This window comes from Neisseria mucosa, assembly GCF_013267835.1.
GTDB lineage: Bacteria > Pseudomonadota > Gammaproteobacteria > Burkholderiales > Neisseriaceae > Neisseria.
Window position 1 is genome coordinate 1,664,502 of record NZ_CP053939.1, and the last position, 56,211, is coordinate 1,720,712.

Genomic DNA, 56,211 nt, shown 5'->3' on the forward strand with positions numbered 1-56,211 from the left:
TCGCCTTCGGTGCTGAGGATTTCGAAACCAGCTTCTTTCAAATCGACGGCAACGTTGTTGGCCAGTGCTTTAACTTGGCGTGTGCTGTCGCCGCTGGCAATAATCATGCGGGCGAACAGGGAGGTTTTGTCTTGGGTTTCCAAAACGGAGATGTCTTTGGCTTTGATGTCTTCGAGGGCGTTTACGGCCACTTCGACCATTTTTTGCAGGTCTTGCAATTCTTGTTCGTTCATTATTTTCCTAGTTGAAATGTTTTCAGACGGCATTATAGCTTATCTGCCTGAATAAACGCTATTTTTCATAGAGTTTGTGTTGGCGGATGTATTGGGCGACGGGTTGCGGCAGGCCGTCTGAATGGTGCGTTTTGGCAAGATTGGCGCGGATTTGGGTGGAGCTGGTGTTGTGCAGTGGCGCGTTGAGGATACGGACGCTGCCGTTTTGCAGGGCTTCGCCGAGCCATGCGTGCAATTCGCGCGGGGTTTTGTTGAGGTTGTCGCCTTGGCGCATGGCAATGGCGATATGGGTCTGGCGCACGAGGGTTTGCCATTTTTTCCATGTGTGCAGCTGCATCAGGCTGTCGCTGCCCATCAGCCACCACAGTTGCGCGCCGGGAAACTGCTGGCGGAAGATTTGGACGGTGTCAAACGTATAAGTTGCGCCGTCGCGGACGATGTCGCAGTCGCTGGCGGCGAATTTCGGCTCGTCGGCGATGGCGAGTTCAACCATATTGAGGCGCTCTTGTGCCGGCGTGCGCGTGCTGTCTTTGTGGTACGGGTCGCCTGCCGGCAGGAAGACGACGAGATCCAAACCGATTTCGTCGGCGAAGGCGCGGGCGATGTGGAGGTGGCCGTTGTGGATGGGGTCAAACGTGCCGCCGAATAATCCGATGTTTTTCATTTCGTGGTGGTGTCTGCGTTAGATGTTTTGGCCGTCTGAAGCAGGCAGGCTGCCGTCAACAATCAGGTTGAGCTTGCCTGTGGTCGGGTGGATGACCAGGCCGTGGATGGCGATGTTGTCGGGCATCAGCGGATGTTTGCGAATCAGCTCGACGGTATGGCGCACGCTGTCTTCGACATCGTCAAAACCGGTCAGCCAGCCGTCCAAATCGATACCGGCATTGCGCAGGGTTTCGATGCGGTCGTCGGGGATATTGCTGTCGTGTACGCGCTGGAGGAACTCTTCGGCATGCAATCCGCGCATACCGCAGTCGTGGTGGGCAATGACCATGATTTCTTTGACTTTGAGTTCAAATACGGCGACCAACAAACTGCGCATCACCGAACCCCAAGGGTGGGTCACCAGCGCGCCGGCGTTTTTGATGAGCTTGGCATCGCCGTTTTTCAAGCCTAAAGCATTGGGCAACAATTCGATAATGCGTGCATCCATGCAGGAAAGAATGGCCAGCTCGCGGCCGGGGTATTTGTTGGTGAAATATTTTTCGTACTCGCCCGATTCAACGAAACGTTGGTTGTAGGAAAGGATATCGGTCAATTCACTCATGATGATGTGCTCGTTTCGGATGGTTTACTCTATTATAGCGGTTTTCAAGGGGTATGGTTGTTTTGCAAATTCGCCGTAAACGGCTAAAATCGACGTATCTTTAGTTCTTTTGGAAGATGCGCCATGTCTCAGTCTTTCCGTTTTGAACAGGTATTCGCGTCCGATGTCCACGACGCATTGTGGGATTGGGCGCAAACCAGCTATGGCGCATCCGACGATTGGTGCATTCTGTATCTCAACGGCCTGCCTTTAGGCCGTCTGAACCCGTTATGGCACGAACGCCTCGGGCGCGATTGGACAGGCAGGCAGTCAATCCTTTCAGACGGCCTGAATTTGGAAACCGACAGCTGGGCGGAAATGGGCGACAGTTTGCAAACGCTGGCGCAACAATGGCGCGAGTGCGGTTGGCTCAAAGGTTGGCGCGGTGAAAAGTTCGACATCTGCGACCAGTCGGGCAAGCCTTTATGCGCACTCGAACGCGCCGCCTTCCGCCCGTTCGGCCTGATGAGTCAGGCAGTGCATTTGAACGGATTGGTCGAAACAGAAGACGGTTTGCGCTTTTGGATAGGCCGCCGCAGTCCGCACAAAGCCGTCGATCCGAACAAACTCGACAACCTGACCGGCGGCGGTATCAGCAGCGGCGAGAGGCCGTCTGAAGCCGTCTGCCGCGAAGGCGAAGAAGAAGCAGGCATTCCCGCTTCTATGACACCCCATATCCGACCGACCGCCCAGATATACAGTTTGCGCCCCGTTAATCGCGGTGTCCACAACGAAATCCTGTATATCTTCGACATCATCCTGCCCGAAGGCTTCCAACCCGCCAACCAAGACGGCGAAGTCGCTGGTTTTGAACTGATGGACATCCCCACCCTGCTTGATGCTATGTTGGGCGGACACATGATGCACGATGCCCAGTTGGTCACGATCGAAGCCTGCCGGAGATACGGCCTGATCGACCCCAAACATCCGCTGTCCGCATGGCTCGACAGCATCCGTTGCCGACCCCATTTTTAAAGGCCGTCTGAAACCATGTTGCAACTCAAAAACATCAACAAACGCTTTGGCAGCAAAACCGTTGCCCAAGACATCAACCTAAACGTCGAAGCAGGCGAAATCCTCGCCGTACTCGGCCGCTCCGGCTGCGGCAAATCCACCCTGCTCAAAACCATCGTCGGCCTGGTGCGTCCCGACAGCGGCGAAGTCTGGCTCAACGGCGACAACATTACCGACATGCCGTCTGAAAAACGCAATATCTCGCTGATGTTTCAAGATTACGCCCTTTTGCCGCATTTAACCGCCCTCGACAACGTTGGCTTCGGCCTCAAAATGCGCCGTCTGCCCAAAGCCGAAATCGAAGAACAATCCATGCAAGCCTTACGCGACATCGGTTTGGAACACGAAGCGCAACGCAAACCCGAAAGCCTCTCCGGTGGCGAACAACAACGCCTCGCCCTCGCGCGCGCCCTCATCACGCGCCCGTCGCTGTTGCTCCTGGACGAAGCCTTCTCCAGCCTCGACACCCACCTGCGCCACCACCTACGCACCCTGACCGCCGAACGCATCCGCAGTCAAAACATCCCCGCCATCCTCGTGACCCACTCCGCCGAAGAAGCCTGCACCATGGCCGACACCATCGCCATCATGCACGAAGGCCGCATCCTCCAACACGGCACGCCGGAAACCCTTATCCGCCGCCCCGTCAACGCCCAAGCCGCCCTGCTGCTCGGTTTGGCCAACACCAGCGACACACGCTACATTCCCCAACACGCCATCCGATTCGACCCGAACGGCACGGCCGTCCGCATCAGCGAAGCCGTCCCCCTCGCCGAAGGCATACGCCTTACCCTCGCCCATCCGCAATACGGCGATTTGATTTGGTATCCCCATGCAGACCACGATACGGACAAACCGCAAACCGGACAGGAAATCCGTATCAGCGTGGATGAAAATCAGATCGTTTGGTTTGATTGAATGTGATGGATTAAGAAAAAGGCCGTCTGAAAAGCAACAAACACCGTCATTCCCGCGCAGGCGGGAATGACGGCGGATGGGTTTGGGGCGGGGGAAAGGTTTCAGGCTGCCTTGGGAAGGGCAGCCTGAAAATGGGGAGGCCGTCTGAAAGTGGGGGGACGGTCTTTGAGATGAGTTGTAAATCCAATACAAGTATCTATGGAAGTTGGATTTAGATTAATTTACCAGTAACTGTAATTCTCTTAAGTTCTCTTAGGTATCTTGAGTCTCGTTTTGCATTGTCTTTGTCTATCACATAGTAATAAGGTAGAAAATCTCGCAAATCTTTGGGAAGTTCTTTGTCATCATCTACATGGTGATTCAGGAACAGTACGTACTCAAAAGATTCTAGATTTTCAGGAATTAGCGAATCAAAATACAATACCCCCCCAACATGATTATTTCTCTTTCTTTCCTTGAATGTCGCCCAAAAACTATAATCTTCCCATTTTGTCTTTTCTACATTCCAAATACTACCTCCGTATAGACTAGCTGCAATTATGTTTTCTTGTAGAAATAAGCCAGCTGAAAAATTAGAAGGGCGAAATGTAGTTGCAATCATAAATGGCAAATTTAATTTACCATATCTTGTTGCTTTCTTTTCCAAGCTATCTAAAAGTTTATTATGAAAATTTGTTATGTCAATTATAGATTCTAAACGTAAGCTATCCTCAAAAACAATTTCCAAACAAATTAAACTTCTATCAAAGGATTTTATGAATTGTGCACCAATATTCTGTTTATTTTTATTCCACCATTTAGGAATTTCATTATGTAATTCTGTTATATTCTCATGAGACAATTCCCTACCTTCTACATTTCTAATGTGAATTATGGTTTTATTTTCTCCATTTAGGGTATGTTTGAATTTTTTAATGTATTCCTTAATTCTAATAATTTGTGAATTATCTAATTCACCAACAGTTACCAATTCCAAATAAAATGAATCTCCATCTGGCGTTCTGACCAAAAAGTCAGGTCTTTTATTTGAATGGGGTAATTGTGGGTGAGGTTCAAGAGTATATCCACCTATTTTCCTAAATATGTAGGAAACAATTAGTTCAAAGCAAGTAGAATAAAATTTCTCATCGTCATTCTTATTTTTCAAAATATCATCAATTATTCTTTTCTGTGATATTTCATCGTATAAACTAAGTGATGTGTTTAGAAGTTCTCTAACTTTACTATGATAGGACAGTGAAGAATCATTAAAAAAATCATATATTGATTGATTTTGGTCGCGCTCAGATTTAGTGCAGGTTCTGTCTTTATTTTCAAAAAGTGTCATTTTAAAACTCGATTATTAATTTTTAGACCGCCTTTACAGGCGGTCTTTTTATTAAAAATTAAAGATTCATCAGTCTTTCAACTTCGCCAACTGAGTTTGAACTTTCGCCATTTTGTCTTCCAACTCCGCCAAATCGGCTTTGTCTTTTTCCACCAAATGCGCCGGGGCTTTTTCGGTGTAGCCGGGTTTGGAGAGTTTGGCGTTGAGTTTGTCCAAGGCTTTTTGCAGCTTCTCGGCTTCTTTGCTCAAGCGGGCGGTTTCGGCGGCTTTGTCGATTTCGACTTTCAGCATCAGGCGCGCGCCGTTGCAGACGGCGACGGGTGCGTCTTCCGCTTCGGGCAGGCTGTCCACCAGCTTGGCTTCGGTCAGTCGGGTCAGCGACGGCAGGTATTTGAGCAGGCCTTCGAGTTCTGCGCTGCCTTCGACGAAGAGCGGCGCTTTGACGTTTGGCGCGATACCCATTTCGCCGCGCAGTTTGCGCACTTCTTCTACCAAGTCTTTCAATGCGGCCATTTTGTCGAAGGCCGTCTGAACGATTTGTTCTTTATCGGCTTGCGGATAGGCGGCCAACATGATGCTGTCGGCGGTTTTGGCATTCGCCAGAGGCGCAACGACCTGCCACAGCTCTTCGGTAATGAACGGCATGATTGGGTGCAGCAGGCGCAGGATGGTTTCGAGTACGCGCACGAGGGTGCGGCGTGTGGTGCGCTGGGTTGTCGGGCAGCCGGTTTGGATTTGCACTTTTGCCAGCTCGATGTACCAGTCGCAATATTCGTTCCACACCAATTCGTACAGCGTTTGCGCGGCAAGGTCGAAGCGGTAGGTTTCAAAGGCTTCGGCAACGGCAGCTTCGGCTTGTTGCAGTTTGCCGATAATCCATTGGTCGGCGAAGGTAAACGCCAACGGCTGCATTTCGTCTTGACCGCAGTCTTTGTCTTCAGTGTTCATCAACACAAAGTTGGTGGCGTTCCACAATTTATTGCAGAAGTTGCGGTAACCTTCGGCGCGTTTGAAGTCGAAGTTGACGCTACGGCCGAGGCTGGCGTAGCTCGCCATGGTGAAGCGCAATGCGTCCGCGCCCATGCTCGGAATGCCTTCGGGGAAGAGTTTTTTGGTGGCTTCTTCCACTTTCGGCGCGGTTTCGGGTTTGCGCAGGCCGGTGGTACGTTTCACCAGTAATTTGTCCAAGTCGATGCCGTCGATCAAATCCACGGGGTCGATGACGTTGCCTTCGGATTTGGACATTTTTTTGCCTTCGTGGTCGCGCACGATGCCGTGGATGTACACGTCTTTAAACGGTACTTTGCCGGTGAAGTGGGTGGTCATCATAATCATGCGCGCCACCCAGAAGAAGATGATTTCGTAGCCGGTAACCAAGACATTGGACGGCAGGAAAGCTTTGAGTTCGTCGGTTTCAGACGGCCAGCCGAGCGTGGAGAACGGCACGAGCGCGGAAGAGAACCATGTATCCAATACGTCTTCTTCGCGGGTCAAACCGGTTTTGCCGGCTTGTTTTTCGGCTTCCGCCTGATTGCGGGCGACGTAAACATTGCCTGCTTCGTCGTACCACGCGGGAATCTGATGCCCCCACCACAGTTGGCGCGAGATACACCAGTCTTGGATGTTGTTCATCCATTGGTTGTAGGTGTTGACCCAGTTTTCAGGGATAAAGCGCACCGCGCCGCTGTCGACGGCTTTTTTAGCTTTGTCGGCGAGGCTTAAGCCTTTGAATTCGCTGTCAGGCTCGCCGCCGTTTGGCGTGGCGGACATGGCGACAAACCATTGGCTGGTCAGCATCGGCTCAATCACTGAGCCGGTACGGTCGCCTTTCGGCGTCATCAGCGTGTGCGGTTTGATTTCGACCAAGAAGCCTTGTTCCTGCAAATCGGCAACCATTTGTTTGCGCGCGGCAAAGCGGTCTAAGCCTGCGTATTTTTCAGGCAGGGCAAAGCCTTGTTGCGCTTCGCCTTTGAAGTTGAACACTTCGGCGTTTGCCAGCACTTTGGCTTCCAAATCGAACACATTAATCAGGCGCGTGTCGTGGCGTTTGCCGACTTCGTAGTCGTTGAAGTCGTGCGCAGGCGTGATTTTCACGCAGCCGGTGCCGAAGTCTTTTTCGACGTATTCGTCGGCAATCACGGGAATGGTGCGGCCGGTCAGCGGCAGGATTAATTCTTTGCCGATTAAGTGGGTGTAACGTTCGTCTTCGGGATTGACGGCAACAGCCACGTCGCCCAGCAGCGTTTCAGGACGGGTGGTCGCCACGATAACGGCTTCGGCAGGATTGTCGGCCAGCGGATAGCGGATGTGCCACATAGAGCCTTGTTCTTCCACGCTTTCCACTTCCAAATCCGATACCGCCGTACCCAATACCGGATCCCAGTTCACCAAGCGTTTGCCGCGGTAAATCAAGCCCTGTTCATACAGGCGCACGAACACTTCGGTCACGGTTTCGGCGCGCACGTCGTCCATCGTGAAATACTCGCGCGTCCAGTCTGCGGAACAGCCCACGCGGCGCATTTGTTGGGTAATCGTACCGCCGGAAACTTCTTTCCATTCCCACACTTTTTCCAAGAATTTTTCACGACCCAAATCATGACGGGACACGTTTTGCGCGGCAAGCTGACGCTCGACCACGATTTGCGTGGCGATGCCCGCATGGTCGGTGCCCGGAATCCAGGCGGTATTGCAGCCTTTCATGCGGTAGTAGCGGGTCAGGCCGTCCATGATGGTTTGGTTGAAGGCATGGCCCATGTGCAGCGTGCCGGTTACATTGGGCGGCGGCAGTTGGATGGAGAAAGACGGTTTCGTCAAATCCATATCAGGTTGGAAATAGCCCTGCTCTTCCCAGTTTTGATAATGTTTGGATTCGATTTCGGCTGGATTGTATTTGTCTAACATGATGGAACTTTGTGAAATTAAGGTTATTTTTGATGTGCGAATTATAACGCAAAAAGGCCGTCTGAATCATTTCAGACGGCCTTTGGCATACGGGTTTTAAAAATGGAACAATACCAGGCTGACGGCAATCACTGCCATGCCCGTTGTCAGGCCATAAACGGTTTCGTGGCCGTCTGAATAGCGTTTGGCGGCCGGCAACAGCTCGTCCAACGCCAAAAAAACCATCACGCCGGCTATCACGCCGAACACCGAGCCAAACACGGCAGGCGACAAAAACGGCTGTAAAACCAAATAGCCCAAAGCCGCCCCCAAAGGCTCGGCCAAACCGGATAACAGACACGCCCATACCGTTTTCTTACGGCTTCGGGTGGCAAAATAAACCGGCGCGGCGATGGAAATGCCCTCCGGAATATTATGGATGGCAATCGCCAAGGCCAAAGGCATCCCGACCGCCGGATTTTCCAAGGTGGCAAAAAACGTCGCCAAGCCTTCGGGGAAATTGTGCGCCGTAATCGCAAACGCCGCCATCATGCCGACTCGCGCGATATGGCGGCGTTTGCTTTCTTGAAACGACGGGTCTTGCGCATCTAAAGTTTCATGCGGGTTCGGCACCAGGCGGTCAATCAGCGCGATGCCGCCCATCCCGGCCAAAAATGCCATGGTCGCCGCCGCAAACGCGTGGTCTTTATCATAAATTTCAGCGAACGCCTCGCTGGATTTGCTGAAAATCTCCGTTAGGGAAACATACACCATCGCACCGCCGGCAAATGCCAAACCAAACGACAACACGCGCGGATTGGGCGTTTTGGAAAACATCACCAAACCGCTGCCTAATACGGTAAACAAACCGGCAGCCAACGTGATGGAAAAGGCAACGGCCAAATTGGACATCGAAAAATCGGGCATGAGAAAACCTGCGCTAAAAGCTGGGACAGATGCAGACTAACACTTTTTAATGCATATGATAATAGTTATTATTTATTTTATTGATTGGGCGCAATACTCATAAAGCTAAAGGCCGTCTGAAAAATGATTTTCAGACGGCCTTTAAATTTGAAATACCGCTAACCTTATCGCTTTCCAGCTTAAGCCTGATAGCGCGACAAGCTCAAGTCGTCGCTGCGGATTTCGGTGTCTTTGCCGCTCACGATATCGGCGGTCAATTTTGCCGAACCCAGCGACATGGTCCAGCCTAAAGTGCCGTGGCCTGTATTCAGGAACAGGTTGTCAAAGCGGGTGCGGCCGATTAACGGCGTGCTGTCGGGCGTCATTGGTCTGAGGCCGCTCCAGAACAATGCCTGATTCAAGTCGCCGCCTTCGGGGAATAAATCGTTGACGACCAAAGCCAAGGTTTCGCGGCGTTTTTCGGGCAGTTTGATTTCGTAGCCGGACAATTCCGCCATGCCGCCGACGCGGATTCTGTTGTCGAATCGTGTGATGGCGACTTTGTAGCTTTCGTCCAAAACGGTGGACACTGGTGCGCCGTCGGAATTTGTGACCGGCAGGGTCAAGGAATAGCCTTTGACGGGGTAAATGGGCAGATTGAGATCCAACTGCGCCAAAACCGTCCTGCTGAAGCAGCCGAGCGCGCAGACGAAGGCATCTGCTTCAAAGCGTTCCGTTTCGGTTTCGATTGCGCTGATGCGCTGGCCGTTGTGTTCGATGCGGCGGATGGTTCGGTTGAAATGGAACTGTACGCCTTTTTCCAGACACAGTTTGTACAGGTTTTCGGTGAAGAGGTGGCAGTCGCCGGTCGCGTCTGCGGGCAGGTGCAGGCCGCCGGCAATTTTGGCGGTAACGCGCGCCAGCGCAGGCTCGAATTCTGCGCATTCTTCGGGTTTCAGACGGCGGTACGGCACGCCGTATCGTTCCAAAACGGCAATATCTTGTTCTGCCGCTTCGACTTCTTTGGTTTGGCGGAAAATCTGCAACGTCCCTTTTTTGCGCCCTTCAAAATTCATGCCGGTTTGCGCTTCAAAACGGCGGAACATTTCACGGCTGTATTCGGAAATCCTGACCATGCGCTCTTTATTGATTTGATAGCGCGCTGCCGTGCAGTTTTGCAGCATTTGCCACAACCATTCGATTTGATACAGGCTGCCGTCAGGGCGGAACAGTAAAGGCGGATGGCTTTTAAACAACCATTTCAGCGCTTTGGTCGGAATGCCGGGTGCAGCCCAGGGCGTGGTATAGCCGTAAGAGAGCTGACCTGCGTTGGCAAAACTGGTTTCCATCGCCACGCCCTCGGCGCGGTCGATGACCGTTACCTCATGTCCTGCCTCTGCCAGATACCACGCGGAAGATACGCCGGCAACTCCGGCACCTAAAACCAGCACTTTCATTTTTCTCTTCCTCTGACTTTTTTTCAAAACAAACTGATATCCATCGGGCCGTCTGAATATTCCGTTTCAGACGGCCTTGAACATCAATGCGGCAATTCGCCGTTTTTGATTTTTTGTTTGAAGTCTCGCGTTTCATTGACGATGACTTTCGCCATCAACAAAAGCGCAATCAGGTTGGGCAATGCCATCAAGCCGTTGAATGTGTCCGAAGCCAGCCACACCAAATCAAGGCTCAACACGGTTCCCAGCATGACCGAAGAAACATAACCCACGCGGTACAAACCGGCAAACTTCTCGCCGAAGACGTAAACCGCGCATTTCTCGCCGTAATAACACCAGCCGAGAATGGTTGAGTAGGCAAAGAAAATCAGGCCGATGGTGACAATCCAGCCGCCGATGCCGGGCAGCATTTTTTGGAAAGTGACGGTTGTCAGCGCCGCGCCGCTCAATTCAGGTTTGACAAACTCGCCGCCTGCGCCGAGCAAACCCATGACCAACACGATACCGGTAATCGAGCAGACAACGATGGTGTCCAAAAACGTACCGGTCATGGAAACCAAAGCCTGACGGACGGGGTGGTCGGTTTTCGCGGCGGCGGCGGCAATCGGCGCAGAACCCATACCCGCCTCATTGGAGAACACGCCGCGCGCCACGCCGTAACGGATGACCGTACCGATGGCACCGCCGGCCACAGCTTGCGCGCTAAACGCATCGGAGAAAATCAGTTTGACGGCAGGCATCAGTGCGTCAGAATTCACGACAATAATGGAAATACCGCCCACTACATAAAATACGGCCATGGCAGGCACGATAAAGGACGCGGCTTTGGCAATGCCCTTAATGCCGCCCAAAAGCACGATGGCCGTTAATACGGTCAATATCACGCCGGTGTAGGCAGGTTCAACACCGAAGCTGGTTTGCACTGCCTGCGCAACCGAGTTGGACTGCACCGAGCTGCCGATACCGAAGGAAGCAAATGTGCCGAACAGCGCAAACGCAACGGCCATCCATTTCCAGTTTTTGCCTAAGCCTTTTTCGATGTAATACATCGGGCCGCCGGACATTTCGCCTTTGGAATTGGTGACGCGGTATTTCACCGCCAACACGCCCTCGCCGTATTTGGTGGCCATACCGAAAATGGCGGTCATCCACATCCAAAATACTGCGCCCGGGCCGCCGGTTACCACCGCGGTCGCCACGCCGGCGATATTGCCCGTACCGATGGTGGCCGACAGCGCGGTCATCAACGCCGCGAAATGGGAAATATCGCCTTCGTGGTCTTCGCCGTCTTCATGCTTCTTTGACGGCACAAACGCCTGTTTCAGCGCATAACCCAACATGGTGAACTGCAAGCCTTTCAGCAAAACGGTCAGCAAAATGCCCGTACCGACCAGCAGCATCAACATAATAGGCCCCCAGACCCAGCCGCTGATGGTTTCAAAAAAGGCTTTGAGATTGTCTAAAAGCAATTGCATGGTTTTTCTCCTTTGTCTGTTTTATTTTTTTAAAACACCACTTTTTTGTAGTGTCCTGTAATTTCAGCACAGAATGTTTAAGATTACAACATATTTATTTTCAAAAACTTTTCGTATTTTTACCCTAAATAAAACCCAATCGACACCAAGAAAATTGTTTACAATCCAGAGCAGGCCTAGACCCCAGCCCAATTAAAATGACAAATAAAAGCATGCTTTAAAACATCTTCCTGCCAACTGTTTAAAAAAATTCAGGCCGTCTGAAAAAAATCTTTCAGACGGCCTGAATGTGCGTGCCGCAATCCTATTCCAGCAACCCGGCCAACACTCGAGCAAAACGCTCCGCCGCGCCTTCGCTGGTGTGCAGGTACAGGGCAGGTTCGATGAGTTCCAACTCATTGAGCAGGAAAGTATCGCCAATCAGTGTGCCGTCCACGCGGGCATAAACCGGCATTTTCGGCAAGGCGGCCAGTACGTCTTGTGCGACACGGACGGCAAACTCGGGCGGCTCGATACCGAACACCGACACGCCATAGGCCGAGTTGGCGCGCCATTCGCCTTGCGGCGGCTGACGGCGCACGGCATGGCTGAATGCGCCGTTGAAAAACACCAGCGAGGTTTCGCCCGCCGTTTCGATTTCACGGATATACGGTTGAACAATCATACCTTGCGGATAATCCGCCATATCCACGTCCAATGCCTCCGCACAAACTTTGACCACGCCTTTGCCGCTCTGACCGAATGCGGGCTTGATAACTGCTTCCGTCCAGCCTTGTTGTTTCAGAATATCGGCCAATTTGTCTTTGTGCGCGGGAACGAACACGCTGGGAATTACTTGCGCGCCGAGCGCCGCCAAATCGCACAAATACGTCTTTTCCATATTCCAAGCCATCAATTCGGGCGGATTGATAAAACGCTGCCCCGCCTGCCCGGCATGCTCCAGCCATTGGCGGAAGGCTTCGGGTTCGGCGGCATAATCCCATGCGCACAAAGGCAGCAAAAACGGCGCGGACGGATGGTTTTGCCACGCGTCAAATACGGTTTTCACACCCATGGTTTCCAAATGCGCCGCCAATGTTTTCAGGTTGTCCGACGGTTCGGGATAGGTTTGGCAGGTAATGAGTGCCAAAACGGTTTGCTCGGTCATGGTTGCATCTCGTTGCTAAAACCAAAATTATATAGCGAAATCAAACCAAAAGATTTTTCAGACGGCCTGATACATGAGGCCGATTCTGATAAAATGGTTTCCCCCTTTTCCGTCGGAACATGCTCATGAAATCTGCCCACGTCCTTGTCTGGTTCCGCCGCAACCTCCGCCTGCACGACAATGCCGCGCTTAATGCCGCCGTTGCAAGCGGTTTGCCCATCGCCTGCGTCTGGGTCAACCAAAGGCCGTCTGAAAACCACAATCCGCGTCAAAGCCTGTTCCATTATCAAGCCGCGCAAGAGCTGCATACCCGTCTGGCGGCACACCATATTCCTTTATATGCCGTCGCTTCCGACGAAGACCTCCTCCCCTTGGCCGCTACGCTCCATGCCCATACCATCATCACAGACGAAGCCTACACCGAAGCCGAAATCCGCCAAGACAACCTCCTCTGGCACAATCTCGACCGCGCAGGCATTGCCCTGCAACACGCCAACGACCGCGGTATCTTGGCTAAAGCCCCCCTCATGGATGCCAACGGCCTGCCCTACACCGATTTTACCGCCTATAAACAAGCATGGTTGCAGGCTTATTCAGAACAAAGGCCGTCTGAAACCGAATTGCCTGTTCAAACTGGGCAAAACGTTCCACTGTTTCCAGCCCATACCGGCGCAGTATTGCCTGCCTATCAACAGGGCGGCGAAACCGCGGCCTTAACGCAATGGCACGCGTTCAAACAGAATTTGGTTCACTACCCGATTACCCAAAACTTTCCGGCACGAAAAAACACCAGCCTCCTCAATGCCTACCTGTCCGCAGGCTGCATTTCACCGCGCCTGCTGGCCGCCGAAAGCTTGGCAAACCGACATTTCGAGTGGCTGGACAAGCTTATTTTCCGCGACTACTGCTACCAGCTCGCCTACCACCGCCGACTACCCGAAACAACCGATGCCGCCCCGGTGCGCGAATACTGGCGCAACGGCCGAACCGGCGTACCCGTCATCGACGCCTCCATCCGCAGCCTCGAAGCCACCGGCCACTTACACCCCGTTCTCCAGCAGCTGTGCGCCCACTATTTCTGCCACGCCCTCAACCTCGACCCCAACCAAGGCATCGCGTGGACAGCCTCCGTCCAAACCGGCACCGACCCCGCGCTCAACCAAGCCAACTGGCACCTTGCCGCCCAAGACACAGCCACCGTCCGCTATGCCCACCGTTCGCACCAAATCGACCCCGACGGCAGCTACATCCGCAGTTACCTCCCCGAATTGGCACACCTGCCGTCCACCCTCATCCACACCCCGTGGGCGGCCGCCGATGACATCGACACACACGGCTACCCCTTCCCCAAGGCCGTCTGAAACAGAGCTTCACACCAAAAAACCACACTAAACACAACTAAAAAACGCCCAAACAAAATATTTTGGTTTCAGACGGCCAAACAGATTGAATAGCCAAGATTTACACGGTAAACTTACATCATTAAAAAATTTTATTATTTCATTACAATGAAACCCGCATTCGACATAAAAACGTCACGTTTGGACGTCTTATCCATCCATCTGCACACCGCAGATCTAACCGAATTGGAAGAATTCCTGCGCCAACTGGCAGGCCAGTCCCAAGACGAATTCGTTCCCTTTATTTTAGACGTACAAGATTTCGACCATCCCGAATCCATCGATTTGGGCGGCATGATTTCCCTGTTTGCCCGTTACGGCATGCAAATCTTAGGGCTGCACCACACCAGCGATACCTGGGCGGCAGCGGCGGCACGTTACCACTTGGTCTTCAAACAAGGCAACGCCACCCAGGCAGCCGACACACAGGCAGCGCCCACCCCGCGCCAAGCACCGCAGCCGCAAGACGTACAGGCCACCGTCATCAACAATCCGACTGTATTGGTCAGCACGCCCGTGCGTACCGGCCAGCAGGTGTACGCTGAAAACGGCGACCTCATCGTTACCGGCATCGTCAGCCAAGGTGCAGAACTTATCGCCGACGGCAACATCCATATTTACGCCCCCATGCGCGGCAGAGCGTTGGCCGGAGCAAAAGGCAACACCAACGCGCGCATCTTCATCCATTCCATGCAGGCCGAGTTAGTCTCCGTTGCCGGCATCTACCGCAACTTCGAGCAAGACCTGCCCGAGCATCTGCACAAAAAACCCGTACAAGTATCATTGCAAGACAACCGACTGGTTATCAGCGCAATCGACGCCGAATAAACATCAGTACTTAAAAAGGAAATATCGTGTCCAAAATCATCGTAGTAACTTCAGGTAAAGGCGGCGTAGGCAAGACCACTACCAGCGCCAGCATCGCAACCGGCCTGGCCCTGCGCGGCCACAAAACCGCCGTAATCGACTTCGACGTCGGTTTGCGCAACCTCGACCTGATTATGGGTTGCGAACGCCGCGTCGTGTATGACCTCATCAACGTCATCCAAGGCGAAGCCACACTCAACCAAGCCCTGATTAAAGACAAAAACTGCGAAAACCTCTACATCCTGCCCGCCTCGCAAACCCGCGACAAAGACGCACTGACCCGCGACGGCGTCGACAAAGTGATGAAAGAGCTGTCCAGCAAAAAAATGGGCTTCGAATTCATTATCTGCGACTCCCCTGCCGGTATCGAACAAGGCGCACTGATGGCGCTCTACTTTGCCGACGAAGCCATCATCACCACCAATCCGGAAGTATCCAGCGTCCGCGACTCCGACCGCATCTTAGGCATTTTGCAAAGCAAATCCCGCAAAGCCGAACAAGGCGGCACAGTTAAAGAGCATCTGCTGATTACCCGCTACTCCCCAGAGCGCGTGGCCAAAGGCGAAATGCTGTCGGTACAAGACATCTGCGACATCTTGCGCATCCCGTTGATCGGCGTGATTCCCGAATCACAAAACGTCCTGCAGGCCTCCAACGCCGGCGAACCCGTCATCCACCAAGACAATGCCGCCGCAGCCGAAGCCTACAAAGACGTTATTGCCCGCCTCTTGGGTGAAAACCGCGAAATGCGTTTCCTTGAAGCCGAGAAAAAAGGTTTCTTAAAACGACTGTTCGGAGGTTAATACATGTCACTGCTCGATATGCTGTTCGGCAGAAAGCCGAAAACCGCCACCGTCGCGCGCGACCGCCTGCAAATCATCATCGCGCAAGAACGCGCACAAGAAGGCCAAGCTCCGGACTATCTGCCGACCTTGCGCAAAGAGCTGCTGGAAGTCCTGTCCAAATACGTCAACGTATCATTGGACGACATCCGCATCTCCCAAGAGAAACAAGACGGCTTGGACGTTCTTGAGCTGAACATCACCCTGCCGGAACAAAAAAAGGCTTAACACATGACCTTGACCGAATTGCGTTACATCGTAGCCGTCGCACAAGAACGTCACTTCGGACGTGCCGCACGACGCTGCTTTGTCAGCCAGCCCACCCTCTCCATCGCCATCAAAAAGCTGGAGGAAGAGCTGTCGGTATCCCTGTTCGACCGTAGCAGCAACGACATCATCACGACCGAAGCGGGCGAGCGCATTGTCGCCCAAGCCCGCCGGGTTCTGGAAGAAGCCGAACTCATCAAGCACCTTGCCAATGAAGAGCAAAACGAATTGGAAGGCGCGTTCAAACTCGGCCTGATTTTTACCGTTGCCCCCTACCTTCTGCCCAAGCTCATTACCGCGCTGCGTGAAACCGCGCCGAAAATGCCGCTGATGCTGGAAGAGAACTATACCCACATCCTGACCGAGTCGCTCAAACGCGGCGATGTCGATGCAATCGTCGTTGCCGAACCGTTCCAAGAGCCGGGCATCGTAACCGAGCCTCTGTATGACGAACCTTTCTTCGTCATCGTTCCCAAAGGACATCACTTTGAAGAACTCGATGCCGTTACGCCTCAGCTTTTGAGCGAAGAACAAGTGTTGCTGCTGTCCGAAGGCAACTGTATGCGCGACCAAGTGTTGGCAAGCTGTTCCGAATTGGCTTCCAAGCAAAAAATCCAGGGCTTGACCAATACCCTGCAAGGCAGCTCCATCAACACCATCCGCCACATGGTTGCCAGCGGCCTGGCCATCAGCGTCATGCCGGCTACCGCATTGACCGAAAACGACCACATGCTTTTCAGCATTATCCCGTTTGAAGGCACTGCACCGCACCGCCGTGTCGTTTTGGCTTATCGCCGCAACTTTGTCCGTCCGAAAGCACTGACTGCGTTGCGTACTGCCATTTTGCAATCGCAACTGACCGGCGTAACCTTCGTCAACGAATAAACCGCAAAACAAAAGGCCGTCTGAATATTCAGACGGCCTTTTTATTTTTAACCGAATAAAGGATTAGTAGCGGGTATGAACTTGACTGCCGATAACGCCACCCAAAGCCGCGCCACCCAAGGTAGAGCCGGTATCGCCACCAATCAAATTACCTGCCACGCCGCCCAATACCGCACCAGCAGCAGTGTTGCGTTGGGTTTGAGTCATATTGGCACACGCGCCCAAAGAAGCGGCCAGCATGATCAAGGTCACAGTTTTTGCAAAAGTTTTCTTCATGGTTTGATTCTCCATCAGGGGTTAAGCTTTATATAGAACAGTATGGCACAACCTTTCATTAATATATTTTCTGATAAGTAAAGACAGATTAAACTAAGATAACGCCCTTGACGAACGGTTAAATGCAAAAACAAACGGCAATTCCAAAAGAATATTTATAAAATTTAATATATTTGGCATAAAATTGCGCATACATCAACTGTATTCGGTAGTGATACAATGACGACTTGTCTGAATTACCGGAAACACCCGTCATGAGTATCTACGCACTGGCACACATCATCCACGTTTATTGCGCGATTGCCTTTGTCGGCGGCGTATTTTTCGAAATGCTGGTCCTCTCCGTTTTACACACCGGCCGCGTTTCGCGCGAATCGCGCCGCGAAGTCGAACGTGCCATGTCCTATCGTGCCGTCCGCGTGATGCCGCCTGTCGTCATTACCCTGTTCATCAGCGGCATCGTGATGGTGTACAACCGCTACCTGCCGATACTGCACCACCCATTCGACAGCTCCTTCGGCATCATGCTGAGCATCAAAATCCTGTTGGCAGTAAGCGTTTTGGTACATTTTGTCATCGCCGTCGTCAAAATGGCACGGCACACCCTCACCGTCGGCTGGTCGAAATACATACACGCCGTCGTATTCAGCCATATGCTGTTTATCGTCTTTTTTGCCAAAGCAATGTTCTACCTGTCTTGGTAAACCTTACCCTTCCCCCACACACAAGGATTGTTTATGACCCAATACCCGTCCGTCGGCTCGCCGATGTTTTACGGCATCTTCTTTATTGCCGTCTTAATCATGATCGCCATCGATATGGTGTCGCTGAAAAAAAATGGCGTCCACAAAGTCAGCATTAAAGAAGCCCTCGCTTGGAGTGGCATTTGGGTGGCCGTATCCTGCGCATTTGCCGGCTGGCTCTATTTCGAACTGGCGGGCAACCCGGCTTACGGTGCCGCTGTCGCCAAAGAAAAAGTCCTCGAATTCTTCACCGGCTATGTGCTCGAAAAATCCCTTGCCGTCGACAACATCTTCGTTTTCCTGATGATTTTCGGCTACTTCAAAGTCGAACCCAAATTCCAACACCGCGTCTTGCTCTATGGCGTATTCGGCGCCATCGTCCTGCGCGCCATCATGATTTTCATCGGCGCGGCACTGGTACAGCAATTTGAATGGATTCTTTACCTTTTCGGTGCATTCCTGCTCTATACCGGCATCCACATGATGAAACCCGAATCGGAAGAAGAGGAAGACCTTTCCCAAAACAAAATCCTGACCCTGCTCAAAAAAGTCATCCCGACCAGCCCACAGTTTGACGGTGAAAAATTCTTTACCATTGAAAACGGCAAACGCATCGCTACGCCGCTTTTACTGGTATTGATTATGATCGAATTGAGCGACGTCATCTTCGCCGTGGACAGCATTCCCGCTATTTTTGCCGTCACCACCGACCCGTTCATCGTCCTTACCTCCAACATTTTTGCCATTTTAGGCCTGCGTGCCATGTACTTTTTGCTGGCGGATTTTGCCGAACGCTTTATCTTCCTCAAATACGGCTTGGCCTTCGTGTTAAGTTTTATCGGTATCAAGATGCTGATTATGCACTGGGTGCATATCCCGATTTCCATTTCCCTATCCGTCGTCTTCGGCGCACTGGGCGCATCCATCCTGACTTCTTTGGTGTACACGCGTCAGCAAGAAAAAAAATAATCCGCCGATACAAAAAGGCCGTCTGAAAAACATTTTTTCAGACGGCCTTTTCAAATATCGGACACCGGCTTATTTAGCAGCATCTTTCAATTTGTCGGCAGCTTCTTGAGTTGCATCGGCAGCTTTACCCAAAGCATCTTTAGCCGCATCTTTGGCAGCGTCTTTAGCTTCGCCCACAGCAGCTTTTGCATCGTCCAAAGCTTTGTCGCTGGCTTCTTTAGCACCATCGATGGCTTTACCGGTAGTTTCTTTAGCATCGGAAATTGCTTTCTCCGCAGTTTCCTTCGCATCGGCACCGGCTTCTTTAGCGTCAGAAACAGCCTGTTCAGCAGCGCCTTTAGCTTCGGAAGCAGCAGCATCAGCAGCAGAAGCCGCGTGTTCGGCAGCAGCGTTCACATCAGAAGCAACGGCAGAAGCCGCTTCTTGAGTTTCCTGTTTCGCCTCTTGAGAACAAGCAGCCAAACCAGCCACCATCATCGCAGCAATCAATAATTTTTTCATGTTGTATATCCTTTGGTCTAAAAAATATCCATCAGAACTGATAGATTAGAAAATCATAACATAATTAATACTCGGCAACGGGAGAATTAACGCCAAATAACAACCGATTTACGTTTTTTGAAAAAAATTTCAAAAAAACAGTTGACGGAAAGAAACAAGCTCCCTATAATGCACAGCCTATCGGGTCGTTAGCTCAGTCGGTAGAGCAGCGGACTTTTAATCCGTTGGTCGAGCGTTCGAATCGCTCACGACCCACCAAATATAAAAACCTGCTTTGAAAAAAGCAGGTTTTTTTACATCCCTATCAAACCCTTCTCCATACGATGCCTCCCCTATCTTCAAAATCAAGCCATATACAGGCTTTGTCCCAATGCCGCGCATGAACGTTACCCAACGCATCACACCAGCACCAACCCACCTTTAATCAACCAAGCCCGACTCCCCCTTCCATCAACTTTTTCTAAAAACTTCCAAATACCTACCGTCAACCCACTCTAAATACTCTTGTATGCCAGACAATTTAGGCATAGACTAAAACTACATTCAACTACAACAATAGGAGAAAGTTTGATGAAACAACTGTCTATGTATATCAACGGCCGTTTTGAAACCGATTTTAACGGCACATGGCGCGATGTATTGAATCCGGCAACCGAAGAAGTCATCGCGCGCGAGCCTAAAGGCGGAAAAGCCGATGTTGACCGTGCCGTTGCTGCCGCCAGAGAGGCGCAAGCCGCATGGGAGCGTTTGCCTGCTGTTGAACGCGGCGCATACTTGCGCAAAATCGCCCAAGGCATACGCGAACGTGCCGACGAGCTGACCGACACCATTGTCGCCGAAGGCGGCAAAACCAAAGACTTGGCACGCATAGAAGTTATGTTCACTGCCGACTATCTCGATTACCAAGCCGAATGGGCGCGCCGTTATGAAGGCGAAATCATCCAAAGCGACCGCCCGCGCGAAAACATTTTATTGTTCAAACGTCCTTTGGGCGTAATCGCCGGCATTTTGCCGTGGAATTTCCCCTTCTTCCTGATCGCCCGCAAAATGGGCCCGGCTTTGGTAACAGGCAATACCATCGTCGTCAAACCAAGCAGCGTCACCCCGATCAACTGCCACATCTTTGCTGAAATCGTTCACGCTTCAGGCTTACCGGCCGGCGTATTCAACGTCGTCAACGGCCCGGGTGCGGAAATCGGCAATGCCTTGGCATCACATCCGCAAGTCGACATGGTCAGCCTGACCGGTTCTGTAGAAGCAGGCCGCCAAGTAATGGAAGCCACCGCCACCAACATTACCAAAGTCTCATTGGAACTCGGCGGCAAAGCCCCTGCCATCGTTTTGAAAGACGCGGATTTGGACTTGGCAGTGAAATCCATCTTGGCTTCGCGCGTCGGCAACACCGGCCAAATCTGCAACTGCGCCGAGCGCGTGTATGTCCACAGCAGCCTAAAAGACGCGTTCATTGAAAAAATGACTGCCGCCATGAAAGGCGTTCGCTACGGCAACCCGGCCGAGGCCGAACCCGGCGCACTGGAAATGGGGCCGCTGATTGAAGAGCGCGCTGTCAAAGCCGTTGCCGAAAAAGTGGAACGCGCCGTCAAACAAGGTGCGACACTGGTCTGCGGCGGCAAACGTGCCGACGGCAAAGGCTACTTCTTCGAACCTACCCTGCTGACCGATACCGACAACAGCATGGACATCATGAAAGAAGAAACCTTCGGCCCAGTCCTGCCGGTTGCCACTTTCGACACGCTCGACCAAGTCATCGCTTTGGCAAACGACAGCGAGTTCGGCCTGACCAGCTCCGTCTATACCACCAATCTGAATGAAGCATTTTATGTAACCCGCCGCCTGCGTTTCGGCGAAACCTACATCAACCGCGAAAACTTCGAAGCCATGCAAGGCTTCCATGCCGGTTGGAAAAAATCAGGTATCGGCGGCGCCGACGGTAAACACGGTCTGGAAGAATATCTGCAAACCCAAGTTGTTTATTTGGAAACCGATATCTAACCACCGATACCGCCCTTCATGAAACAAAAGGCCGTCTGAAGCTGATTTTTCAAGTTTCAGACGGCCTTTCTGCCTTTATAGAAAAAAATACCGACATCGCGTAAAATAGAGCCAATTTTTCACTTTATTCAGGCCGTCTGAACACTTGGGCAGCCTGACTTATTTTCCCGGAAAACATCATGAGCGAACAAAACAATCCTCAAATCGAGCCGCAATTGGACGAAAACCAAATCATCGCCCTGCGCCGCGAAAAACTGCACAACATCCGCAAAGAACGCAACGCCTACCCTAACGATTTCAAACGCGACAGCTTTGCCGCCGACCTGCATACCCAATACGGCGAAATCAGCAAAGAAGAACTCGACCCGCAAGGCATTCCCGTCAAAGTGGCCGGCCGCATGATGCTCAAACGTCAAATGGGCAAAGCCAGCTTCGCCACCATTCAAGACGTGACCGGTCAAATCCAACTTTATCTGAACAACAAAGGCGTGAGCCAAGAAGTTTTGGACGACTTCAACCACTGGGACTTGGGCGACATCGTCGGCGCGAAAGGAACTTTGTTCAAAACCAACCACGGCGAATTGACCGTGCGCGTGTCCGATATCCGCCTGCTGTCTAAATCCCTGCGCCCTCTGCCGGACAAACACAAAGGCTTGAGCGATCAGGAAACCAAATACCGTCAACGCTACGTCGATTTGATTGCCAACGAAGAATCGCGCAATACCTTCATCAAACGCAGCCAAATCATCCAATCCGTGCGCAATTTCATGGTGAACGAGCATTATCTCGAAGTTGAAACCCCGATGATGCACCCGATTCCTGGCGGTGCGACGGCGAAACCCTTCGTGACCCACCACAACGCTTTGGACATCCCGCTCTACCTGCGCATCGCGCCCGAGCTGTACCTGAAACGCTTGGTTGTCGGCGGTTTGGAACGCGTGTTTGAAATCAACCGCAGCTTCCGCAACGAAGGCATGTCCGTGCGCCACAACCCCGAATTCACCATGATCGAATTCTACGAAGCCTTCTCCGACTACGAACGCATGATGCAAATGGCGGAAGACATCATCCGCAACGCTTCCCGCGCGGTCAACGGCACGGCGAAAATCAGCTACAACGGCAAAGAAGTCGATTTGGAAAGCCCGTTTGAACGCCTGACCATTCTCGAAGCCATCAAAAAATACAATCCGCACTACACCGACGAGCAGTTAAACGATGAAGAATGGCTGAAAAAAGAAATCGTCAAACACGGCGAAAGCCTGCCGCCGTCCCCGGGCATTGGCAGCCTGCAACTGGCCCTGTTTGAAGGTTGCGCCGAGGGCAAACTGTGGAACCCGACTTTCATCATCGACTACCCTGTCGAAGTGTCGCCATTGGCACGCGCATCCGACAGCAAACCGGGTTTGACCGAGCGTTTCGAATTGTTCGTTGTCGGCCGTGAGCTGGCAAACGGCTACTCTGAGTTGAACGATCCGGAAGACCAAGCCGAACGCTTCAAAGCGCAAGTGGCACAAAAAGATGCCGGCGACGACGAAGCCATGCACTACGATGCCGACTACATCCGCGCGATGGAATTCGGCCTGCCTCCGACAGGCGGTTGCGGCATCGGCATCGACCGCTTGGTAATGTTGCTGACCGATTCGCAAACCATCCGCGACGTGATTCTGTTCCCGCAAATGCGTCCCGAATAATACATTGAAATAAAATCTAGGCCGTCTGAAAACAAGACTCTGTTTTCAGACGGCCTTTTTGTTCAAATATGTAAAACGGTAGAATTCAAATCGATAATTCCTTTACATCATGATAATAAAATTCCATGATAATCAAAAGCATAATATAAAAAAGAATATGTAAACGTTTTTCAGTTTGTTGACAGTCTGCTAGAATACATCCAATTACGGACAGCCTCCACGCACAGGCCGTCTGAAAATGCAGAAACTCTGAAAGGTTTGTATGGATCAATTTTTCGAACAGCTTCACGGCTGGGTAAACGCCATCAACGACCCAATGTGGTCGGGATTGGTATATATGCTTTTAGGCGCAGGCCTATTTTTTACCATTACCACCGGTTTTGTACAATTCCGCCTCTTTGGGCGCAGTATCAAAGAAATGCTGGGCGGCCGCAAACAAGGTGATGATCCGCACGGAATCACACCGTTCCAAGCATTCGTTACCGGCTTGGCCAGCCGCGTAGGCGTAGGCAACATCGCCGGCGTGGCGATTGCCATCAAACTCGGCGGGCCGGGCGCGGTATTCTGGATGTGGGTAACCGCCTTAATCGGCATGAGTTCGGCGTTTGTCGAATCTTCACTGGCCCAACTCTTTAAAGTCCGGGACTACGACAACCACCACTTCCGCGGCGGTCCTGCCTACTACATCACTCAAGGCCTGGGACAAAAATGGCTGGGCATTTTGTTCGCCCTGAGCCTGATTTTCTGTTTCGGCTTTGTATTTGAAGCCGTACAGACCAATACCATCGCCGATACCACCAAAGCGGCATGGGGCTGGGATCAACACTATGTCGGTGTCGCCCTGGTCATTCTGACTGCCCCGATTATCTTCGGCGGTATCCGTCGCGTATCTAAAGCCGCGGAAATTATCGTTCCGCTGATGGCGGTTTTATATCTCGTCATAGCACTCTTCATCATTGCTACCAATATTTCCCTGATTCCTGGCGTGTTCGGTCAGATTTTCTCCAACGCGTTCAACTTTGATTCGGCTGCAGGCGGTTTCCTCGGCGGTCTGATTTCGACCACCATGATGCAGGGTATCAAACGCGGCCTGTATTCCAATGAGGCGGGTATGGGTTCCGCGCCGAACGCCGCAGCCGCAGCCGAAGTAAAACACCCCGTCTCCCAAGGCATGATTCAAATGCTGGGCGTTTTCGTCGATACCATCATCGTCTGCTCATGCACCGCCTTTATCGTCTTGACCTATCAACAGCCTTACGGCGACCTGAGCGGTGCGGCGCTGACCCAAGCGGCAATCGTCAGCCAGGTAGGCGAATGGGGCGCGGGCTTCCTTGCTGCCATCCTGTTTATGTTTGCCTTTTCAACCGTTATCGGCAACTATGCCTATGCCGAGTCCAACGTCCAATTCATCAAGAGCCATTGGCTGGTTACCGCCGTTTTCCGTATGCTGGTTTTGGCATGGGTCTACTTCGGCGCAGTTGCCAACGTACCCTTGGTATGGGATATGGCAGACATGGCCATGGGCATCATGGCATGGATTAACCTCGTTGCCATCCTGCTCCTGTCCCCACTTGCCTTCCTGCTGTTGAAAGACTACACAGCCAAGCTGAAAATGGGCAAAGACCCAGAGTTCAAACTCTCCGAACACCCTGGCTTGAAACGCAAAATCAAATCCGATATCTGGTAAAACCAAAGGCCGTCTGAAACTTCAGACGGCCTTTTTAATCCCTGCCATTTAGACAAAACGATGCCCCTTAAAGCAGAAGCCTTAAGGGGCAGAGCGTTGCGGCACATCTTTTCAGACGGCCTTAAAGAAGGTATCGAAACCCTGCTGATGACGCAACGCCCTGCCTTGTCAGGCGATGCTGTTCAAAAAATGTTGGGGCATTGCACCTTCGAACCGACAGAGCCGAAAGCCGCTAAAAACACCTACACAGCCGAACGTTTCATCTGGCTGACCAAGCTGAACAACCTGCGTATTTTAGAGCAAGGCAGCGAGCGGCCATTGACCAATACCGAACGCGCCACGCTTATGGACGAGCCATACAGAAAATCCAAACTGACTTACGCACAAGCCCGTAAGCTGCTGGGTTTAAAAGATACCGCCTTTTTCAAAGGCTTGCGTTACGGCAAAGACAATGCCGAAGCCTCAACATTGATGGAAATGAAGGCCTACCACGCCATCAGCCGTGCGCTGGAAAAAGAAGGTTTGAAAGACAAAAAATCCCCATTAAACCTTTCTCCCGAATTACAAGATGAAATCGGCACGGCATTCTCCCTATTCAAAACCGATGAAGACATTACAGGCCGTCTGAAGACTGAACTGACCCCGGCATCAAACAAAACCTTATCAAGACCCTTCACTGTCAAATCTGCATCGAACGGCAGCACTTCAGCACCTTGGCTGCCATCGACAAAATGGTTTCTTCATTTCAAGCCAGCGTAGCCGACAAAAACGCCAAACAGCTGGAATTACCTGAAATCTTGCCATTGAAAGAATATCAATATGAATGAGGCCAAATTTATGAGGATTATCGTCTTCTTCGACCTACCTGTTACCACGGCGGCCAAGCGCAAAGCTGCCAATCAATTCCGCCAGTTTCTATTAAAAGATGGATACCAAATGCTCCAACTTTCCGTATACAGCCGTATTATCAAAGGTCGAGACTCGTTGCAAAAACACCACAATAGGCTATGTGCAAACCTGCCGCAAGAGGGTTCCATCCGCTGTTTGGAAGTAACAGAAAAGCAATATGCCACCATGAAACTACTATTGGGAGAGCTGAAACCCAAGAAAAAAGGGTAAATTCCGACCAACTATTATTATTTTAAAGCCGCTTTTTTAGACAAAATAAAACGGGAAACCCTTACATAATAAGGGTTTCCCATTGAGACATTGTAGCACTGCGAAATGAGAAAGGGAGCTACAACTATATCTCCCCATTGAACGAAACAATAAATTTGTAGTGTTGCAAAATAAAATAGAGACTTCCTAAATGAAAAAAGCACTACCTAAATAGGTAGTGCTTTCATATTAATTTGCTTATTCAGCAGAATCAGCTGCTTTATCAACCAATTCAACCAATGCCAAAGGAGCATTGTCGCCTTTACGGAAACCGTATTTCAGTACACGAACATAGCCGCCGTTACGAGCAGCAAAGCGTGGACCCAATTCGTCAAACAATTTAACTACAACATCACGATCGCGAGTGCGGTCAAAAGCCAAACGACGGTTTGCCAAAGAAGGTTTTTTACCCAAGGTAATCAAGGGCTCAACTACGCGGCGCAATTCTTTTGCTTTAGGCAAAGTTGTCACGATGGTTTCGTGAGTCAACAAGGAATTCGCCATATTGCGCAGCATCGCAGCGCGGTGGCTGCTAGTACGGTTTAATTTGCGGTTGCCATTACGATGACGCATGTCATTATCCTTTAATCTTCAAACTTACGGCTTTTCTAAGCCTACAGGCGGCCAAGCTTCTAATTTAGAACCTAATGTCAGACCTTTAGAGGCCAACACTTCTTTGATCTCATTCAAAGATTTACGACCCAAATTAGGGGTCTTGAGAAGCTCAGTTTCAGTACGTTGAATCAAATCGCCAATATAGTAAATATCTTCAGCTTTCAGACAATTAGCTGAACGTACGGTTAATTCCAAATCATCCACAGGACGCAGCAAGATAGGATCGATAGGAGGCGCTTTTTCTTCAACCTCTTCAACCGGAGTACCTTGCAGATCTGCAAAAATAGACATTTGGTCAATTAAGATACGTGCGGCACTACGTACAGCTTCTTCTGGATCAATAGAACCATTGGTTTCAATATCCAAAACCAATTTATCCAAATCCGTACGTTGCTCTACGCGTGCAGGTTCAACTTCAAAGCTAACACGACTGATGGGCGAAAAGCTCGCATCCAACTGAATCGCACCAATCTGTTTGTTCTCATCACGCAATACGCGACGACCTGAAACAGATTGATAACCACGACCTTGCTCTACTTTAATTTCCATGTCGATTTGACCATTGTCGGACAAGTGGCAAATAACATGTTCAGGATTGATGATTTCCACATCATGTGGCAAATCAATATCACCGGCTACAACAGCACCGGCACCTGCTTTTTTCAAAGTCAACTGAACTTGATTACGACCGTGAAGCTTAAATACGATACCTTTGATATTCAAGAGAACGTCAACAACATCCTCTTGAACACCATCAATAGTAGAGTATTCGTGCAATACGCCTGAAATAACTACTTCAGTTGGGGCAAAGCCATTCATGGATGACAGTAAGATACGACGCAAAGCATTACCTAAAGTATGACCAAAACCACGCTCAAATGGCTGCATAGACACCTTAGCTCGAGTAGAAGACAAGGTATCTACATCGATTTGACGAGGTTTCAAAAATTCGGTTGTGCTATTTTGCATTTAACTGTCCCTCATTGAGCTAGCATTATTTAGAGTAGAACTCTACCACCAGCTGTTCATTAATATCGCCAGACAATTCTGAGCGATCCGGCATATTTTTGAATACACCTTCCAATTTGTCGGCATCAACAGATACCCAGCTTGGCAAGCCAATTTGAGTAGCCAAGCTCAATGCCTCTTGGATACGCACTTGTTTCTTAGCTTTTTCACGAACAGCTACAACATCGCCTGCTTTAACTTGGAAAGAAGGGATATTAACAACCTGACCGTTTACAACGATAGCTTTATGAGAAACCAATTGACGTGCTTCAGCGCGAGTAGAGCCAAAACCCATACGATAAACGACATTGTCCAAACGGGACTCCAGCAATTGCAACAGCAATTCACCGGTAGAACCTTTACGACGATCAGCTTCCGCAAAATAACGACGGAATTGGCGTTCTAACACGCCATAAATACGACGGATTTTTTGTTTTTCACGCAATTGCAAACCGTAGTCTGACAAACGTGGTTTTTTCGCACCGTGCTGACCAGGTGCAGAATCCATTTTACATTTTGAATCCAAAGAGCGACGTGCGCTCTTCAAAAACAGATCCGTACCTTCGCGACGTGCTAATTTACATTTAGGGCCAATATAACGTGCCATGTTTTAAATCACTCCAATATTAAATACGACGTTTTTTAGGCGGACGGCAACCGTTATGAGGCAACGGGGTAACGTCAGTAATGCTGGTAATCTTGAAACCAAGAGCGTTTAAAGCACGTACAGAAGATTCGCGACCAGGGCCAGGGCCTTTAATGCGGACTTCTAAATTTTTAACGCCATACTCTTGGGCAACTTTACCAGCTGCTTCTGCTGCAACTTGTGCTGCAAATGGTGTACTTTTACGAGAACCTTTAAAACCAGCGCCGCCAGAGGTAGCCCAAGACAATGCATTGCCTTGACGGTCAGTGATTGTAATGATGGTATTGTTGAAAGATGCATGAACGTGCACAATACCTTCGCTTACGGTTTTACGTACTTTTTTACGTACACGCGAAGCTGTGTTTGCTTTAGCCATTAATCAAATTCCTTAAAATTTATTTCTTACCGGCAATCGCTTTGCGCGGACCTTTACGGGTACGGGCATTTGTGCGAGTGCGTTGACCACGACAAGGCAAGCCACGACGATGACGGAAGCCACGATAGCAACCCATATCCATCAGTCGTTTAATGCTCATCGTTACTTCACGACGCAAATCACCTTCAACTTCATATTTAGCAACTTGCTCACGCAAAGCGTCTAATTGAGCCTCGTCCAAATCTTTTGCTTTAGTAGTAGGAGCAATATTTGCTGCCTCACAAATCAATTTAGCACGAGTCGCACCAATACCATAAATAGCCTGAAGACCAATTACGATATGGGCATTATTAGGGATATTTACCCCTGCAATACGAGCCATATTTTTTCCTTTTTAGGGCAAAGTATGTCACTATACCACAAAATCAAGAGTTAAGAAAACTAACTTCTTAGCCTTGACGTTGTTTGTGACGTGGGTCAGTACAAATTACGCGAACTACACGATTACGACGAATAATCTTGCAATTGCGACAAATTTTCTTTACAGAAGGTTGTACACGCATTTTATTTCCTTTTATCGTTTATCTTGCTCGGAAAACAATCCGAGCACGGGTTAAATCATAAGGAGTTAGTTCAACTGTTACCTTATCACCTGGAGAAATACGGATATAGTGCATTCGCATTTTTCCAGAGATATGACCAAGTACTACATGATCATTTTCCAGTTTTACTTTAAACGTTGCATTGGGCAAAGTCTCAAGGATTTCACCCTGCATCTGTATGGTATCTTCTTTAGCCATAAGCCTACTTACGTGATAAAGATTTCATATCTGGACGACTCATCAAATCTTCATACTGACTACTCATTACGTAGGAATTGATTTGCGTCCTAAAATCCATTGTAACGACAACCAAGATAAGCAAAGACGTTCCGCCTAAATAGAAAGGCACATTCAATGCTGTCGTTAAAAATTCAGGTATTAGACAGATTGTAGTGATATACAAAGCACCAAATAATGTCAGTCTCAGTACAACTTTTTCCAAATATCTAGAGGTTTGCTCACCTGGGCGAATACCAGGTACAAATGCACCACTTTTCTTCAAATTCTCAGCCATTTCTTTGGGGCTAAATACTAAAGCAGTATAGAAATAGCAGAAGAAAATAATAGTTGTTGCAAATAATACAATATACAAAGGTTGCCCATGTTGCAGCATTGCAGCAACCTTGTGAAGAATAGAATTCGTACTATTTGAACCAAACCAACCTAAAAGAGTAGATGGAAAAAGGATAATACTGGAAGCAAAAATAGGAGGAATAACACCGGCCATATTTAGCTTGAACGGCATATGAATGCTTTGTCCTGGCATCATTCCAGAGCCAAATTGCCTTTTAGCATAATGCACAGGAACCTTACGCTGAGCACTTTCAAAATATACTACAGCATAGACCAACAGCAAAATACCAATAACAATGGATACTGCCATTAACATACTCATAGAGCCTTGTTCAGTCAAAGTCAACAACCGAACAATACCAGATGGAATACCCGATACAATACCTGCTGTAATAATTAAGGAAATACCATTACCGATACCACGCTCGGTAATCTGCTCCCCCAACCACATCAAAAACATCGTACCTGTAACCAAACAGACTACTGTAGAAATATGAAACTCAAGCGAACTTGTTACAACAACTCCTTGTTGATAAACAAATGTTGCAACACCAAAGCTTTGTAATACAGCCAATAATACCGTCCCATACCTAGTATATTTCGTAATTATTTTCCGACCAGCCTCACCTTCCTTTTTTAAAGCTTTTAAAGAAGGAATGATCTCCGAAGCAAGCTGAACAATAATCGACGATGAAATATAAGGCATGATACCGATTGCAAATATACTAAAGCGCTCCAACGAACCACCCGAGAACATATTTAACATTCCGAATATGCCGTTTGCAGCGCCTTCGTATAACTTAGCTAATGCAACAGCATCTACGCCCGGTACCGGTATATGAGCACCAATACGGAAAACGACTAAAGCTCCTAATAGAAACACTAGACGTTTTTTCAGATCTCCAAATTTGGATAATCCTGATAAAGATTGTTGATTAGCCACTATAGTGCAAGCCTTATTCTTCTACTTTGCCACCAGCAGCTTCAATTGCAGCTTTAGCACCTTTAGTAGCTTTTACACCTTTCAAGGTAACCGCTTTTGAAATTTCACCAGAAGCAATAACTTTTACATTAGAAGCAGTCGCAGGAATCAGACCAGCTTGTTTAAGAACCAAAACATCAATTTCGTTTACAGCAATCAGATTCAACTCACTCAAACGAACTTCAGCATTAGCGGCAGCAGTCAAAGATTTGAAACCACGCTTAGGCAGGCGGCGTTGCAAAGGCATTTGACCACCTTCAAAACCTACCTTGTGGAAACCGCCAGCACGGCTTTTTTGACCTTTATGGCCACGACCACCTGTCTTACCCAGGCCACTACCAATACCACGGCCTACACGACGACTAGCGTGAGTAGCACCCTCAGCAGGTTGAATAGTATTCAAAAACATATTAAGACTCCACTTTCAACAAGTAGCTGATTTTATTGATCATACCACGGTTTTCAGGGGTATCCAAAACCTCTACTGTATGCTCACGGCGACGCAAACCTAAGCCACGAGCACAAGCACGATGAGATTCAATTGTACCGATCAGGCTCTTAACCAATGTAACTTTAATCTTTTTTTGCTCAGTCATGGTTAGCTCCCAAAATATCTTCTACTGTCAAGCCACGTTTAGCAGCAATATCAGCAGGGGTATACAGTTTAGACAAACCGTCTAATGTAGCACGTACAATATTGTAAGGGTTAGTGGAACCATGCACTTTAGCTGAGATATTATGTATACCCATAGCATCAAATACTAAACGCATTGGACCACCAGCTTTTACACCGCTACCTTCTTTAGCAGGTTGCATAAATACTTTAGTAGCGCCATGACGACCAATAACTTCATGATGAATAGTACCATTTTTCAAAGGTACTTTAATCATAGAGCGGCGTGCTTGATCCATTGCTTTTTGAACAGCAACTGGCACTTCTTTTGATTTACCCTTACCCATACCGATGCGACCATCACCATCACCAACAACAGTCAGTGCAGAGAAAGCCATGATACGGCCACCTTTAACTACTTTAGTCACGCGATTAACTGCGACCATCTTTTCAATCAGGCCGTCACCGCGTTCTTCAATTTCATGTTTTGCCATCTGAAAGTCTCCAAATATTAGAAGCTTAAACCATTTTCACGTGCAGCTTCAGCCAAAGCTTTCACACGACCGTGATATTGGAAACCTGAACGGTCAAAAGCAACTTTTTCAACACCTACTGCTTTAGCTTTTTCAGCAATACGCTTACCAACTACAGCTGCTGCTTCAACGTTGCTACCTGATTTCAGGCTACTACGTACTTCAGCTTCCAATGTAGAGGCTTGAGCCAATACTTTATCACCTTCAGCACTAATTACTTGAGCATAAATATGATTATTGCTGCGGAACACACATAATCTTACCATTTTCAAGTCCGCAATACGCGCACGGGTTTTGCGTGCACGACGGAGTCGGGTTGTATGTTTATCCATTAGTGAACCTCAATTATTTTTTCTTGGCTTCTTTCATCACTACTACTTCACCTACATAACGAACACCTTTGCCTTTATAAGGCTCAGGAGAACGGAATGCACGAATTTCAGCAGCGACTTGGCCAACCACTTGTTTATCTGCACCAGTCAAAACGATTTCTGTTTGGCTAGGAGTTTGAACAGAAACACCTTCAGGCATTTCATATACGATTGGATGAGAGAAACCCAAAGATAAGTTCAAAACTTTGCCTTGCGCTTGGGCACGATAACCCACACCAATCAATTGAAGTTTTTTCTCAAAACCTTCAGAAACACCCTTAACCATGTTATTAACCAATGCACGAGCAGTACCAGACATAGCATTAGCCTGTTTACTGTCATTTTTTGCAGCAAAAGTCAATTTACCATCGTTTAGTTCAATAGCAACATCGGAATGCAAAGGAAAGGACAATTCGCCATGTTTACCTTTGATTACCAATGCATCTGTTCCGAATTTTACTTCTACACCAGCAGGAACAGTCACTGGGTTTTTTGCGACGCGTGACATTTACATTTCTCCACTAGGCTACGATGCACAACAACTCACCACCAACACCCTCAGAACGGGCTTTGCGATCAGTCATCACACCTTTAGAAGTACTAACAATAGCAACACCCAAGCCATTCATTACGCTAGGGATCTCGCTTGATGCTTTGTAAATACGCAAACCAGGACGTGAAACACGTTTAATTTGCTCAATCACAGGGCGACCTGCATAGTATTTCAATTGAATTTCCAATACCGGTTTTGCATCAGCAGAAACCGTAAAATCCTCGATATAGCCTTCATCTTTCAGAACTTTTGCAATTGCACATTTCAATTTTGAAGAAGGCATGGCAACAGTTGCTTTATTAGCACGTTGCGCATTGCGAATACGAGTCAACATATCGGAAATAGGATCATGCATACTCATTATTTATACTCCTATTACCAGCTAGCTTTAACAACACCAGGAATCTCGCCACGCATAGCGATTTCACGGATTTTAATACGACCCAAACCAAATTTACGGAAAGTGCCACGAGGACGACCTGTTAAAGCACAACGACGACGTTGACGTACAGGTGCTGCATTACGCGGAATGGATTGAAATTTCAAACGTGCTTCAAAGCGTTCTTCTTCAGTCGCATTAGCATCATTAATAACAGCGAAAATTGCCTCACGTTTAGCTGCAAACTTTTTCGCCAATGCTTGACGTTTCAGCTCACGATTAATAAGTGCTTTCTTAGCCATGATTATCCTTTAAACGGAAACTTGAACAGTGACAACAAAGCTTTCGCTTCTTCATCAGTTTTTGCAGTAGTTGTAATAGTAATATTCAAACCACGCAAAGCATCAATTTTATCGTATTCAATTTCCGGGAAAATAATTTGCTCACGAACACCCATATTGTAATTGCCACGACCATCAAATGATTTACCGCTTACACCGCGGAAGTCACGTACGCGAGGCAATGCAATAGTAATCAAACGATCTAAGAATTCAAACATTTGATCACGACGCAATGTTACTTTGCAACCAACTGGATAGTTATCACGGATTTTGAAACCTGCGATAGATTTACGAGCAACAGTAACAACTGGTTTTTGACCAGCAATTTTCTCTAAATCAGAAACAGCGTGCTCCATAACTTTTTTATCAGCAACAGCTTCACCCACACCCATATTCAAGGTGATTTTCTCAATACGTGGAACTTCCATTACTGATTTGTAACCAAATTGTTTAACCAATTCAGGAACAACTGTATCTTTATAAAACTCTCTCAAACGAGCCATGTTATCTCCTTATGCTCCAATGATAGAGCCATTTGATTTGAAGAAACGAACGCGTTTAACTTTGCCTTCATTTTCAATCAGCTTAATACCAACACGGTCTGCTTTATTAGTTTCCGGATTCAGGATTGCAATATTAGAAATATCCAAAGGCATTTCTTTAGTAATAATGCCACCCTCAATACCACGCATTGGATTAGGTTTTTGATGGCGTTTCACAACATTCACACCTTCAACAACAACTTTATCACCCAACACTCGAACTACTTGACCTTGCTTACCTTTATCTTTACCGGTAATCACTACAACCTGATCGCCTTTAATGATTTTATTCATCGCGCTATTCCTTATAATACTTCAGGCGCCAATGAAACGATTTTCATAAATCGCTCAGTACGCAATTCACGGGTTACCGGGCCAAAAATACGAGTACCCAGAGGTTCAAGTTTATTATTTAATAACACAGCAGCGTTGTTATCAAATTTAATTAGCGCACCATCAGGACGACGCACACCCTTAGCAGTACGAACAACTACCGCATTGTATACATCACCTTTTTTGACACGACCACGTGGGGCTGCATCTTTAACTGCAACTTTAATAATATCGCCAACAGAAGCGTAGCGACGCTTAGATCCGCCTAATACCTTGATACACATCACGCGACGCGCACCAGAGTTATCAGCCACATCTAAGATGGTCTGCATTTGAATCATATTAGTACCTTTAAATTAACCAACTTAATTTACCACTTTCATATAACTCGCACCTTACTTTAAGCTGCTTATTAAATGAAACCATCACGGTTCTAGTAAACCAGTCTTGGATCCCGAAGGGAGAGAAACTTCCATAAGAAGCTGGAAGATAAGAAACGAAGTTTACACGCAAATTAATTTTGCTGCAAGACTTCGTTTCTTATTAAGCTGCATTACTGTATTTTAAATCAAACAGTACGTGCTTTCTCAACCAATTCTTTGACAACCCAAGACTTGGTTTTTGACAAAGGACGAGATTCCTCGATTACCACTACGTCACCGATGCCATATTGATTACTTTCATCATGTGCATGGATTTTAGTTGATAAACGAATGATTTTACCGTACAGAGGGTGTTTAACTTTACGCTCAACCAATACTGTAACAGTTTTGTCCATTTTGTCGCTTACCACTTTGCCTTGCAAAGTACGAACATTTTTAGCTTCGCTCATTACTTAGCACCTTTTTCAGTTAAAATGGTTTTAATACGAGCAATATCGCGACGTACACGTTTCAACTCGCTAGATTTACCCAACTGACCGGTTGCATTTTGCATGCGCAAGCCAAACTGAGCTTTCAACAAGTCCAACAAATCAGAGTTTAATTGCTCAATAGATTTGTCTTTCAATTCATTTGCTTTCATTATTGACCCACCTGTCTTACCACAAAGGTTGTAGGAATAGGCAATTTGGCAGCGGCCAATTCAAATGCTTCACGAGCCAAAGACTCAGGAACACCGTCCATTTCGTACAATACTTTGCCTGGTTTAATTTCAGCAATGTAATATTCCACATTACCTTTACCGCCACCCATACGAACCTGGATAGGTTTCTCAGTAATTGGTTTATCAGGGAATACACGAATCCAAATGCGACCGCCACGTTTAATATGACGAGTCATAGTACGACGAGCAGCTTCGATTTGGCGGGCAGTCAAACGACCACGGCCTACGGCTTTCAAACCGAACTCACCGAAACTTACTTTGTTACCGCGAGTAGCAATACCGGTGTTACGACCTTTTTGTTGCTTGCGATATTTCAGTCTAGTTGGCTGCAGCATTACGTCCACCTGCCTTTCTTTGTTTCTTCTCATGCTCAGGTTTAGAAGATTTAATATTACCTTCTGTATAAACCCAAACTTTCAGACCCAGTACACCATAAGTAGTGTGCGCTTCGCTAGTTGCATAATCTACGTTCGCACGCAAAGTATGCAAAGGTACGCGACCTTCACGGTACCATTCGCTACGAGCGATATCAGCACCATTCAGACGGCCTGAAGTCATGATCTTGATGCCTTTGGCACCAGAACGCATTGCATTTTGCATTGCACGTTTCATTGCACGACGGAATTGGACGCGTTTTTCAAGTTGCTGAGCAATACCATCAGCAATAATTTGCGCATCCAACTCAGGACGGCGAATCTCTTCAATATTTACATGAACTGGCACACCCATCAGAGCTTGCAAGTCACGTTTCAAGATTTCGATATCCTCACCTTTTTTACCAATAACCACACCTGGACGAGCAGAGTGGATAGTGATACGTGCAGATTTAGCAGGACGTTCGATTACTACGCGACCAACTGAAGCATTTGCCAATTTTTTGCGCAAGTAATTACGAACATCAATATCTTGTTTCAAAACAGTTGAAAAGTCGGTGCTTTTAGCAAACCATTTTGAAGCCCAGTCTTTAGTTACCGCCAGGCGAAAGCCTGTAGGGTTAATCTTTTGTCCCATAGCTTTTCCTTAGTTGCCCACTGTCACATTAATATGACAAGTTTGTTTCTCGATGCGGTTACCGCGACCTTTGGCACGAGCTTGGAAACGTTTCAAGCTTGGGCCTTTGTCAACAAAGATAGTTACCACTTTCAGTTCGTCAATGTCAGCACCATTGTTGTGCTCGGCATTAGCGATTGCTGATTCCAATACTTTTTTAATCAGCTCAGCACCTTTTTTAGGGCTGAATGCCAAGATATTCAAAGCTTGGGCAACGTCTTTACCACGAATCAAATCAGCTACCAAGCGAGCCTTTTGAGCTGAAATACGGGCATTTTTATGTTGTGCACTTACTCTCATGATTCACCTTATTTCTTTTTAGCCTTTTTATCGGCCAAGTGGCCTTTAAAGGTACGGGTCAATGAGAACTCACCTAATTTATGACCAACCATGTTGTCACTGATAAACACAGGCACGTGAGTGCGACCGTTATGTACAGCGATAGTCAGACCAATGAAATCAGGCAAAATGGTAGAACGACGTGACCAAGTTTTAATTGGGCGTTTGTCGTTGCTTGCACGAGCAGCATCTACTTTTTTCAGCAAATGCAGGTCTACATATGGGCCTTTTTTTAATGAACGAGCCATACTAATTAACCTTTATTTGAGTAACGACGACGAACAATCATGTTATCCGTGCGTTTGTTATTACGAGTGCGGTAGCCCTTAGCAGGAGTACCCCATGGGCTAACCGGTTCGCGAGCTTCACCAGTACGGCCTTCACCACCACCATGTGGGTGATCGACAGGGTTCATGACAACACCACGAACGGTCGGACGAATACCACGCCAGCGGTTAGCACCAGCTTTGCCGATTTTTTTCAGGCTTTGTTCTTCGTTACCAACCTCACCGATAGTTGCACGGCAATTTACGCTAATTTTGCGCACTTCACCAGAACGCAAACGAACTTGAGCATAAGCACCTTCTTTTGCAAGCAATACCGCAGAAGCACCAGCTGAACGGGCAATTTGTGCACCTTTACCTGGTTTCATTTCAATACAGTGAATAGTTGTACCAACTGGAATATTGCGAATCGGCAGAGTGTTACCTACTTTGATAGCAGCTTCAGCACCAGAAACCAATACTGCGCCGGCCTGAATACCACGAGGAGCAATGATGTAGCGACGCTCACCATCTGCATAGCACAACAATGCGATAAATGCAGTACGGTTAGGGTCATACTCGATACGCTCTACTTTTGCAGGGATACCGTCTTTGTTACGTTTAAAATCTACAACACGGTAATGGTGTTTATGGCCACCACCTTTATGGCGGGTAGTGATATGACCATTGTTGTTACGACCGGCAGTAGAATTTTTCTTTTCCAGCAGAGGTGCATAAGGTGCACCTTTGTGCAAACCTTCTGTTACCACGCGAACCATGCCGCGACGGCCTGCAGAGGTCGGCTTCATTTTAACGATTGCCATTTTGTTTATTCCTTATCTGCAGCTGCAGCAGCGGCTTCCAAATCCAACTCTTGACCGGCAGCCAGGCTTACGTAAGCCTTTTTAACATCGCTGCGACGACCTAAAGTGCGACCAAAACGTTTAATTTTACCTTTAATGGTAACAGTAGTAACGTCTGCAACTTGGACACCGAACAGCAACTCAACTGCTGCTTTAATTTCAGGTTTAGTTGCATTTGCCAAAACTTTAAACGTCATTTGGTTACGTTTTTCAGCCAATACGTTGCTTTTTTCAGAAACGATAGGTGCCAAGATTACTTGAGTCAAACGTTGTTGATTCATACCCATTGCTCCTCTAATTGTGCAACTGCATCTTTAGTGATAACGACTTTTTTGTAACGCAGCAAGCTGTAAGGATCAACTTGTTGGGCTTCCAAAACCAATACGTTAGGCAAGTTGCGTGAAGCCAAGTAAACATTCTCGTCGAGCTGTTTAGTTACAAACAGAACTTGCTCCAAACCCAAGTTTTTCACTTGTTCGGCAAAAACTTTAGTTTTAGGAGTTTCAGCAGTCAATGCTTCGATTGCAAACAAACGTTCGTCACGAGCCAATTGGGACAAAATAGTCGCCATACCGGCACGGTACATTTTACGATTCACTTTTTGAGTAAAGTTTTCGTCAGGTTTGTTTGGGAATGCACGACCACCTTTACGCCACAGCGGAGAAGAAGTCATACCAGAACGAGCACGGCCGGTACCTTTTTGGCGCCATGGTTTTTTAGTAGAGTGATTTACTTCGGCACGAGTTTTTTGAGCACGGTTGCCAGAACGGGCATTTGCCAAGTAAGCAGTAACCAGTTGGTGAACCAGAGCTTCATTGTATTCGCGAGCAAACAAAGCATCAGAAACAGCCAAGCTGCCAGATACTTGTCCTTTAGCGTCAATTACTTTCAATTCCATTACGCACCTACTTTCACGCTAGGACGAACCACGACGTCGCTGTTAACCGAACCCGGAACAGCACCTTTAACCAACAAGAGTTGGCGTTCAGCATCAACACGTACAACTTCCAATTTTTGAACAGTTGCTTTAGTGTTACCGTATTGACCTGCCATACGTTTACCAGGGAACACTCGACCAGGGTCTTGTGCCATACCGATAGAACCAGGAACACGGTGCGAACGGGAGTTACCGTGGGAAGTACGTTGAGCACCGAAGTTGTGACGTTTGATCGTACCAGAGAAACCTTTACCTTTAGAGGTACCGGTTACATCCACTAATTGACCAACTTCAAACATGGAAACGGTAATTTCATCACCGGCTTTCAATTCAGCCAGCTTCTCTTCAGTCAAAGCAAATTCAACCAAACCACGGCCGGCTTCAACACCTGCTTTCGCAAAGTGACCAGCTTCAGCTTTGTTGACACGATTAGCTTTTTTCTGACCAAAGGTAACTTGTACAGCAGTGTAGCCGTCAGTATCTTTGGATTTTACTTGTGTAACGCGGTTGGCAGACATATCCAAAACAGTTACCGGAACAGAAACACCCTGTTCGTCGAACACGCGAGTCATACCAACTTTGCGTCCAACCAGACCTAAAGTCATGATTATTTTCCTTTTTAAGTAAAGGGGCGGGCTACGATTGGCCTGCCTTTCAGACAAAGTTAAACTTGATACGGATGTACCAAGTCCGCCATTATAATTGACAACTCAAAGAAATATCAACAAAAATTTCAATTTAACTTCTTAAGCCCCTCTTTTTTTCTGAAGAATACTACAAAATATCAGAAATTTTCAGACGGCCTAAGAATTTTATAAAAAACCGAACAGCTAAGCTGTTCGGTTTTTTAGTTCTTATTGAACTTTAATTTCTACATCAACACCGGCTGGCAAGTCCAGTTTCATCAGTGCATCGGTAGTTTTGTCAGTCCAGTCCACGATGTCCATCAGGCGCAAGTGGGTGCGGATTTCCAATTGTTCACGAGAAGTTTTGTTCACGTGTGGAGAACGCAGAATGTTGAAACGTTCGATTTTAGTCGGCAACGGAATCGGACCTTTTACAACGGCACCGGTACGTTTTGCAGTTTCAACGATTTCTTGAGCAGAACGGTCGATCAGGCTGTAATCATAAGCTTTCAGGCGGATACGGATTTTTTGGTTTGCCATTTATCGATATCCTTCAATTAAGCAATGATAGAAGAAACCACACCTGCACCTACGGTACGGCCACCTTCGCGAATCGCAAAGCGCAGACCTTCTTCCATAGCGATAGGTGCAATCAGTTCTACAGTAATGGCTACGTTCTCACCAGGCATAACCATTTCTACACCTTCTTCCAAAGTAACCGCACCGGTTACGTCGGTAGTACGGAAGTAGAATTGAGGACGATAGTTGGCGAAGAACGGAGTATGACGGCCACCCTCTTCTTTGCTCAATACGTACACTTCCGCTTTGAATTTGGTGTGCGGAGTGATGGTACCCGGTTTAGCCAATACTTGACCGCGTTCCACTTCTTCGCGTTTGGTACCGCGCAGCAATACGCCTACGTTGTCACCTGCTTGACCTTCGTCCAGCAGTTTGCGGAACATCTCAACACCGGTACAAGTGGTTTTTTGGGTTTCTTTCAGACCTACGATTTCGATCTCGTCACCAACGTGGATGACACCGCGCTCTACACGGCCGGTTACTACGGTACCGCGACCGGAGATGGAGAATACGTCTTCGATAGGCAACAGGAACGGTTTGTCCACGGCACGCTCTGGAGTCGGGATGTAGCTGTCCAATGCGGCAGCCAGTTCGAAGATTTTTTCTTCGTAAGCGGCGTCGCCTTCCAAGGCTTTCAGTGCAGAACCTTGTACGATCGGGCAGTCGTCACCTGGGAAGTCGTAGCTTGACAGCAAGTCACGGATTTCCATTTCAACCAGTTCCAGCAGTTCGGCATCATCAACCATGTCGCATTTATTCATGAACACGATGATGTAAGGTACGCCTACTTGGCGGGCCAACAGGATGTGTTCGCGAGTTTGCGGCATAGGACCGTCGGCAGCGGAACATACCAAGATTGCGCCGTCCATTTGTGCGGCACCGGTAATCATGTTTTTAACGTAGTCGGCGTGTCCCGGGCAGTCTACGTGTGCGTAGTGGCGGGTTTCGGTTTCGTATTCTACATGTGAGGTATTGATGGTAATACCGCGGGCTTTTTCTTCGGGAGCGTTGTCGATTTGGTCGTAAGCTTTTGCAGCACCGCCGAATTTTTTAGCCAAAATAGTAGTCAAAGCAGCAGTCAGGGTGGTTTTACCATGGTCAACGTGACCGATGGTGCCAACGTTTACGTGCGGTTTGCTACGTTCAAATTTTTCCTTAGCCATGAGCTAATTCCTTTACATTAAAGATCGATTAAAGAACAGAGGCCGTCTGAAAAATCATTTCAGCCTTTCAGACGACCTATTTGCCTGATTAGCCTTTACGGGCTTCAGTTACAGCAGCAGCTATGTGGGCAGGAGCTTCAGAATATTTCTTGAACTCCATAGAGTAAGTAGCGCGGCCTTGGGTTGCAGAACGCAGGTCGGTAGAATAACCGAACATTTCTGCCAAAGGTACTTCGGCACGGACTTTTTTACCGCCGATACCGTCATCATCCATACCCAATACGACGCCGCGACGACGGTTCAAGTCGCCCATTACGTCACCCATGTATTCTTCAGGGGTTTCCACTTCAACTGCCATGATTGGCTCAAGCAGAGCAGGATTGGCTTTACGCATACCTTCTTTGAAGGCTTGGGAAGCAGCCAATTCGAAGGCCAGTTGAGAGGAGTCGACGTCGTGTGAAGAACCGAAGATCAAACGTACGCGTACGTCAACTACTGGGTAACCTGCAACGATACCGTTAGGCAGGGTATCGCGGATACCTTTATCGACAGACGGAATGAATTCGCGAGGAATCACACCACCTTTAATTTCGTCGATAAATTCGTAGCCTGCACCACCTGGCTCCATAGGTTCCATTTTGATCACAACGTGACCGTATTGACCTTTACCACCAGATTGTTTGGCGTGTTTGTATTCGGCTTCAACTTCTTTGCGGATGGTTTCACGGTAAGCCACTTGAGGCGCACCGATGTTTGCTTCCACGCCGAATTCGCGTTTCATACGGTCAACAATAATTTCCAAGTGCAGCTCACCCATACCGGAAATAATGGTTTGACCGGATTCTTCGTCTGTACGAACACGGAAAGAAGGGTCTTCTTTTGCCAGACGGTTCAGGGCAATACCCATTTTCTCTTGGTCGGCTTTGGTTTTCGGCTCAACGGCAATATGAATTACCGGCTCAGGGAATTCCATGCGTTCCAAGATGATCGGTGCGCTTTCTGCACACAAGGTTTCACCAGTGGTAACGTCTTTCAGACCGATAGCGGCTGCGATGTCGCCAGCGCGTACTTCTTCAATTTCAGTACGGTCTGCAGCAGTCATTTGTACCAAGCGACCGATACGTTCGCGAGTACCTTTTACAGAGTTCAATACAGTATCACCGGATTTCACCACGCCAGAGTAAACGCGGATGAAAGTCAGCTGACCAACGTATTTATCGTTCAACATTTTAAACGCCAATGCAGAGAATTTCTCTTCATCGCTTGCTTGGCGGCTGTCAGCTTCTTCAGTGTTAGGGTTAACACCTTGAACTGGAGGAATGTCGGTAGGAGCAGGCAGCAATTCTACAACTGCGTCCAACATACGTTGAACACCTTTGTTTTTAAATGCTGAACCACACAACATTGGTTGAATTTCGCCGGCCAAAGTACGTTGACGCAATGCGCCTACGATTTCTTCTTCAGTCAGCTCATCACCGCCCAAGTATTTATCCATCAATTCTTCGCTGGCTTCTGCTGCGGCTTCAATCATGTTTTGACGCCATTCTTCGGCAGTCTCAACCAATTCAGCAGGAATATCGCCATAGGTAAAGGTTGTACCTTTATCGGCTTCATTCCAAATAATGGATTTCATTTTCAACAGGTCAACAACACCGCTGAAGCTGTCTTCCGCACCAACCGGAATCACGATAGGTACAGGGTTTGCGCGCAAACGGGTTTTCATTTGCTCAACAACGCGGAAGAAGTTGGCACCTTGACGGTCCATTTTGTTTACAAATGCCAAGCGAGGTACTTGGTATTTGTTAGCTTGACGCCATACGGTTTCAGATTGAGGTTGAACACCGCCTACTGCACAGTAAACCATTACTGCGCCGTCCAATACACGCATAGAACGCTCTACCTCTACGGTGAAGTCAACGTGTCCCGGGGTGTCGATGATGTTGAAACGGTGCTCAGGGAACTGTTTCGCCATACCGGACCAATAAGAAGTCACAGCAGCAGAAGTAATGGTAATACCACGCTCTTGCTCTTGTTCCATGTAGTCGGTAGTAGCCGCGCCGTCATGCACTTCGCCCAATTTGTGAGTCAAACCTGTATAGAACAAAATACGTTCTGTTGTGGTTGTTTTACCCGCGTCAATATGGGCAGAAATACCGATATTGCGATACAGGCTGATAGGGGTCTTACGAGCCATTTTGTTAGCCTTTCGATATTAGAAACGGAAGTGAGAGAATGCTTTGTTTGCTTCAGCCATGCGGTGTACTTCCTCACGTTTTTTCAACGCACCACCACGACCTTCAGCCGCATCAATCAATTCACCCGCCAAACGCAGGTCCATAGATTTCTCACCACGTTTACGGGCCGCATCGCGAACCCAGCGCATTGCCAAGGCCAGACGACGTGAAGGACGAACTTCAACAGGAACTTGGTAGTTTGCACCACCTACACGGCGGCTTTTCACTTCCACGATAGGTTTGGCATTTGCAATGGCTTCGTTAAATACTTCGATTGCTACTTTGCCGGTTTTTTTCTCAATTTGCTCCAGCGCACCGTAAACGATACGCTCTGCAACAGATTTTTTACCGTCAATCATCAATACGTTCATGAATTTAGTCAGCTCAACGCTGCCGAATTTTGGATCTGGCAGTACGTCGCGCTTAGGGACTTCTCTACGTCTTGGCATTTTAATTTCCTTTAGTCTATTCAGTTGGGTCTATTCCCATGAATACCCAATTTAAGTATTCACTTACTCGGCCGTTGTTCAGCTTAGGCGGCCGACGTGCCTATTTGAGTCCCGATAATTATTTAGGACGCTTAGCACCGTATTTAGAACGGGCTTGTTTACGGTCTTTAACACCTGCAGTATCCAAAGAACCGCGTACAGTGTGGTAACGTACACCTGGCAAGTCTTTTACACGACCGCCGCGGATCAATACGACGCTGTGCTCTTGCAGGTTGTGGCCTTCACCACCGATGTATGAAATGACTTCAAAACCGTTGGTCAGGCGAACTTTACATACTTTACGCAATGCAGAGTTAGGTTTTTTAGGGGTAGTTGTGTATACACGGGTGCATACGCCGCGTTTTTGCGGGCAAGCTTCCAGTGCAGGCACTTTGTTTACGTACACGGGCTTTTGACGGCCTTTGCGTACCAATTGGTTAATAGTTGGCATATTTTCTCGTCCTGTTGAGTTAAATACTTGCCGACACCATGTCGACAAGATTGGAATTATATTTTTATTGCAAGGGTTTAGTCAAGCAAATGACTGATAAAGTTTAGTGTTTTTCTATTTATCTTTAAAATTTTGGAAGCAATGGCCGTCTGAAAGATTCAGACGGCCTCGCTCTCTACCCTATTTAAGCCCTCTATAAAATAAAACCGCAAGACTGGCTTGCGGTTTTATTTTCACGAAAATCCTTCCGGATTATTCGTCTGAAGCTTCGATTTCAGAAGTTTCTTGATCGGCTTGCTGCCATTGTTGATGACGGCTGCGGTGGTAAGTCAAACCTGTACCAGCAGGAATCAATCGACCGACAATCACGTTCTCTTTCAAACCTCGCAGCTCGTCTTGTTTGCCCATGATAGCGGCCTCGGTCAAGACGCGGGTTGTTTCTTGGAACGATGCTGCAGAAATGAAGCTGTCGGTAGACAAGGAAGCTTTGGTAATACCCAACAACACATTTTCATAACGTGCCAGCTCTTTGCCTTCAGCGATGGCTTTCTCATTGGCAAGCATCACATCGCTACGCTCGACTTGTTCACCAGTAATAAACTCTGTATCACCAGCATCCACAATGTTCACACGGCGCAGCATTTGACGAATGATGACTTCGATGTGTTTATCGGAAATCTTCACACCTTGCAGGCGGTAAACCTCTTGTACCTCTTGAACAATGTAGCGAGCCAATGCTTCGATACCTTGCAGACGCAGAATGTCGTGCGGATCTACGGCACCGTCCACAATGGTTTCACCGCGGTTTACCACTTGACCGTCGTGTACCAAAATCTGTTTCTCTTTAGAAATCAGCGTTTCGTATGCTACACCGTCTACATCGGTAATAATCAAACGCTGTTTGCCTTTGGTTTCTTTACCGAAGGAAACGGTACCGGTAATTTCAGCCAACATGCCGGCATCTTTCGGTACGCGTGCTTCAAACAACTCAGCAACGCGCGGTAGACCACCAGTAATATCGCGGGTTTTAGAAGACGCTTGAGGAATACGCGCCAGCACATCACCCTTACCGACTTCCTGACCTTCACGGACAGTAATCACCGCACCGACCGGGAACGCCATAGAAACCGGCGTAGTCGTGCCTGGGATACAGATTTCCAAACCGTTTTCATCCAACAGTTTGACAGTCGGACGCAACAGTTTAGAAGCACCGGAGGAGCGACGTTTGCCGTCGATGACCACCAAAGTGGACAAACCGGTTACATCGTCGGTCTGTTTGGCAACGGTTACGCCCTCTTCTACGTTTTCGAATTTCACCAAACCTGCATGTTCGGTAATCATCGGACGGGTATGCGGATCCCAAGTTGCCAAAGTTTGACCGGCTTTAATGGCTTCGCCGTCTTGTACCAACAGGATTGCACCGTAAGGTACTTTGTGGCGTTCACGCTCACGGCCGATTTCATCGTGAATCACAACTTCACAAGAGCGGCCGATGACAACCAATTCGCCTTTGTTGTTGGCAACGTAACGCATTTGACTGCTGAAACGAGCTGTACCGTTGGATTTGGCTTCCACTTGGCTGGCAGCAGCCGCACGGGATGCCGCACCACCAATGTGGAACGTACGCATGGTCAGCTGAGTACCTGGTTCACCAATAGATTGTGCAGCAATGACACCTACAGCCTCACCAGCGTTAACCAGTTTACCGCGTGCCAAGTCGCGACCGTAACAGTGTGCACACAAGCCATGGCGGGTTTTACAAGTAATTGGCGTACGGACTTTAACCTCGTCAACACCAGATTGGTCGATCATATCTACCAGTTTCTCGGTCAACAATGTACCGGCTTCAACCAAAGTCTCTCCAGTCGAAGGATCAACAACATCCGATGCTGTAACACGACCTAAAATACGATCGCGCAAAGCTTCAATTACATCACCGCCTTGTACTACTGCTTTCATGACAAAGCCGTCTGAAGTACCGCAATCGTCTTCAACAACGACCAAGTCTTGAGTTACGTCTACCAAACGACGGGTCAGGTAACCAGAGTTTGCCGTTTTCAACGCGGTATCCGCCAAACCCTTACGCGCACCGTGGGTCGCAATAAAGTATTGCAATACGGTCAAACCTTCGCGGAAGTTAGAGGTAATCGGCGTTTCAATAATGGAGCCGTCAGGTTTGGCCATCAAACCACGCATACCGGACAACTGTTTAATCTGAGCCGCAGAACCACGGGCACCAGAGTCGGCCATCATGTAAATAGAGTTGAAGGACTCTTGATCAACTTCGTTGCCGTCACGGTCGATGACTTTTTGTTTAGACAAGTTGTCCATCATCGCTTTAGCGATTTTATCGCCGGCACGACCCCAAATATCGACTACTTTGTTGTAGCGTTCGCCGTTGGTCACCAAACCTTGACGGTATTGGTCTTCAATTTCTTTAACTTCGGCATTAGCCTCAGCCAGCAAGGCTGCTTTCTCTTTCGGAATTTCCATATCGTCAACGGCAATGGAAATACCGCCTTTAGCCGCAAAACCGAAACCGGTATACATCAAGTGGTCGGCGAAAATAACTGTTTCACGCAGGCCGCACAGACGGAACGATGCGTTAATCAGTTTAGAAATTTCTTTTTTCTTCAGCGCTTTGTTGATGTATTCAAACGGCAGGCCTTTAGGCAGGATTTCGCTCAGCAATGCGCGGCCGACTGTTGTTTCGTAACGGTTAACAACAGGTTCAAACTCACCTGCTTCGTTTTTCACCCATTCGCGCAGACGTACGGTAATTTTCGTACCCAACTCAACCTGTTTGGTATGGTATGCACGATGTACTTCTTTCACATCGGCAAACAGGCTGCCTTCGCCTTTGGCATTGATACGGTCGCGGGTCATGTAGTACAGACCCAATACGATGTCTTGGGAAGGTACAATGATTGGTTCGCCGTTGGCTGGAGACAATACGTTGTTTGAAGCCAGCATCAAAGTGCGCGCTTCCATTTGTGCTTCCAAGCTCAATGGAACGTGCACGGCCATTTGGTCACCGTCAAAGTCAGCGTTAAATGCGGCACATACCAACGGATGCAACTGAATCGCTTTACCTTCAATCAGGATAGGTTCGAACGCTTGAATACCCAAACGGTGCAGGGTCGGCGCACGGTTCAGCATAATCGGATGTTCGCGGATCACTTCTTCCAAGATGTCCCATACTTCCGGTACTTCTTGTTCTACCAATTTTTTCGCTGCTTTAACGGTAGAGGCCAAACCTTGTTTTTCCAGTTTATGGAAAATGAACGGTTTGAACAGTTCCAAAGCCATTTTCTTCGGCAGACCGCATTGGTGCAGACGCAGGTATGGGCCTACGGTAATCACGGAACGACCGGAGTAGTCCACACGTTTACCCAGCAGGTTTTGACGGAAACGACCGCCTTTACCTTTAATCATGTCGGCCAACGATTTCAGCGGACGTTTGTTGGCACCGGTCATAGCTTTACCGCGGCGGCCGTTATCCAACAGAGAGTCAACTGCTTCTTGCAACATACGTTTTTCGTTGCGGACGATGATGTCAGGCGCATGCAGTTCCAACAGACGTTTCAGACGGTTGTTACGGTTGATAACGCGACGGTACAAATCGTTCAAATCGGAAGTGGCAAAACGACCGCCATCCAATGGAACCAAAGGACGCAAGTCAGGCGGCAATACCGGCAGCACATCCATAATCATCCATTCCAGTTTCATACCGGAACGATGGAAGGCTTCCAACACTTTCAAGCGTTTGGCAATTTTTTTAATTTTGGTGTCAGAACCGGTAGATTCCAGCTCTTGACGCAGGATCTCGATCTCGCCGGCAATATCCAAGGTGCGCAGCAATTCGCGGATACCTTCCGCACCCATTTTGGCATCAAAGTCGTCGCCGTATTCATCCAGCTTATTGTAGTAATCGTCTTCAGTCAGCAATTGACGGCGTTGCAACGGAGTCATGCCGGGGTCGGTTACCACGAATGCTTCAAAGTACAATACGCGTTCGATATCACGCAACGTCATGTCCAATACCATACCCAGGCGGGAAGGCAGGGATTTCAAGAACCAGATGTGGGCAACAGGCGCAGCCAATTCGATATGGCCCATGCGTTCGCGGCGCACTTTGGACAGGGTAACTTCCACGCCACATTTTTCACAGGTTACGCCTTTAAATTTCAAGCGTTTGTACTTACCGCACAAACATTCATAGTCTTTAACCGGGCCAAAGATTTTGGCGCAGAACAAACCGTCGCGCTCAGGTTTGAACGTACGGTAGTTGATGGTTTCAGGTTTTTTAACTTCGCCATAAGACCATGAGCGGATGGTTTCGGGAGAGGCAATACCGATTTTGATGGCATCAAACTCTTCTTCCATGCCGGCGGTTTGCAACGGATTAAATAAGTTCAACAAATTCATTTTTGCTCCTTGAAGGAAGTATTTTTACCGCGTGGCGGATTTTCGATATTGGAAACGGTACTTTTGATTTCAGACGGCCTAAATGCCGATTGCTTCATTCTTATTCTGAAATCATTTTTTCAGACGACCTTAAAAGGCCGTCTGAAAACTTCTGTTTAGTAGCGTTCCAAATCGATATCCAAGCCCAGTGAGCGAATCTCTTTAACCAATACGTTGAAGGATTCAGGCATACCGGCATCGATTTTGTGTTCGCCTTTGACGATGTTTTCGTACATTTTGGTACGACCGTTCACGTCGTCAGACTTCACTGTCAGCATCTCTTGCAACGTGTATGCTGCACCGTATGCTTCCAGTGCCCAAACCTCCATCTCACCGAAACGTTGGCCACCGAACTGAGCTTTACCGCCCAGAGGTTGTTGGGTAACCAGACTGTACGGACCGGTAGAGCGGGCGTGCATTTTTTCATCAACCAAGTGGTGCAGTTTCAGATAGTGCATCACACCGACTGTTACCTTGCGGTCAAACGGTTCGCCAGAGCGTCCGTCATACAGCGTGATTTGAGTTTTGCTGTCGTTAAAGCCCAATTTTTCGACTTCAGGATCATCGCTTGGATAAGCCAAGTTCAACATTTCACGGATTTCAGACTCTTTCGCACCGTCAAACACTGGGGACGCGAAAGATGCGCCTTTACGCAAGTTAGAAGCCAATTCGATGATTTCTTCATCTGTCAGGCTGTCTAAATCTTCTTTCTTACCGCTGCTGTTGTAGAGTTTGTTCAAGAATTCACGCAGCTCGCTGGCTTTGCGTTGCTCTTTCAGCATACGGTCGATGCGCTCGCCGATACCTTTTGCCGCCCAACCCAAGTGAACTTCCAAAATCTGACCAATGTTCATACGGGAAGGTACGCCCAACGGGTTCAGTACGATGTCCACCGGACGGCCGTCAGCCATGTAAGGCATGTCTTCCACCGGCAGAATGCGTGATACCACACCTTTGTTACCGTGGCGGCCCGCCATTTTGTCACCGGCTTGCAGACGGCGTTTGATGGCGATAAATACTTTTACCATTTTTTGTACGCCCGGCTGCAGCTCGTCGCCTTGGGTCAGTTTTTTCTTCTTGATCTCATACAACTCGTCCGCTTCTTCGCGTTTTTGTTGCAGACTCAATTTAATCAGTTCCAACTGTTTGGCCAAATCTTCGTCAGCCAGGCGGATGTCAAACCAATCATGTTTGCTGGACAGGCTTGCCAGATATTCAGTAGTAATCTCGCTGCCTTTAGCCAGCTTCATCGGGCCACCGTTGGCTTTTTGGCCGACAATCATGCGCTCAATACGGTCAAATGCGTCGTTATCGAAAATACGCAACTGGTCGCTCAAATCTTGACGGTAACGTTTCAGCTCAGAATCAATAATGGATTGAGCACGTTTGTCGCGTTGGATACCTTCACGGGTAAAGACTTGAACATCGATAACGGTACCGCTCATGCCGGTAGGCATACGCAATGAAGTATCTTTTACATCAGACGCTTTTTCACCGAAGATGGCACGCAACAGTTTTTCTTCCGGAGTCAGTTGAGTTTCGCCTTTAGGCGTTACTTTACCCACCAAGACGTCACCGGCCTCTACTTCCGCACCGATGTAAACAATACCGGATTCATCCAAACGGTTTTGCATACGTTCAGACAAGTTCGGAATATCGCGGGTAATGTCTTCCGCACCCAGCTTGGTATCACGGGCAACAACGTTCAATTCCTCAATGTGAATCGAAGTATAGCGGTCGTCTGCAGCCACTTTTTCAGAAATCAGAATCGAGTCTTCGTAGTTGTAACCGTTCCACGGCATAAAGGCGATGGTCATGTTTTGACCCAGAGCCAATTCGCCCAAATCGGTGGAAGCACCGTCAGCAATCAAATCACCACGTTGCAAAACATCGCCTGCTTTGACAGCCGGACGTTGGTTGATGTTGGTAGATTGGTTGGAGCGGGTAAATTTAACCAAGTTGTAAATATCGACACCCACTTCACCGGCAGTCGCCTCATCGTCATGGACACGAATCACCACACGGTTGGCATCAACATACTCAACCACACCACCACGGCGGGCAACAATTGCAGTTGCAGAGTCAACGGCAACAGAACGCTCAATACCGGTACCAACCATCGGTTTTTCAGGGCGCAGGCAAGGTACGGCCTGACGTTGCATGTTGGCACCCATCAATGCACGGTTCGCGTCATCATGTTCCAAGAATGGAATCAGGGATGCCGCTACGGATACCACTTGACCGGTTGCCACGTCCATATATTGCACACGGTCAGGCGTTGCCATAATGGTTTCGCCTTTTTCACGACAAGTAACTAAATCGCCAATCAAATTGCCGTCTTTGTCCAAATCAGCATTCGCCTGTGCAATCACATAGCGACCTTCTTCGATGGCAGACAAGTAATCGATTTCTTCAGTTACCTTACCATTAATAACGCGACGGTAAGGTGTTTCCAAGAAGCCATAATCATTGGTGCGCGCATAAACGGACAATGAGTTGATCAAACCAATGTTCGGACCTTCAGGTGTTTCAATAGGACATACACGGCCATAGTGGGTCGGATGTACGTCTCGCACCTCAAAGCCTGCACGTTCGCGAGTCAAACCACCAGGGCCCAATGCAGATACACGGCGTTTATGAGTTACTTCAGACAATGGGTTGGTCTGATCCATAAACTGGCTCAATTGGCTAGAACCGAAGAATTCTTTAATCGCAGCAGAAACAGGTTTCGCATTAATCAAGTCATGCGGCATCAAATTCTCAGATTCTGCTTGATTCAAACGTTCTTTAACGGCACGTTCTACACGAGCCAAACCACTGCGGAATTGGTTTTCTGTCAACTCGCCTACGGAACGAACGCGACGGTTGCCCAAGTGGTCAATATCATCTACTTCACCATGACCATTGCGTAATTCAACCAATGTAGCAATGGAAACTACAATGTCTTCTACGCTCAGAACGTAACCGCCTTTTTCAGCTGCGCCAGCCAAAGTCTCATTCAACAGACGGCCATACCAAGAGTTTTGTTGTGCTTCGGACAATTTTTGCTCGTATGTACGCGTATTGAATTTCATACGGCCTACACGAGACAAGTCATAGCTGTCTTCACTGAAGAACAAACGGTTGAAGAGCTGCTCAACAGCTTCTTCGGTAGGTGGTTCGCCAGGACGCATCATGCGGTAAATTGCTACACGCGCAGCTTGTTGGTCGGCTGTTTCATCTGTACGCAGAGTGCTGGAAATATAACCGCCCTGATCCAATTCATTGATATACAGGGTAGTAATTTCTTTTACACCATTAATATCAAGTTTGGCCAACAGCTCTTCTGTGATTTCATCGTTAGCAGAAGCCAATACTTCGCCGGTTTCCGGATCAATCAGATCAGTAGCCAATGCTTTACCCAACAGGCTTTCTGGTTCCACATCCAGTCGAGTCAAACCTGCATTGGTAATATCACGGATATTTTTCGCAGTAATACGTTTACCTTTGGCAACCAATACATTGCCTTCTTTATCCAAGATATCAACTTTGGCAGTTTCGCCTTTCAGACGGCTTGCAACCAGATCTGTTTGAACACCGTTTGAAGACAAATAGAAAGTTTCTTTATCGTAGAAAATATCCAAGATTTGTTCATTGTTGTAGCCCAAAGCTTTCAACAAAATCGTAACCGGCATTTTACGGCGACGGTCGATACGGAAATACAACAAATCTTTTGGATCAAATTCGAAATCCAACCATGAACCACGGTAAGGAATAATGCGAGCAGAGAACAACAGCTTACCGGAAGAATGAGTTTTACCACGGTCATGCTCAAAGAACACACCTGGAGAACGGTGCAACTGGGAAACAATGACACGCTCTGTACCATTGATGACAAAAGAGCCACTTGGCGTCATCAACGGAATTTCGCCCATATATACTTCGTTTTCACGAACTTCTTTTACAGTCGGTTTAGATGCTTCTTTATCCAAAATCACCAAACGGATACGTGCACGCAATGGAGCCGCATAAGTAATACCACGCAATTGACATTCAGGAATATCGAACAAAGGTTCGCCCAATGTGTAATGCACAAACTCCAATCGTGCATAACCATTATGGCTCACAATCGGGAAAATAGAATTGAATGCTGCTTGCAGACCATCATCAGTACGTTGGTCAAAAGCGTTTTCCAGCTGCAAAAATTTCGCATAAGAATCGATTTGGGTTGCCAGCAGGAAAGGAACATCCAAGACATTCTCTCGCTTTGCAAAACTCTTACGGATACGTTTTTTCTCGGTAAACGAATAGCTCATATACACTCCGAAAAGCAATTTTAAATAATAGGCCGTCTGAAACAACGACATGCATCAACTTAATATTTACATTTATTTACAATGATTTTATAAAAACTATGCAAATAAATGTAAACAATGCCTAATGCTTATTTTAAGAAGCAAAATAAGGCTGGCAGAAAACTGCCAGCCTTTACAGGAAGCATCAAATTATTTGATTTCGACTTTAGCGCCAGCTTCTTCCAGTTGTTTTTGGATGTCTTCAGCTTCAGCTTTAGAAACACCTTCTTTCAGAGTTTTAGGTGCACCGTCAACGATGTCTTTAGCTTCTTTCAGACCCAAGCCAGTGATAGCGCGGACAACTTTAATCACGCCAACTTTTTGATCACCAGCAGAAGCCAATACTACGTCAAATTCAGTTTTTTCTTCAGCAGCAGCTGCACCAGCACCTGCAGGACCTGCAACTGCAACGGCAACAGCAGAAACGCCAAATTTCTCTTCAAAAGCTTTAACCAGGTCGTTCAATTCCATTACGGTCAAAGAACCAACGGCTTCCAAAATGTCTTCTTTAGTAATAGCCATGCTATTTTACTCCAAATATTGTATTAAAAAATAATTGATTAAATGAAACAAAATCGATTAAGCGGCTTCTTCGCCAGCTTTTTTCTCTGCCAAAGCAGCCAAACCACGTGCAAAGCCTGATACAGGAGCTTGCATAACGAACAACAGTTTGGACAACAGCTCTTCGCGACTTGGAATAGAAGCCAACTCAGCAACCTGAGCAGGATTCATCACTTCGCCATTGTAAGAACCGGCTTTAACGATGATTTTGTCATCTTTTTTCGCGAATTGGTGCAGCACTTTAGCAGCAGCAACAGCATCTTCAGAAGCAGCGTAAACCAATGGACCAACCATTTGATCGGCCAAACCTGCGAATGAAGTACCCTCTACTGCGCGACGAGCCAGAGTATTTTTCAGAACGCGCAAGTAAACGCCTTCTTTACGTGCATTCGCACGAAGCTCAGTCATGCTGGAAACACTGATACCGCGATATTCAGCGACTACGAGAGTTTGAGCGTTAGCAATTGCTGCGCTAATTTCCTCTACGGCCACTTTCTTGGTTTCAATATTGAGACTCAAGGTCTACCTCCCACTGTTTATAAACAGGATACCGAAATGATATCCCACCAGCGCGGTAACCTAAAAAGACATCTTACAAGCAATCTTGCAATGTGTTTCAGGACTACCGTCTGCGTAGGGCAGTTACGATTAAATCTTACGATCCCTACGGTCTTGGACATCTACTTAATTTTAAGTAGCCCAAATTCAGGCAACCCAGAAAGCCGGATCACCTGAAAATTTCTTAGTTGTTCACGCTTGCAGTATCAACGCGAACACCCAAACCCATGGTGCTGGAAACAGCAACTTTTTTCAGGTACTGACCTTTAGCAGCAGCAGGTTTGGCTTTAACGATAGCATCCAGCAACGCATTGAAGTTTTCTTTCAAGTCAGCTTCAGCGAAAGAAGCACGACCGATAGTTGCATGAACGATACCGGCTTTATCTGTACGGTATTGTACTTGACCTGCTTTTGCATTTTTAACTGCTTCAGCAACGTTAGGAGTAACAGTACCTACTTTAGGGTTTGGCATCAGGCCACGAGGACCCAAGATAGTACCCAATTGACCAACGATACGCATTGCATCAGGAGAAGCAATAACAACGTCAAAGTTCAGGTTACCAGCTTTGATTTCAGCAGCCAAATCTTCGAAACCGACGATATCTGCACCAGCCTCTTTAGCAGCTTCTGCATTTGCACCTTGTGTAAATACAGCTACGCGAGTTGTTTTACCGGTACCTTTAGGCAGAACGACTGAACCACGAATAACTTGGTCAGATTTACGAGGATCAACACCCAAGTTGAAAGATACGTCAACAGACTCATCAAATTTAGCAGTAGCAGCTTTTTTAACCAAAGCAATTGCTTCGTCGATTGCGTACAGTTTGTTAGCTTCAACAGAAGAGCGAAGAGCTTTCAAGCGTTTAGATACTTTAGCCATTATACAACACCCTCCACATCCAAGCCCATTGAGCGAGCAGAACCTGCGATAGTACGAACAGCCGCATCTAAGTCAGCAGCAGTCAAATCAGGCTCTTTAGTTTTAGCAATTTCTTCCAACTGAGCACGGGTCAATTTACCCACTTTATTAGTCAGAGGATTAGAACTACCTTTTTGCAGACCAGCAGCTTTTTTCAACAAGATAGAAGCTGGTGGAGTTTTCATCACAAATGTGAATGATTTATCTGCAAATGCAGTGATTACGACTGGAATTGGCAAACCAGGTTCCATACCTTGGGTTGCAGCATTAAATGCTTTACAGAATTCCATGATGTTCAAACCACGTTGACCCAAAGCTGGACCAACTGGGGGAGATGGATTGGCTTTACCTGCAGGAATTTGCAGTTTAATGTAGCCGATAATTTTCTTTGCCACTTAAAGGACTCCTAAAAACGGGTATAACGCGGAACCATTCCGCTTCCCAAACAGAATTCGCGATTATATCCGCTTAAAAAAAAATTTTCAAGCGAATTAAACCACTTAAATCTTTTCAACCTGACCGAACTCTAATTCAACCGGTGTTTCGCGACCAAAAATCTGAACTGAAACACGCAGTCTATTACGTTCGTAATTAACTTCATCAACAATACCGTTGAAATCAGCAAATGGGCCTTCGTTTACTCGAACTTGCTGACCAACTTCAAACTCAACTTTTGGTTTTGGCTTCTCAACACCTGTCTTAGCTTGTTGCAAAATAGCATCCGCATCTTTTTGAGAAATTGGGATCGGGCGATTTCCACTACCGCCTACAAAACCATTTACTCGAGGAGTGCTCTTAACCAAATGCCACGAGTCATCAGTCATTTCCATTTCGACCAATACATAG

The 56,211-nt window shown here is 47.9% G+C and carries 63 protein-coding genes, 1 tRNA gene and 2 pseudogenes (2 of these 66 running past the window's edge); 15 read left to right on the forward strand and 51 right to left on the reverse strand.

Annotated features, from left to right (window positions below; all coding sequences use genetic code 11):
- The 3 genes in view from rsfS to FOC66_RS07890 are tightly spaced (at most 58 nt apart) and all read right to left on the reverse strand, a layout consistent with a single transcriptional unit that may run on beyond the window.
- On the reverse strand, nt 1-233 hold the 5' portion of the coding sequence (rsfS, locus tag FOC66_RS07880; protein WP_003749342.1) for a ribosome silencing factor. 154 nt of this gene lie to the left of the window's left edge; the window shows 233 of its 387 coding nt (coding positions 1-233); its start codon is at nt 231-233; its stop codon lies beyond the left edge, outside the window.
- Between the two features lie 58 nt (nt 234-291).
- Complete coding sequence (gene nadD / locus FOC66_RS07885; protein ID WP_003749340.1) at nt 292-897, reverse strand: nicotinate-nucleotide adenylyltransferase; 606 nt, start codon at nt 895-897, stop codon at nt 292-294.
- 18 nt (nt 898-915) lie between these two features.
- The gene (locus tag FOC66_RS07890) at nt 916-1,500 is read right to left on the reverse strand and encodes a beta-class carbonic anhydrase (protein ID WP_003749338.1); all 585 of its coding nucleotides are present in this window, start codon (nt 1,498-1,500) and stop codon (nt 916-918) included.
- A gap of 123 nt (nt 1,501-1,623) precedes the next feature.
- Here FOC66_RS07890 and FOC66_RS07895 point away from each other — a divergent pair, with 123 nt between their 5' ends.
- Both FOC66_RS07895 and FOC66_RS07900 read left to right on the forward strand, forming a co-directional pair.
- The gene (locus FOC66_RS07895) at nt 1,624-2,514 is read left to right on the forward strand and encodes an NUDIX hydrolase (protein WP_003749335.1); all 891 of its coding nucleotides are present in this window, start codon (nt 1,624-1,626) and stop codon (nt 2,512-2,514) included.
- A gap of 15 nt (nt 2,515-2,529) precedes the next feature.
- A complete protein-coding gene (locus tag FOC66_RS07900; RefSeq protein WP_003749334.1) occupies nt 2,530-3,471 on the forward strand; it encodes an ABC transporter ATP-binding protein in 942 nt (313 codons plus the stop codon).
- 211 nt (nt 3,472-3,682) lie between these two features.
- Here the strand turns inward: FOC66_RS07900 and FOC66_RS07905 are convergent, their stop codons facing one another.
- From FOC66_RS07905 to FOC66_RS07930, 6 genes are all read right to left on the reverse strand, one after another.
- The gene (locus FOC66_RS07905; RefSeq protein WP_003749332.1) at nt 3,683-4,798 is read right to left on the reverse strand and encodes a hypothetical protein; all 1,116 of its coding nucleotides are present in this window, start codon (nt 4,796-4,798) and stop codon (nt 3,683-3,685) included.
- Nucleotides 4,799-4,867: 69 nt separating this feature from the next.
- Nucleotides 4,868-7,699 carry a valine--tRNA ligase gene (locus tag FOC66_RS07910; protein ID WP_003749331.1) on the reverse strand — a complete coding sequence of 944 codons (2,832 nt, stop codon included), beginning with the start codon at nt 7,697-7,699 and terminating at the stop codon, nt 4,868-4,870.
- 96 nt (nt 7,700-7,795) lie between these two features.
- On the reverse strand, nt 7,796-8,605 hold the full coding sequence (gene zupT, locus FOC66_RS07915) for a zinc transporter ZupT (RefSeq protein WP_002224778.1): 810 nt from the start codon (nt 8,603-8,605) through the stop codon (nt 7,796-7,798).
- 179 nt (nt 8,606-8,784) lie between these two features.
- The gene (locus FOC66_RS07920; protein WP_003749328.1) at nt 8,785-10,041 is read right to left on the reverse strand and encodes a D-amino acid dehydrogenase; all 1,257 of its coding nucleotides are present in this window, start codon (nt 10,039-10,041) and stop codon (nt 8,785-8,787) included.
- Nucleotides 10,042-10,124: 83 nt separating this feature from the next.
- The gene (locus tag FOC66_RS07925) at nt 10,125-11,516 is read right to left on the reverse strand and encodes an alanine/glycine:cation symporter family protein (protein ID WP_003749326.1); all 1,392 of its coding nucleotides are present in this window, start codon (nt 11,514-11,516) and stop codon (nt 10,125-10,127) included.
- 304 nt (nt 11,517-11,820) lie between these two features.
- Entirely contained in the window at nt 11,821-12,663 is an 843-nt protein-coding gene (locus FOC66_RS07930) for an ATP-grasp domain-containing protein (RefSeq protein ID WP_003749324.1), read from the reverse strand.
- Nucleotides 12,664-12,788: 125 nt separating this feature from the next.
- Here FOC66_RS07930 and FOC66_RS07935 point away from each other — a divergent pair, with 125 nt between their 5' ends.
- The 5 genes from FOC66_RS07935 to FOC66_RS07955 all read left to right on the forward strand — a co-directional run bounded on the left by FOC66_RS07935 (nt 12,789) and on the right by FOC66_RS07955 (nt 16,924).
- Nucleotides 12,789-14,024 carry an FAD-binding domain-containing protein gene (locus FOC66_RS07935; RefSeq protein ID WP_155811710.1) on the forward strand — a complete coding sequence of 412 codons (1,236 nt, stop codon included), beginning with the start codon at nt 12,789-12,791 and terminating at the stop codon, nt 14,022-14,024.
- Nucleotides 14,025-14,171: 147 nt separating this feature from the next.
- Nucleotides 14,172-14,891, forward strand: a complete 720-nt coding sequence (gene minC / locus FOC66_RS07940) for a septum site-determining protein MinC (RefSeq protein ID WP_003749320.1) — start codon at nt 14,172-14,174, stop codon at nt 14,889-14,891.
- A gap of 26 nt (nt 14,892-14,917) precedes the next feature.
- On the forward strand, nt 14,918-15,733 hold the full coding sequence (gene minD, locus FOC66_RS07945; protein WP_003749316.1) for a septum site-determining protein MinD: 816 nt from the start codon (nt 14,918-14,920) through the stop codon (nt 15,731-15,733).
- Nucleotides 15,734-15,736: 3 nt separating this feature from the next.
- Nucleotides 15,737-16,000 carry a cell division topological specificity factor MinE gene (gene minE, locus FOC66_RS07950; protein ID WP_003680625.1) on the forward strand — a complete coding sequence of 88 codons (264 nt, stop codon included), beginning with the start codon at nt 15,737-15,739 and terminating at the stop codon, nt 15,998-16,000.
- 3 nt (nt 16,001-16,003) lie between these two features.
- On the forward strand, nt 16,004-16,924 hold the full coding sequence (locus FOC66_RS07955) for a hydrogen peroxide-inducible genes activator (RefSeq protein WP_003749313.1): 921 nt from the start codon (nt 16,004-16,006) through the stop codon (nt 16,922-16,924).
- Between the two features lie 63 nt (nt 16,925-16,987).
- Here the strand turns inward: FOC66_RS07955 and FOC66_RS07960 are convergent, their stop codons facing one another.
- Nucleotides 16,988-17,200 carry a glycine zipper 2TM domain-containing protein gene (locus FOC66_RS07960; protein WP_003684747.1) on the reverse strand — a complete coding sequence of 71 codons (213 nt, stop codon included), beginning with the start codon at nt 17,198-17,200 and terminating at the stop codon, nt 16,988-16,990.
- A 254-nt stretch (nt 17,201-17,454) separates the two neighbouring features.
- Between FOC66_RS07960 and FOC66_RS07965 the strand changes: the two genes are divergently transcribed.
- Both FOC66_RS07965 and FOC66_RS07970 read left to right on the forward strand, forming a co-directional pair.
- Entirely contained in the window at nt 17,455-17,904 is a 450-nt protein-coding gene (locus tag FOC66_RS07965) for a CopD family copper resistance protein (RefSeq protein ID WP_003749312.1), read from the forward strand.
- Between the two features lie 33 nt (nt 17,905-17,937).
- Nucleotides 17,938-18,912, forward strand: coding sequence for a TerC family protein (locus FOC66_RS07970; protein WP_003749311.1), 975 nt, complete (start codon nt 17,938-17,940; stop codon nt 18,910-18,912).
- Nucleotides 18,913-18,981: 69 nt separating this feature from the next.
- Here the strand turns inward: FOC66_RS07970 and FOC66_RS07975 are convergent, their stop codons facing one another.
- Nucleotides 18,982-19,413 carry an Ag473 family lipoprotein gene (locus FOC66_RS07975; protein WP_003749309.1) on the reverse strand — a complete coding sequence of 144 codons (432 nt, stop codon included), beginning with the start codon at nt 19,411-19,413 and terminating at the stop codon, nt 18,982-18,984.
- Nucleotides 19,414-19,595: 182 nt separating this feature from the next.
- Here FOC66_RS07975 and FOC66_RS07980 point away from each other — a divergent pair.
- The 6 genes and pseudogenes from FOC66_RS07980 to cas2 all read left to right on the forward strand — a co-directional run bounded on the left by FOC66_RS07980 (nt 19,596) and on the right by cas2 (nt 25,949).
- Nucleotides 19,596-19,671, forward strand: a tRNA-Lys gene (locus tag FOC66_RS07980).
- A 312-nt stretch (nt 19,672-19,983) separates the two neighbouring features.
- Nucleotides 19,984-21,426 (forward strand): aldehyde dehydrogenase, encoded by a 1,443-nt coding sequence (gene aldA / locus FOC66_RS07985; protein WP_003749307.1) that lies wholly within the window; start codon nt 19,984-19,986, stop codon nt 21,424-21,426.
- A gap of 179 nt (nt 21,427-21,605) precedes the next feature.
- On the forward strand, nt 21,606-23,117 hold the full coding sequence (gene lysS, locus FOC66_RS07990) for a lysine--tRNA ligase (RefSeq protein ID WP_003749305.1): 1,512 nt from the start codon (nt 21,606-21,608) through the stop codon (nt 23,115-23,117).
- A gap of 262 nt (nt 23,118-23,379) precedes the next feature.
- Nucleotides 23,380-24,804, forward strand: a complete 1,425-nt coding sequence (locus FOC66_RS07995; protein ID WP_003749304.1) for an alanine/glycine:cation symporter family protein — start codon at nt 23,380-23,382, stop codon at nt 24,802-24,804.
- 111 nt (nt 24,805-24,915) lie between these two features.
- Nucleotides 24,916-25,449 (forward strand): annotated as a pseudogene (locus tag FOC66_RS08000) (type II CRISPR RNA-guided endonuclease Cas9); the annotation flags it as partial.
- A 174-nt stretch (nt 25,450-25,623) separates the two neighbouring features.
- Nucleotides 25,624-25,949 (forward strand): annotated as a pseudogene (gene cas2 / locus FOC66_RS08010) (CRISPR-associated endonuclease Cas2).
- Between the two features lie 211 nt (nt 25,950-26,160).
- On the opposite strand, the gene rplQ reads toward cas2, so the two are convergent.
- From rplQ to nusG, 40 genes are all read right to left on the reverse strand, one after another.
- Complete coding sequence (rplQ, locus tag FOC66_RS08015) at nt 26,161-26,535, reverse strand: 50S ribosomal protein L17 (protein WP_003684792.1); 375 nt, start codon at nt 26,533-26,535, stop codon at nt 26,161-26,163.
- A gap of 24 nt (nt 26,536-26,559) precedes the next feature.
- Nucleotides 26,560-27,546 carry a DNA-directed RNA polymerase subunit alpha gene (locus tag FOC66_RS08020; protein ID WP_003749298.1) on the reverse strand — a complete coding sequence of 329 codons (987 nt, stop codon included), beginning with the start codon at nt 27,544-27,546 and terminating at the stop codon, nt 26,560-26,562.
- A 25-nt stretch (nt 27,547-27,571) separates the two neighbouring features.
- Nucleotides 27,572-28,192 carry a 30S ribosomal protein S4 gene (rpsD, locus tag FOC66_RS08025; protein ID WP_003749296.1) on the reverse strand — a complete coding sequence of 207 codons (621 nt, stop codon included), beginning with the start codon at nt 28,190-28,192 and terminating at the stop codon, nt 27,572-27,574.
- A gap of 19 nt (nt 28,193-28,211) precedes the next feature.
- The gene (rpsK, locus tag FOC66_RS08030) at nt 28,212-28,607 is read right to left on the reverse strand and encodes a 30S ribosomal protein S11 (RefSeq protein WP_002216249.1); all 396 of its coding nucleotides are present in this window, start codon (nt 28,605-28,607) and stop codon (nt 28,212-28,214) included.
- Between the two features lie 19 nt (nt 28,608-28,626).
- Nucleotides 28,627-28,989: a 30S ribosomal protein S13 gene (gene rpsM / locus FOC66_RS08035; protein ID WP_003749295.1), complete on the reverse strand. Its 363-nt coding sequence runs from the start codon at nt 28,987-28,989 to the stop codon at nt 28,627-28,629.
- Between the two features lie 67 nt (nt 28,990-29,056).
- Nucleotides 29,057-29,170: a 50S ribosomal protein L36 gene (gene rpmJ / locus FOC66_RS08040; RefSeq protein ID WP_003697674.1), complete on the reverse strand. Its 114-nt coding sequence runs from the start codon at nt 29,168-29,170 to the stop codon at nt 29,057-29,059.
- 18 nt (nt 29,171-29,188) lie between these two features.
- Complete coding sequence (gene infA / locus FOC66_RS08045) at nt 29,189-29,407, reverse strand: translation initiation factor IF-1 (protein WP_003684714.1); 219 nt, start codon at nt 29,405-29,407, stop codon at nt 29,189-29,191.
- Nucleotides 29,408-29,411: 4 nt separating this feature from the next.
- Nucleotides 29,412-30,725 (reverse strand): preprotein translocase subunit SecY, encoded by a 1,314-nt coding sequence (gene secY, locus FOC66_RS08050; RefSeq protein ID WP_003749293.1) that lies wholly within the window; start codon nt 30,723-30,725, stop codon nt 29,412-29,414.
- A gap of 13 nt (nt 30,726-30,738) precedes the next feature.
- Nucleotides 30,739-31,173 (reverse strand): 50S ribosomal protein L15, encoded by a 435-nt coding sequence (gene rplO, locus FOC66_RS08055; RefSeq protein WP_003749291.1) that lies wholly within the window; start codon nt 31,171-31,173, stop codon nt 30,739-30,741.
- Between the two features lies 1 nt (nt 31,174).
- Nucleotides 31,175-31,360, reverse strand: coding sequence for a 50S ribosomal protein L30 (gene rpmD / locus FOC66_RS08060; protein WP_003684808.1), 186 nt, complete (start codon nt 31,358-31,360; stop codon nt 31,175-31,177).
- A complete protein-coding gene (gene rpsE / locus FOC66_RS08065; protein ID WP_003684704.1) occupies nt 31,353-31,871 on the reverse strand; it encodes a 30S ribosomal protein S5 in 519 nt (172 codons plus the stop codon). Before rpsE ends, rpmD begins: the two co-directional genes overlap by 8 nt.
- Nucleotides 31,872-31,888: 17 nt before the next feature.
- Nucleotides 31,889-32,242, reverse strand: coding sequence for a 50S ribosomal protein L18 (gene rplR / locus FOC66_RS08070; RefSeq protein ID WP_003749287.1), 354 nt, complete (start codon nt 32,240-32,242; stop codon nt 31,889-31,891).
- Between the two features lie 13 nt (nt 32,243-32,255).
- Nucleotides 32,256-32,789 carry a 50S ribosomal protein L6 gene (rplF, locus tag FOC66_RS08075; protein ID WP_003749285.1) on the reverse strand — a complete coding sequence of 178 codons (534 nt, stop codon included), beginning with the start codon at nt 32,787-32,789 and terminating at the stop codon, nt 32,256-32,258.
- 13 nt (nt 32,790-32,802) lie between these two features.
- Nucleotides 32,803-33,195, reverse strand: coding sequence for a 30S ribosomal protein S8 (gene rpsH, locus FOC66_RS08080; RefSeq protein ID WP_003749283.1), 393 nt, complete (start codon nt 33,193-33,195; stop codon nt 32,803-32,805).
- 14 nt (nt 33,196-33,209) lie between these two features.
- Nucleotides 33,210-33,515, reverse strand: coding sequence for a 30S ribosomal protein S14 (gene rpsN / locus FOC66_RS08085; protein WP_003684736.1), 306 nt, complete (start codon nt 33,513-33,515; stop codon nt 33,210-33,212).
- Nucleotides 33,516-33,517: 2 nt separating this feature from the next.
- The gene (gene rplE / locus FOC66_RS08090; protein ID WP_003684750.1) at nt 33,518-34,057 is read right to left on the reverse strand and encodes a 50S ribosomal protein L5; all 540 of its coding nucleotides are present in this window, start codon (nt 34,055-34,057) and stop codon (nt 33,518-33,520) included.
- Nucleotides 34,058-34,066: 9 nt separating this feature from the next.
- The gene (gene rplX, locus FOC66_RS08095) at nt 34,067-34,390 is read right to left on the reverse strand and encodes a 50S ribosomal protein L24 (protein WP_003684754.1); all 324 of its coding nucleotides are present in this window, start codon (nt 34,388-34,390) and stop codon (nt 34,067-34,069) included.
- Nucleotides 34,391-34,401: 11 nt separating this feature from the next.
- Nucleotides 34,402-34,770, reverse strand: a complete 369-nt coding sequence (gene rplN / locus FOC66_RS08100; protein ID WP_002215434.1) for a 50S ribosomal protein L14 — start codon at nt 34,768-34,770, stop codon at nt 34,402-34,404.
- A 227-nt stretch (nt 34,771-34,997) separates the two neighbouring features.
- Entirely contained in the window at nt 34,998-35,261 is a 264-nt protein-coding gene (rpsQ, locus tag FOC66_RS08105; RefSeq protein WP_003749281.1) for a 30S ribosomal protein S17, read from the reverse strand.
- Nucleotides 35,261-35,452 carry a 50S ribosomal protein L29 gene (gene rpmC, locus FOC66_RS08110; protein WP_003684705.1) on the reverse strand — a complete coding sequence of 64 codons (192 nt, stop codon included), beginning with the start codon at nt 35,450-35,452 and terminating at the stop codon, nt 35,261-35,263. The genes rpsQ and rpmC overlap by 1 nt, the downstream gene beginning before the upstream one ends.
- Nucleotides 35,452-35,868, reverse strand: a complete 417-nt coding sequence (gene rplP, locus FOC66_RS08115; RefSeq protein WP_003749279.1) for a 50S ribosomal protein L16 — start codon at nt 35,866-35,868, stop codon at nt 35,452-35,454. The genes rpmC and rplP overlap by 1 nt, the downstream gene beginning before the upstream one ends.
- Nucleotides 35,852-36,544: a 30S ribosomal protein S3 gene (gene rpsC, locus FOC66_RS08120; protein WP_003684753.1), complete on the reverse strand. Its 693-nt coding sequence runs from the start codon at nt 36,542-36,544 to the stop codon at nt 35,852-35,854. Before rpsC ends, rplP begins: the two co-directional genes overlap by 17 nt.
- A 9-nt stretch (nt 36,545-36,553) precedes the next feature.
- A complete protein-coding gene (rplV, locus tag FOC66_RS08125; protein ID WP_003749277.1) occupies nt 36,554-36,883 on the reverse strand; it encodes a 50S ribosomal protein L22 in 330 nt (109 codons plus the stop codon).
- Between the two features lie 8 nt (nt 36,884-36,891).
- Nucleotides 36,892-37,170 carry a 30S ribosomal protein S19 gene (rpsS, locus tag FOC66_RS08130; protein WP_002215422.1) on the reverse strand — a complete coding sequence of 93 codons (279 nt, stop codon included), beginning with the start codon at nt 37,168-37,170 and terminating at the stop codon, nt 36,892-36,894.
- Nucleotides 37,171-37,175: 5 nt separating this feature from the next.
- Entirely contained in the window at nt 37,176-38,009 is an 834-nt protein-coding gene (gene rplB, locus FOC66_RS08135; protein ID WP_003684813.1) for a 50S ribosomal protein L2, read from the reverse strand.
- 5 nt (nt 38,010-38,014) lie between these two features.
- Complete coding sequence (gene rplW, locus FOC66_RS08140; protein ID WP_003749274.1) at nt 38,015-38,329, reverse strand: 50S ribosomal protein L23; 315 nt, start codon at nt 38,327-38,329, stop codon at nt 38,015-38,017.
- Nucleotides 38,326-38,946 (reverse strand): 50S ribosomal protein L4, encoded by a 621-nt coding sequence (rplD, locus tag FOC66_RS08145; RefSeq protein ID WP_003684798.1) that lies wholly within the window; start codon nt 38,944-38,946, stop codon nt 38,326-38,328. Before rplD ends, rplW begins: the two co-directional genes overlap by 4 nt.
- Nucleotides 38,946-39,590, reverse strand: a complete 645-nt coding sequence (gene rplC, locus FOC66_RS08150; RefSeq protein ID WP_003749272.1) for a 50S ribosomal protein L3 — start codon at nt 39,588-39,590, stop codon at nt 38,946-38,948. The genes rplD and rplC overlap by 1 nt, the downstream gene beginning before the upstream one ends.
- Before the next feature lie 249 nt (nt 39,591-39,839).
- Nucleotides 39,840-40,151 (reverse strand): 30S ribosomal protein S10, encoded by a 312-nt coding sequence (rpsJ, locus tag FOC66_RS08155; RefSeq protein ID WP_002642322.1) that lies wholly within the window; start codon nt 40,149-40,151, stop codon nt 39,840-39,842.
- Between the two features lie 17 nt (nt 40,152-40,168).
- Nucleotides 40,169-41,353, reverse strand: a complete 1,185-nt coding sequence (tuf, locus tag FOC66_RS08160) for an elongation factor Tu (protein ID WP_003742643.1) — start codon at nt 41,351-41,353, stop codon at nt 40,169-40,171.
- 88 nt (nt 41,354-41,441) lie between these two features.
- The gene (gene fusA / locus FOC66_RS08165) at nt 41,442-43,547 is read right to left on the reverse strand and encodes an elongation factor G (RefSeq protein ID WP_003749269.1); all 2,106 of its coding nucleotides are present in this window, start codon (nt 43,545-43,547) and stop codon (nt 41,442-41,444) included.
- 18 nt (nt 43,548-43,565) lie between these two features.
- Nucleotides 43,566-44,036: a 30S ribosomal protein S7 gene (rpsG, locus tag FOC66_RS08170; RefSeq protein WP_002240962.1), complete on the reverse strand. Its 471-nt coding sequence runs from the start codon at nt 44,034-44,036 to the stop codon at nt 43,566-43,568.
- Nucleotides 44,037-44,154: 118 nt separating this feature from the next.
- Nucleotides 44,155-44,526 carry a 30S ribosomal protein S12 gene (gene rpsL / locus FOC66_RS08175; protein WP_002218431.1) on the reverse strand — a complete coding sequence of 124 codons (372 nt, stop codon included), beginning with the start codon at nt 44,524-44,526 and terminating at the stop codon, nt 44,155-44,157.
- A 252-nt stretch (nt 44,527-44,778) separates the two neighbouring features.
- On the reverse strand, nt 44,779-48,954 hold the full coding sequence (gene rpoC / locus FOC66_RS08180) for a DNA-directed RNA polymerase subunit beta' (protein ID WP_003749267.1): 4,176 nt from the start codon (nt 48,952-48,954) through the stop codon (nt 44,779-44,781).
- 155 nt (nt 48,955-49,109) lie between these two features.
- On the reverse strand, nt 49,110-53,288 hold the full coding sequence (rpoB, locus tag FOC66_RS08185) for a DNA-directed RNA polymerase subunit beta (protein ID WP_036494041.1): 4,179 nt from the start codon (nt 53,286-53,288) through the stop codon (nt 49,110-49,112).
- Nucleotides 53,289-53,477: 189 nt separating this feature from the next.
- The gene (gene rplL / locus FOC66_RS08190) at nt 53,478-53,849 is read right to left on the reverse strand and encodes a 50S ribosomal protein L7/L12 (protein WP_003749262.1); all 372 of its coding nucleotides are present in this window, start codon (nt 53,847-53,849) and stop codon (nt 53,478-53,480) included.
- Nucleotides 53,850-53,906: 57 nt separating this feature from the next.
- On the reverse strand, nt 53,907-54,407 hold the full coding sequence (gene rplJ, locus FOC66_RS08195; RefSeq protein WP_003680699.1) for a 50S ribosomal protein L10: 501 nt from the start codon (nt 54,405-54,407) through the stop codon (nt 53,907-53,909).
- Nucleotides 54,408-54,630: 223 nt separating this feature from the next.
- Nucleotides 54,631-55,326 carry a 50S ribosomal protein L1 gene (gene rplA / locus FOC66_RS08200; RefSeq protein ID WP_003749260.1) on the reverse strand — a complete coding sequence of 232 codons (696 nt, stop codon included), beginning with the start codon at nt 55,324-55,326 and terminating at the stop codon, nt 54,631-54,633.
- A complete protein-coding gene (rplK, locus tag FOC66_RS08205) occupies nt 55,326-55,760 on the reverse strand; it encodes a 50S ribosomal protein L11 (RefSeq protein ID WP_002220151.1) in 435 nt (144 codons plus the stop codon). The genes rplA and rplK overlap by 1 nt, the downstream gene beginning before the upstream one ends.
- Before the next feature lie 105 nt (nt 55,761-55,865).
- Nucleotides 55,866-56,211 carry the 3' portion of a transcription termination/antitermination protein NusG gene (gene nusG / locus FOC66_RS08210; protein WP_003749258.1) on the reverse strand. It continues 188 nt past the right edge of the window, so 346 of the gene's 534 nt are visible here — the last part of the coding sequence; its start codon lies beyond the right edge, outside the window; the stop codon is at nt 55,866-55,868.

Excerpts from the sequence above, each read along its gene's own strand:
- FOC66_RS07895 (WP_003749335.1), top strand. The coding sequence starts at position 1,624 with ATGTCTCAGTCTTTCCGTTTTGAACAGGTATTCGCGTCCGATGTCCAC.
- FOC66_RS07900 (WP_003749334.1), top strand. The coding sequence starts at position 2,530 with ATGTTGCAACTCAAAAACATCAACAAACGCTTTGGCAGCAAAACCGTT.
- FOC66_RS07910 (WP_003749331.1), bottom strand. The coding sequence starts at position 7,699 with ATGTTAGACAAATACAATCCAGCCGAAATCGAATCCAAACATTATCAA.
- rpsM (WP_003749295.1), bottom strand. The coding sequence starts at position 28,989 with ATGGCTCGTATTGCAGGGGTAAATATCCCTAATAATGCCCATATCGTA.
- rplF (WP_003749285.1), bottom strand. The coding sequence starts at position 32,789 with ATGTCACGCGTCGCAAAAAACCCAGTGACTGTTCCTGCTGGTGTAGAA.
- rpmD (WP_003684808.1), bottom strand. The coding sequence starts at position 31,360 with ATGACTGAGCAAAAAAAGATTAAAGTTACATTGGTTAAGAGCCTGATC.
- rpoB (WP_036494041.1), bottom strand. The coding sequence starts at position 53,288 with ATGAGCTATTCGTTTACCGAGAAAAAACGTATCCGTAAGAGTTTTGCA.
- rpsH (WP_003749283.1), bottom strand. The coding sequence starts at position 33,195 with ATGAGTATGCATGATCCTATTTCCGATATGTTGACTCGTATTCGCAAT.
- rplX (WP_003684754.1), bottom strand. The coding sequence starts at position 34,390 with ATGAATAAAATCATTAAAGGCGATCAGGTTGTAGTGATTACCGGTAAA.
- FOC66_RS07925 (WP_003749326.1), bottom strand. The coding sequence starts at position 11,516 with ATGCAATTGCTTTTAGACAATCTCAAAGCCTTTTTTGAAACCATCAGC.
- rplW (WP_003749274.1), bottom strand. The coding sequence starts at position 38,329 with ATGAATCAACAACGTTTGACTCAAGTAATCTTGGCACCTATCGTTTCT.
- minC (WP_003749320.1), top strand. The coding sequence starts at position 14,172 with ATGAAACCCGCATTCGACATAAAAACGTCACGTTTGGACGTCTTATCC.
- lysS (WP_003749305.1), top strand. The coding sequence starts at position 21,606 with ATGAGCGAACAAAACAATCCTCAAATCGAGCCGCAATTGGACGAAAAC.
- FOC66_RS08020 (WP_003749298.1), bottom strand. The coding sequence starts at position 27,546 with ATGCAAAATAGCACAACCGAATTTTTGAAACCTCGTCAAATCGATGTA.
- rpsD (WP_003749296.1), bottom strand. The coding sequence starts at position 28,192 with ATGGCACGTTATATTGGCCCTAAATGTAAATTAGCACGTCGCGAAGGT.
- rplQ (WP_003684792.1), bottom strand. The coding sequence starts at position 26,535 with ATGCGTCATCGTAATGGCAACCGCAAATTAAACCGTACTAGCAGCCAC.
- rpsK (WP_002216249.1), bottom strand. The coding sequence starts at position 28,607 with ATGGCTAAAGCAAACACAGCTTCGCGTGTACGTAAAAAAGTACGTAAA.
- rplL (WP_003749262.1), bottom strand. The coding sequence starts at position 53,849 with ATGGCTATTACTAAAGAAGACATTTTGGAAGCCGTTGGTTCTTTGACC.
- FOC66_RS07930 (WP_003749324.1), bottom strand. The coding sequence starts at position 12,663 with ATGACCGAGCAAACCGTTTTGGCACTCATTACCTGCCAAACCTATCCC.
- rpsN (WP_003684736.1), bottom strand. The coding sequence starts at position 33,515 with ATGGCTAAGAAAGCACTTATTAATCGTGAGCTGAAACGTCAAGCATTG.
- tuf (WP_003742643.1), bottom strand. The coding sequence starts at position 41,353 with ATGGCTAAGGAAAAATTTGAACGTAGCAAACCGCACGTAAACGTTGGC.
- FOC66_RS07955 (WP_003749313.1), top strand. The coding sequence starts at position 16,004 with ATGACCTTGACCGAATTGCGTTACATCGTAGCCGTCGCACAAGAACGT.
- FOC66_RS07935 (WP_155811710.1), top strand. The coding sequence starts at position 12,789 with ATGAAATCTGCCCACGTCCTTGTCTGGTTCCGCCGCAACCTCCGCCTG.
- FOC66_RS07920 (WP_003749328.1), bottom strand. The coding sequence starts at position 10,041 with ATGAAAGTGCTGGTTTTAGGTGCCGGAGTTGCCGGCGTATCTTCCGCG.
- FOC66_RS07995 (WP_003749304.1), top strand. The coding sequence starts at position 23,380 with ATGGATCAATTTTTCGAACAGCTTCACGGCTGGGTAAACGCCATCAAC.
- rpsJ (WP_002642322.1), bottom strand. The coding sequence starts at position 40,151 with ATGGCAAACCAAAAAATCCGTATCCGCCTGAAAGCTTATGATTACAGC.
- rplC (WP_003749272.1), bottom strand. The coding sequence starts at position 39,590 with ATGACTTTAGGTCTGGTTGGACGCAAAGTTGGTATGACTCGCGTGTTC.
- rpsG (WP_002240962.1), bottom strand. The coding sequence starts at position 44,036 with ATGCCAAGACGTAGAGAAGTCCCTAAGCGCGACGTACTGCCAGATCCA.
- FOC66_RS07905 (WP_003749332.1), bottom strand. The coding sequence starts at position 4,798 with ATGACACTTTTTGAAAATAAAGACAGAACCTGCACTAAATCTGAGCGC.
- FOC66_RS07960 (WP_003684747.1), bottom strand. The coding sequence starts at position 17,200 with ATGAAGAAAACTTTTGCAAAAACTGTGACCTTGATCATGCTGGCCGCT.
- rpsE (WP_003684704.1), bottom strand. The coding sequence starts at position 31,871 with ATGGCAAAACATGAAATTGAAGAACGCGGTGACGGCCTGATTGAAAAG.
- rplP (WP_003749279.1), bottom strand. The coding sequence starts at position 35,868 with ATGCTGCAGCCAACTAGACTGAAATATCGCAAGCAACAAAAAGGTCGT.
- FOC66_RS07970 (WP_003749311.1), top strand. The coding sequence starts at position 17,938 with ATGACCCAATACCCGTCCGTCGGCTCGCCGATGTTTTACGGCATCTTC.
- rpsL (WP_002218431.1), bottom strand. The coding sequence starts at position 44,526 with ATGCCAACTATTAACCAATTGGTACGCAAAGGCCGTCAAAAGCCCGTG.
- fusA (WP_003749269.1), bottom strand. The coding sequence starts at position 43,547 with ATGGCTCGTAAGACCCCTATCAGCCTGTATCGCAATATCGGTATTTCT.
- rplE (WP_003684750.1), bottom strand. The coding sequence starts at position 34,057 with ATGGCTCGTTTGAGAGAGTTTTATAAAGATACAGTTGTTCCTGAATTG.
- nadD (WP_003749340.1), bottom strand. The coding sequence starts at position 897 with ATGAAAAACATCGGATTATTCGGCGGCACGTTTGACCCCATCCACAAC.
- rpmJ (WP_003697674.1), bottom strand. The coding sequence starts at position 29,170 with ATGCGTGTACAACCTTCTGTAAAGAAAATTTGTCGCAATTGCAAGATT.
- zupT (WP_002224778.1), bottom strand. The coding sequence starts at position 8,605 with ATGCCCGATTTTTCGATGTCCAATTTGGCCGTTGCCTTTTCCATCACG.
- rpsS (WP_002215422.1), bottom strand. The coding sequence starts at position 37,170 with ATGGCTCGTTCATTAAAAAAAGGCCCATATGTAGACCTGCATTTGCTG.
- rpoC (WP_003749267.1), bottom strand. The coding sequence starts at position 48,954 with ATGAATTTGTTGAACTTATTTAATCCGTTGCAAACCGCCGGCATGGAA.
- rpsC (WP_003684753.1), bottom strand. The coding sequence starts at position 36,544 with ATGGGACAAAAGATTAACCCTACAGGCTTTCGCCTGGCGGTAACTAAA.
- rpsQ (WP_003749281.1), bottom strand. The coding sequence starts at position 35,261 with ATGAGCGAAGCTAAAAATGTTCGTACTTTGCAAGGCAAAGTGGTAAGC.
- rplN (WP_002215434.1), bottom strand. The coding sequence starts at position 34,770 with ATGATTCAAATGCAGACCATCTTAGATGTGGCTGATAACTCTGGTGCG.
- rplO (WP_003749291.1), bottom strand. The coding sequence starts at position 31,173 with ATGTTTTTGAATACTATTCAACCTGCTGAGGGTGCTACTCACGCTAGT.
- rplR (WP_003749287.1), bottom strand. The coding sequence starts at position 32,242 with ATGGATAAACATACAACCCGACTCCGTCGTGCACGCAAAACCCGTGCG.
- rpmC (WP_003684705.1), bottom strand. The coding sequence starts at position 35,452 with ATGAAAGCAAATGAATTGAAAGACAAATCTATTGAGCAATTAAACTCT.
- FOC66_RS07890 (WP_003749338.1), bottom strand. The coding sequence starts at position 1,500 with ATGAGTGAATTGACCGATATCCTTTCCTACAACCAACGTTTCGTTGAA.
- rplV (WP_003749277.1), bottom strand. The coding sequence starts at position 36,883 with ATGAGAGTAAGTGCACAACATAAAAATGCCCGTATTTCAGCTCAAAAG.
- minE (WP_003680625.1), top strand. The coding sequence starts at position 15,737 with ATGTCACTGCTCGATATGCTGTTCGGCAGAAAGCCGAAAACCGCCACC.
- FOC66_RS07975 (WP_003749309.1), bottom strand. The coding sequence starts at position 19,413 with ATGAAAAAATTATTGATTGCTGCGATGATGGTGGCTGGTTTGGCTGCT.
- rplA (WP_003749260.1), bottom strand. The coding sequence starts at position 55,326 with ATGGCTAAAGTATCTAAACGCTTGAAAGCTCTTCGCTCTTCTGTTGAA.
- FOC66_RS07965 (WP_003749312.1), top strand. The coding sequence starts at position 17,455 with ATGAGTATCTACGCACTGGCACACATCATCCACGTTTATTGCGCGATT.
- rplB (WP_003684813.1), bottom strand. The coding sequence starts at position 38,009 with ATGGCAATCGTTAAAATGAAGCCGACCTCTGCAGGCCGTCGCGGCATG.
- rplD (WP_003684798.1), bottom strand. The coding sequence starts at position 38,946 with ATGGAATTGAAAGTAATTGACGCTAAAGGACAAGTATCTGGCAGCTTG.
- aldA (WP_003749307.1), top strand. The coding sequence starts at position 19,984 with ATGAAACAACTGTCTATGTATATCAACGGCCGTTTTGAAACCGATTTT.
- infA (WP_003684714.1), bottom strand. The coding sequence starts at position 29,407 with ATGGCTAAAGAAGATACCATACAGATGCAGGGTGAAATCCTTGAGACT.